This window comes from Paenibacillus azoreducens, from assembly GCF_021654775.1.
Lineage (GTDB): Bacteria > Bacillota > Bacilli > Paenibacillales > Paenibacillaceae > Paenibacillus_AQ > Paenibacillus_AQ azoreducens.
On record NZ_AP025343.1, the window covers coordinates 230,686 to 288,356 of the forward strand.

Here is a 57,671-nt window from a genome sequence, read left to right on the forward strand (position 1 = left end):
TTGATCCTGCCGGAGCTTCCCGAAGAGAACATCATAACCAAATATGAAGGTAACAACGGGTTATATACATCGGAGCGTATTCGTCGCAGTATGGGCATCCGTAATCTCTATTTCAAGGCCTTAAGCGAAAACCCGAGTGGTTCCTTCAAGGACAACGGAATGACAGCAGCCGTTTCCCACGGCCGTTATCTTGGATATTCGCGTTTTGCTTGTTCCTCAACCGGGAACACATCTTCGTCGCTTGCGATGTATGCTGCGATGGGCGGAGCTTCCGCGTATGTGTTTGTGCCGGAGAGCGGCATTTCCATGAACAAGGTGCTGCAAACATGGGCGTACGGCGCTCAGGTCATCCGTTTTGACGGAACCTATGATGACGGCATCTCCTTTCTTGAGCGAAAAGGGAAAGAGCTTGGACTTTATGTTTGTAATTCCGTGAATCCGCTTAGGATCGAGGGCCAAAAAAGCATCATTTATGAAACCGCCCAATATTTGAACTGGGAGCTGCCGGACTGGATTGTGATACCGGGAGGCGCTCTCAGTAACGTATCCGCTCTCGGAAAGGGGCTGGAAGACCTGAAGCAGCTGGGGATGATTGCGAAACTTCCGCGTATTGCCCTGGTTCAGGCGGAAGGGGCGAGTCCTTTTCATCGCATGATGGCGGAAGGAAAAGACCGATTGATTCCTGAACCCCATCCGGATACGACGGCTTCAGCGCTAAAGATCGGGAATCCGCCCAGCTGGCCTATCGCGCGCCGCGTACTTCAGCTCTGCCAAGGCGTCACCTGCAGCGTGACGGATGAGGAGATTTTGGAATCGAAACGGCGGATCGATCAGGCAGGCATCGGCTGCGAGCCGGCGTCGGCAGCTTCCTTGGCGGGCTTAAACAAACTTATGCGCGAAGGGACGATCGATAAGGAGGAAACGGCGCTTTGCATGCTAACAGGAAATCTGCTGAAGGATACGGATATCCTCCGGGCCCAGATAACGGAAACCGCCATAATGACCTCACCCTTGACCGTGGAAGCTGTGCAAAGAGTGTTGTGAAGATAGTAAAAACGAGCCGATAGAATTCCTTCTAAGGCTCGTTTTTTATGAATCGCTACTCTACTTCTACCGCAAATTCAGCCCATTGCGTCATCGATGGTCCGTTTTCGATGAAAGGAATGTAGGCAGGACTGATTACACTGATCAGATAGCTGCCCTTTTCGCTTAATGTGAACGAGCCTGCGAATTTTTGGTCCTTAATGGGCAGCTTGAAACTTTTCACCTCTTCATATACCTTATAGCTGTCCTTGCTTGAGGGTTGATACCGTTTAACGTTGACGGTCAGGTTATCAAACAGGTCGTTTTTCTGCAGGATATTCCCCGACACATCAATCTTTTGTCCGGGTTTTGCCTGGATATAGCCACGGTTGGGACTGGTGAAAGCAATGTTCTCTTTCCCCTCTTCCAATATGGTGACAGGTAACGAGGAGCTATTTGTTACCTTTCTCTTCACAGTGACTACCTTGTTGCCAGCCGACACTGCAGTGAGCATCACCGGATTGGGCCCTGGGCGTAAATTCACTGTAAACTGCATACGGTTATAAGTCCGTCCATCCATAGATATATCCTTTTCCGTGACCTTGCCAGTTTCGCCGCCCCAACCGCTGCCTCCTAAAGGATACAAGTACTGCGGACTATACATATCCTTCTGATACAGCATGGTGAATGTGGTGCTGGTTTGATCAGTCTCCCACTCCGGCTTCAATACCTCTATGACTTTATCGCTCCAGTTCCAGCTCACCGTATCCTTCACGGTTGAGACAGCTATTCCGAGCCAGGATAACGCCCGAATCGGCACATAAACCTTTCCCGAAGAAAGAAACGGCGCCGGAATTTTCTCGCCCATTGCGCTTCCGTCCGGAAGGTACACATCCTCCGAACCGATCCGGAAGGTCAGATTATTAAGCGGTGGCTGCACCTCAGGCTGGATCACGACTTGTACCTGCCGTTTCGCGGCATTCCAGGTGACGCTGTCAGCAGCACCGGACTGGCGAAGGGTACGGAGGGGAACATATACACGGCCCCCTTTTAGTATAGGGGTGTCAGCCGTAATGGCCTTTCCGTCGAGCGCTGCTTCTTTCCCATTTAGGTCAAATTTCATTTCATGTTTAATTCTGTACATTTTCGCAACATCACCCTTCGGCTCCGCTGAGGTTGCGGGAGCGCCATCTGCAAGAGCGCCCGTTCCGAGGCTAAGGGCTGCGGCTGCTGATATAATCAGGCATAACCATTTCTTCATCGTCTTTCATTCCTTCTTGATAGAATTTTTCTTCCTCTTATTTATTTGACGGAACAGAATCGCGATTTGTTTCATGCCGGCCCTGACTCTCGGTCATATGTTTTCGGATCTCCGTTTTATAGCAGGTGAGGGATACAACAAAATTTATAAACAATCATCCTATCATATTTCATACAATTATATCCTCTATATCGTTAATCCGTTGTTAAGAGTTGAAAAATATTCAAGAGGTGTTTTATACTAAAAAAAGGAATAAATAGTAATAGAGTAAGAGTTTATAATAGTACTTTCTTTGTAATCATTTTAAATGTAGAAGCGAGCTGATTATTGCCCGTGCATCGATCCAAAAAAATATGGCAGCTAATGCTACTGATCATGGTGTCCGCACTTATTATTCAAATGTTTAATCCCTGGGGGGTAAACCGGATTCCCCAAGCCGCCTCCTGCGGCGAAGGCTGCAGCCGTTATGACGTTGTCGTTGTCGGCAGCGAACTTCAGGGGGTGCTTTTGGCCAGAGAGGCCCAGAAGCTCGGACTTAGCGTTTTGATCCTTGACCCGCGGGAGAAACCCGGGGGCGAGCTGATTCAGGGGGAGATGCTGTTTCTCGATGAACCAAGGGACAAGCGGCACGTAAGCTTGGCTCAGGGCGAGATGAAAAATCTGTTCCATGCATATAACAAGGGGAAAATACGCAATTTGCAGGAGTTTCAGGCCTATTATAATAAGCTGATAGAAAATCTCCCTTTAAAGAGCGGAATCAAGATTCATGACGTGGAAGAGGCTGCGGTAAACGATAGCCATACGATGAAATCGCTGACTTATAAGGACCGGGATCAGAAGGCTTATAAGCTGGAAGCCCGTTATTGGGTGGAAAATACGGACTTTAATGCGCTAACCGGCTGGCTGAAGCATAAGAAACGGATTCCGGGCATGGAGGTTATTGAGAAGAGAAACAGTCCGGGTTATATGGGCGCGACATATATGCTGAATTACAAAAACGTGGACTGGAAGAAGCTGAATACGGAAGTTTTAAAGCATTATCCGCTGTCCAATCTCCGGAAGATATACGGTCCCAACACATACGTGGATTGGAACTTTGCCGTAGGGTTCAGCAATGTTATGAACAAGTTTGCCCCTCTCGAGAAGTTTGTCCGCCTCCGCGGTCTGAACATCGCCAATCAAAGGGGCGGGAAAGTCATTATTAACGGTTTGATTATATACAACGTTGATCCGTCCAATGATGCATCCGTGAAGGAAGCCATGCGAAAGGGAGCAGCGGAGGCTCCGCGTATTCTGGAATATTTGCGGAGTCATTTGCCGGGGTTTGAGAAGGCCGAGATGAACGTTGCGCCAAATTATCTCTATATTCGCGACTTTAACCGTTTTGAGACCGATTATGTGCTGAAATATGAAGACGTGATGGGCGGAAAAATGTTCTGGGACAATGTCAGCATCGGCGCTTACCCGGTTGATTTGCAAGGCACGGTACATATTCCGCATGGGATCGGGTTCGGAGTGACCCCTGCGTACGGAATACCCCTCCGTTCTTTTCTGTTGAAAGAATACAATAATGTGCTGGCCGTTGGGAAAAACATCGGGGCAGACATCAAGGCCTACGGAACATCCCGAATTATGGCCAACAACGCGCTGGCGGCGCAGACCATCGGCATCATTCTCGGACATGAATCCGATCGTAGGCAGTTGAAAGATTTAACGCCGGAGGATTTTAGGCGGATTCATCATTATTTGAAAAGGAAATATCGTATCCAAGTCGAGCGTGCGTAAAAATAACACGAAAAGCATGTATCGAAAGCCGTCCTTACGATCAATTCAGGCAGGGGCGGCTTTTTTTGACATATCAAGGGGTCCCCGCAAAGTAATCGGAATAAGCTTCGAAGGCCATGCGTCACTGCTCGCTTTATTTGCCCATCGCAGGAAAATCCGTATTGCATGCTTAAGAAACCCCGAATTGCCAACCAGGCACGCAGGCTTTATAATAAAAGCATTCAAATAAATAGTAAACGGGTGTTTATTAATGCAAACGCTAAAAGAAGATGTCCGCCAAAGCATTTTACGGGCAGCTCTGCGCGAATTCAAAAGCCATGATTATACTGATGCATCCATGCGCCGTATCGCGTCAGAAGCAGGAATCACGACGGGGAATATTTATCGTTACTACAAAAACAAGGAGGAACTGTTCGAAGCGCTCGTCAAACCTGTATACGAGAAACTCATCGAGTACGTTCTCAACTTGAAAAAGGAGTTGGACCGCTCCTATACAGGTGGAAACCACGGGCTCAAGTATTTGAACATGGTTGAAGACACGGTCATCGGTCTGTTTGACGCCTACAGTGCGGAGCTGACGATCTTAATGAACCGCAGCGCAGGCTCGAAATACGTTCAGGTGAAGTCGGATATGGTAAAGCTGATTGCTACCATTATGGAGGATGTGTTTACGTCAGGCCGCGATAACGCCGACAAGCTGACAATTCAGCAGCGCCAAAGCGCGCTGATGCTCGCGGGTACTGTCGTGGAAGGCATATGTCTGATCCTTAGGGAACATGAAGATGGCGAAACCGTAAAAAGGCTTGTAAACGAGTTTATTTTTCTGTATTACTTGGGCAATGAGCACCGGTTCACTCCTTGATCGGTGCTCGTGCGCCCGCATTTTTATGAATAATGTTCCCCGATTCCCAATAAGATGCATAGGAATCAATTTCATCACCGAGTTTATATAAGGATTTTGCAAATCCTGATATTCTCGCATTATGAAATTGATTGTAGTAGGTTCTATTTTTTTGGCCCAATAATGAACACGTGTTTACTAACCAGTAATTTCAAGGAGGAAAGTTAGGCATGCGGCAAATCATCAAATGGCGCTGGGCGATTCTGGTGTTTTGGCTTGTAGCAACCGTGCTGCTGACCGTGTTTCAGCCGGATGTGAACGCCATTTTGCATGAGCGGGGCCAAGACCCGCTAACCGAAGACAGTCCGTCGAAAGTCGCCGGAACTCTGCTAAGCAAGATGACCGGTACGAAAGGAACAAGCGACATTATTGTGTTTCACCGGGAAGGCAAATTGACGGATGAGGATATGACAAACATCAAGTCCGGAATCGAAAGCTTGATTCAGCATAAATCGGAGCTCGGATTCAGCCAGCTCATTGATCCGATCACGACTCCGGATGCCAAGTCCTCCTTAATTTCCGAGGATAATACCACGCTCATGGCCAGCTTTAATCTGGATAGAATGGGCCGCAACGTGGACGAAATCGACAAGCAGTTCAAAGAAGTGCTGAAGGATGTCAATGTCCCTTATTACTTAAGCGGCCAGGACTTCATCGAAAATGACTATATCAAAGCCTCCACGGCGGGCGTAGAGAAAAGCGCGGCGCTGACCATCATTTTCATCTTGTTGGTATTGATCCTGATGTTCCGCTCTTTGATCATTCCGTTCGTCTCCCTGCTCGCGGTCGGGATTTCTTATCTCTGCTCCATGGGGATCGCTGCGCAAATCATCGACAAGCTGGAGTTCCCGGTCACGAGCGTGACGCAGATGCTGCTGGTACTGATTCTGTTCGGAATCGGCACGGATTATAACATTCTGTTGTTCAACCGTTTCAGAGAGGAATTGGCACATGGCCGGTCTGTCGACGAAGCGATCATCACCTCGTACAAGACCGCTGGCAAAACGATTTGGTATAGCATCGCTACCGTGTTTATCGCTTTTGCAGGACTGAGCTTCTCAAGCTTCGGCATCTATAAATCGGCGAACGTGGTTGCAATCGGCACCGTTGTCCTGGTGCTGGAAATCATGACGCTAACGCCATTTATACTCAAGGTATTGGGTCCGAAGCTGTTCTGGCCTTCGAAAAAGAATGCGGGGCACAAGGAAAGCAAGTTCTGGGCAAATTTGACCGCCATTTCCGTCAAGCATCCGGTCATTGTTACGGCTGTAATCGTAGTCCTGATGATCCCGGCTTTGCTGACAAGCGGGCAAAAACTATCCTTTGACCAGCTCCAAGAGCTTGGCGACGGGTATCCGTCCACCAAAGGTTTCAACCTTGTGGCGGAACATTTCAGCAAGGGGCAAGCGCTGCCGACTACCGTCGTGATTGAAGGCGACAAAGCGCTGGATAACAATAACGCGCTTGGCGTCATCGACAGGCTGACGGATAAGCTCAAAGCCGTAGGCGGAGTCAAATCGGTCGCAAGCGTCACGCAGCCGCAGTCGAAGCCGATTGACGCCTTTTATATCAGCAATCAGACGGAAGCTGTCAAGGACGGGATATCTGCTTCCCAAAAAGGCGTGGACCAAATCAAAAGCGGACTGGACCAGATTGGCGGCAAGCTGAGCGCGCCGGATACATCGAGCGCAAACGAGCTTGTTAGCGGCACGTCGAAAGTGAAGAACGGATATGATCAAATTGCAGCTGCGCTGGGGCAGGTTTCCGGCGGGATCAGCAAAGGCGCCGGCGGTGCCGGAGAGCTCGGCAAAGGGATTGCCAACCTGAAAAGCGGGTTGGATGCCGTCAGCGCCAATACGGGGAAAATCAGCAAAGGCCTGACGGAGATGTCCAAAGGATACGCCTCCCTTGAGGCCGGATATAAGCAGATTGGCGGGCAAGTCCCGCAAATTCAGCAGGGGCTGGCCGGAATGAACGGTTTGATCGCGGGTCTTGGCGCTAAGCACAGCGAACTGGCTGCCGATGCGGATTATATGAAGCTGAAGGCGACCGGCGAGACCCTTGAGTCCAGTCTGGCACAGTTAAGCGGAGGACTGCAGCAGCTGAATGCGAATTATGCGAAGTTAAATGCCTCTCTCAGCCAGACGGCCGGAGGACTTGGACAGATTGAGGGAGCCCAGAAGCAGTTATCGGCCGGACTTGCGGCTTTGCAAAAAGGAGCGGATGAACTTCAGAAAGGGCTGCAGCAGGGCAGCGGCGGCTCCCGGGAGATCGAGGCGAACATGAAGAAGCTGAATGCGGCGCTTGGCCAAGTGCAGAGCGGTCAGAAGCAGCTGATTGACGGCCTCGCAAGCCTTACGGGCGGCATGTCGCAGCTTAAAGAAGGAATCGGCAAAAGCGGCAGCGGTCTCGGGGATATTTCCGAAGGTCTGGGCAAGACCACTGATTTCCTGACTCAGCTAAACAGTTCAAAAACATTCTTTATTCCGCGTGAAGCTTTGGATAGCGAGGCTTTCAAAAAGGCCGAAGACAACTTTATGTCCAAAGACCGCACAATCACGAAGATGATCGTGATACTGAAGGATGATCCTTATTCACCGGCTGCATTAAAGACGATTGAAAAGATCAATGACACATTGTCGAGCGGCCTGAAGGGAACGGTGCTGGATAACGCCAGATACGGAGCGGCAGGACCGAGCTCCACGACTTACGACATGAACAAGGAACAGCTGAATTCCTTTAACGGTACGGCTATCATCGTTATTGTGAGCGTCTTTATCGTTCTCCTGTTCGTGATCCGCTCCTTCTGGCCGTCCGTGTTTATCGTGCTTTCGCTGGTTGCTTCTTATTACGTGGCGATGAGCGCATCCAATTTGGTCGCGACTTATATCATTGGAGCGGATGGCGTCTCTTCCTTTGTGCCTTTCTTCTCCTTTATCGTCATCGTGGCGGTGGGTGTCGATTACAGCATCTTCCTGATGGAACGTTACCGGGAACATGGCGATATGTCGCCTGGCGAAGCCATCGTAAAAGCGGCGAGGAGCGTGGGCGGGGTTATCATTTCCGCCATGGTTATTCTTGGCGGCACGTTTGCGACCTTGATGCCGTCCGGCCTGGTGCTGTTGATCGAGCTGGCGGCGGCCGTTATCGTAGGTTTGGTCGTGCTTTGCTTCATCCTGCTGCCGATGCTGGTACCGGCACTCATGACGCTGCCGGGGAGTATTCAGCGCCGGCGTACGGAACATCTGCATGTCGCCCATATCAGCGGCAAGGATTCGGAAAGCGAATAATGGATTAATGCACAAAAAAGAAAGACCGGAAAGGGCGTGGCCCTTTCCGGTCTTTTCGATTCTATGTCAAGGTTTAACGGTGATCTGGCAGGAGGGGGAGCGCCTTCACCTTAAACCAGTGTTTTTAGCGCTTCCGGCGTAAACGGCTGGAGCTCGTCAAAACGTCCATCGCGGACCTTGGCGGCCCAGGCTGGATCAGCCAGCAATGCGCGTCCCACCGCAACGAGATCAAATTCATTCTGCTCCAAACGTTTGAGGAGTTCATTAATGTCGTGTTGGCCTGCGCCCTTGCCTTGAGTGAAGAGGTTGGTAAACACGTCATCAAGACCTACCGATCCAACCGTAATGGAGGTCTTTCCGGTCAGTTTTTTGGCCCATCCGGCAAAATTAAGCTGCGATCCCTCAAATTCGGGTTCCCAGAAGCGGCGCGTCGAGCAATGGAAAATATCGACACCGGCTTCGGATAACGCGGTGAGCAGCTGTTCCAGTTCCTCCGGCGTATCCGCCAGCTTAGCATCATATTTGGTCGTTTTCCATTGCGAGAGACGGAGCGCAACCGGGAAATCCGGTCCTACCGCAGCACGGACGGCTTCAACGACTTCAATGGCAAAGCGGGCGCGCTTCATCATATCGCCGCCGTAACGGTCGGTACGTCGATTGGTACGTTCCCACAGGAACTGGTCGATCAGATAACCGTGGGCGCCGTGGATTTCCACGCCGTCAAAGCCCAGCCGCTTCGCATTCGCGGCAGCGTCGGCATAGGCCTGAATGACTTGCGCGATTTCCGCTTCTGTCATAGGCTCCGTAATTTTGTTGCCGTCCAGATCCAGCCCGGATGGTCCGATTGGCAGCGCTTCGGGATTCGGCAGCGCCCCGACCGGGCGCGTCATGCCGATATGCCAGATTTGCGGCATGATTTTGCCGCCTGCTTCATGAACCTGCTTCACGACTTCGGCCCAGCCGTTTAATGCGGCTTCGCCATGGAAGTTCGGAATGTTCGGATTATCCGTAGCGGCCGGATGGTCGATCAGCGTGCCCTCGGTAATGATCAGGCCGACACCATTTTCGGCACGGCGGCGGTAATAAGCGGCCACATCCGGACCGGGCACCCCATTGGGAGAGAAGCCGCGGGTCATCGGCGCCATAACGATTCTTGTCGGCAGATTCAGTTTGCCTGAAGTAAATGGTTGAAATAAAGAAGCGGTAGAGCGGATATTTTGCTGCTGGCTGCTCATGTATGGAACCCTCCAATTCGTAGATTGATTTTATTTTTCTGTATTTCCATAAAAATAGATATATATAATTAAAAGAAAGAGCTTTTTGCTTAAGTGCGTATGGTAATGCTTTATAAGCCTAAAGCTCTTCCTTGAGTTGTTCGATAAAACGTCTAATTCCCTCCTCATTACGTCTGTAATAAGTCCATTGGCCTGCGCGGCGGGACTCCAGCAAACCTGCCTTTTGCAATTTGACCAGATAACCGGAAACAACGGATTGGGCGAGTCCTGTTTTTTCTGAAATGGAACCGACGCAAATGCCGCCCTTAAAATCGCAAGAAGCGGGCATATGCTCCTGGGGACTGAAATGCTCCTCGGGATGCTTCAGCCATTCCAAAATATTGAACCGGGTCTCATTTGACAATGCCTTGATCGTTTGTAATATATCCATATGCTTTATTATATCTATTTTTATAGAAATGTAAATATGCATTTTCTAACCGGAGGCGGCTTCCGCTTTTTTTAATCGGCCAAGCTTTGTGATAGGATAATAATGGACTTTGGAATTCCAATCTTTGCAAGTGAAAGGGTGCTTGGCATGAAGGAGAAGCTGGAACGATATAAAATATTTCGCATCCTGGCTTCCATATACCGGATTAAAGCTGTCCGGATTCTAATACCGATAGCGGTGATCGGGCTGGTCTATTGGGAGGGAAAGCGCGAACTGCGCCAAATTTCCATCGGCCGCACTTTCAGGGAGCTGCGCCATCTGCCTGTTGAAGCCATCGTGGAAATATTCGCATTTTCACTTTTTTCCGTTGCGGTCATGTGCCTTTACGATTTATTGATCCGCCGTCATTTTCGGCTGAAGGTTGGATTTTGGAGCATGTTTCGGTACTCATGGATTGCCAACACGTTTAATAATATTATTGGTTTTGCCGGTTTGACCGGAGCCGGTCTCAGAACCCTTTTATATAGAAATAGCGGGATTTCGGCTTCGTTGATGGCCTCTGCCGTCGTGTTTTTGTCGCCAGTCTTCGCCACGGGGCTGTCGATTCTTTCCTGGGGCATCATTGCCGGATGGTTGCCCGTAGGCGAACTCATGCAGGAGCATCGATGGCTGGTATTCGCGGTATGGGGAATGGCGCTTTATTTACCGTTTTTTGTACTGATGCAAAGATCATCGTTGTTTGCCAAATGGTTCAACCGCGGCGAAGGAAGAACGCCATGGACAACCGTGGGCGTGTCTCTCAGCGCCTCGTTGCTGGAATGGCTCTGCGCCGGGATTACGTTCTGGCTGATTGCACACAGCGTGCTGCATGACTTATCCTTCACCGGCATCATCGGTATGTACACCGTCGCCGCAATAGCGGGAATTCTCAGTATGGCCCCGGGCGGGATCGGAGCGTTTGATTTGACCATACTGCTGGGTTTGGAACGGATGGGCTTTCCATCCGACCGTTCCATGGCTGTGCTGGTTCTATTCCGGTTGTTTTATTATCTTATCCCGTGGCTGATCGGGCTGATCCTGTCTGCTTTTGAGCTTGGCAATACGGCCAAACGCGCAGTGGATAATCTGGATGGCGGTTCCGAGGTTCCTTTGAATGTTTGGCAGCGGTTGTGGCGCTGGCCTGGACAATTCCGTTTCTTAAGCGATCTTGGCGTATGGGCGCTTGGCAAACTCGTTCTGATCAGCGGTTTGGTACTTCTGATTTCGGCTGCTACACCCGGACTGCTGTACCGAATCAAGATGATGGAAGAGATCTTATCCATGCCGATCATGCGCATCTCCCATTTGTTGTCGGTTATGATCGGGTTTATGCTGATTGTCCTTTCGCGCGGCATTTCCTTACGGATTCACCGGGCCTATGTGATAACAGGCATTTTGCTGCTTGCGGGCGCTATTTTTACATTTGCGAAGGCGTTTGACTTTGAGGAAGCGATCTTTCTTTTGATCGTCGGCCTTGCGCTGTGGATGTCGCGCTCACGCTTTTACCGGAAAGGGGCGGCGCTGGAAATTCGCAGCTACCTGGCTTGGTATGGGTTATCGGCGGCTATCGCTTTCTTGTATTTCTGGATCGGAAGCCATGTTCATCACGGCTGGTTCAAACATCTGCCGACGGCAGATCACATTCATGGAATGTTTGGATGGAGACGATACGCAATCACGGCGCTGATCGGCCTTGCCGGGGCGTGGCTGCTGCTGACCATGATGATCCTGCTCCGTCCCAACCGGAAAGTGGCCGCGGCCGCAGGGCCGGAAGATCTTGGGAAGCTGCGGGTTTTCCTAAACAGCAATAAAGGAAATTTGCTGACCCATATGCTGTTTACAGGGGATAAAAGCTTTTTCTGGGCTCAGGAAGGCCGGGTGCTTATTCCTTACGCCAGGGCTAGGGATAAGCTGGTGGTGCTGGGCGATCCGCTTGGTGCGTTAGAGCTTGTGCCGGACGCGATTGCGGAATTTCAACAGTATGCCGATCAATATGCGATGGCGGTCGTGTTTTATCAGGCGACGCCAGAGTTTCTGCCCATCTATCATGAATACGGCTACCGATTCTTCAAACTGGGTGAAGAGGCCCTGGTTCATCTGGATCAATTCACCCTTTCCGGCAAAAAAGCGGCGGATTTGCGCAGCGTGCGCAACCGGTTCGAGCGAGAAGGTTATCTGTTTGAAGTGGTATCCCCGCCGTTTGGCGATGAGCTTCTGAAGGAACTGCGCATCGTGTCGGATGACTGGATCAGAGGCAGAAGGGAAAAAGGGTTTTCGCTTGGCTGGTTTGATCCGGACTATTTGAAGCAGGCACCCATTGCGCTGCTGAAGAATCCGGCTGGAGCCGTTCTGGCTTTTGCTACGCTTGCACCCGGATATGACGAGGGGCGCACGATGTCCATCGACTTGATGAGGCATCGGAACGGCACGCCGAACGGCACGATGGATTATCTGTTCATCAAACTGCTGGAATGGTGCAAAGAGCAGGGATATGGAATCTTTAATCTCGGCAATGCGCCGCTATCCAGCGTCGGCAAAAGCAAAAGCGCTCTGCGCGAGGAAAAGCTTGCCTCACTGGTATTTCAGTATGGCGGCCATTGGTACGGATTCAAAGGTTTGCGCCGGTATAAGGACAAATTTATGCCGGAATGGGAACCGCGTTTCCTGGCTTATCCCGCTTGGGTTTCGCTGCCTGTGCTCACCGTGGATTTGGTTCGGCTGGTTTCCAGAAAGGTAAGGGAAAGATGAAGTTAAATTTTGATGCAGGATTTAGTCACCTGGTTAAAATACAAGCAAAAGGCCGTTTCTTTTCATCCTTGTTCGGGATGGGAAAAACGGCTTTTAGCGTTTTTAAGATATAAGACTTCCATGCCGCTTCGCGGCACCACTGATGGATGAAAATTTTGTCCATACTGTTACTATGGCTGGCGAAGGTAGGTCGTACTTTCTTGGTGTCTCGAACCCGTATATAAGACGGACCACAACGACCCGGTGCATCGCAGATTGTTGCTCCTTCGGGAAGCACGCAGGGCGGAATAACCCTTTTTGGTAGTTGCACCAGCCTTAAAATCACCCAGTCGTAAGGAGAAGTACGTATGGAAGTGTTAATCGAACGTTGCTGCGGTCTGGATGTTCACAAGAAGAGCATCACCGCCTGCATTATCACCCCTCAAGGAAAGGAGATTCGAACATTTGCTACAATGACCCGAAACCTGATTGAATTGGTAGACTGGGTCAAACAACACCGTTGCACCCATGTCGCGATGGAAAGCACCGGAGACTACTGGAAACCGATATATAACCTGTTGGAATTGGAAGAACTCAAGCCCATGGTCGTGAATGCGCAACATATTAAATCTGTCCCTGGACGTAAAACGGATGTCAAGGATGCTGAATGGATTGCCAAGCTGCTGCGGCATGGTTTGGTGCAAGGAAGCTATATTCCGGACCGAGATCAAAGGGAACTGCGAGAGGTGATTCGTTACCGGCGAAGCATTATTGAAGAACGAACGCGTGAAGCGAATCGGCTTCAAAAGGTGCTCGAAGGCGGCAACATCAAGCTATCCTCAGTCGCTTCCAACGTACTCGGGGTTTCCGGACGAAACATGTTGGAAGCCATAATTAACGGTGAAACCGATGTTTCTGTCTTGGCCGATTTCGCCCAAAAGAAACTAAAGCTGAAGAAAGAACAGTTGAAACTGGCGCTGGAAGGGCGACTTGGCCCTCATCAACTGCTCATGATCGAGAAGCAGCTCGCCCATATCGATTATCTGAACGAATTGATCACCGAATTGGATACAGAGATCGATAAACGTATGGCCCCTTTTGCTGAGGACCTGAAGTTATTGGATTCGATCCCCGGTGTCGGTAAACGAACTGCCGAACAAATCTTGGCAGAGATCGGTACGGACATGTCGCGGTTTCCAACCCCTGGCCATTTATGTTCCTGGGCAGGGATGACTCCAGGTCACGATGAAAGCGCGGGGAAGAAAAGGTCAGCCAAAACACGAAAAGGAAACAAAAAACTGCGAAGTGCCCTAACTGAGGCGGCGCGGGCGGTGACACGTAAAAAAATTCGTACCTGGCAGCCCAGTATCATCGTATTGCTGCACGACGCGGAAAAAATAGAGCCGCAGTCGCCGTAGGACATACCATTCTAACGATCGTACATATCTTGTTAACGCGAAAACAAGAATATGTGGAGCTTGGCTTTGATTACTTTGATAAGCGAAAGCGTGACATCTTGATTAACAACTCGATTAAGAGACTAGAGTCCCTTGGACTTACAGTCAGCATTCAAGAACAAACGGCTTAAGCGGTTCAAACCCATTTTTTAAAAAAGCAAGTTACTGGGGTTAGTTTCGTATTGCCAAAAACGGCTTTTCTAACGATACTACGAGCTGATAATTTTCAGGGCAGATAGTATAAACTTCGGGGATCTCATAAAGTTCCGGGGTCCCCGCAAAGTAATCGGAATAAGCTTCGAAGGGCACACGTCACTCAGTACTTTTGCTCCGCAAAAGCGCCCCTCTTTGAGGGGCGTCGGACTTCTTTTCGATACTTTTTGTGGGGTTATTTTAGCAATCATTTTGGGAGTTTAACACGGAAAATCATGCCCTTGGGCTGGTTATGCAGCGCTTGGATCGTGCCATGATGGCTCCCAGCGATCCACTGCGCGATGGACAGGCCGAGCCCCGAGCCGCCGCTTTCGCGCGAACGCGCCCGGTCTTCACGGTAGAAACGGTCGAATATGCGGGGCAGCGCTTCTTCGCTGATGCCAATGCCGGTATCCAGCTCAAGCTTGTTCTGGATAATTGTGAGCGGCGTCCGCAGCTCATGCGAAGCGTTTTCCACAAACTCCACCTGTTTGTCCCAGGATCGGATAATCGGCTTCATCATTTTGCGGGATAAAATATAACTTGCGGTAATGGATAACATGATGAATATGGTTGAGCATAAAATGATGATCCGCTTGAAATTACTGATCAAATTTTGCTCGGAGTCTACATTGACCATCAGTTGGATGTAGGATGGTCATTGTTCGGAAAAAGTATTTGCCGCCGATTTTTATATTGGAGATCACGCCGATCGTGGATGGATCGAACTCCAAATGGCTCAAATAATGATCGTAATAGATTAACCCGATTTGCTGGGGGTTCATGATTTTTCCGTTTTCCCACTGAATCGGGAGGACGCGGGGGTTATACATCAACCTGCCGCCTTTGCCGGGAAAGAAAACGCGTTTGCCCCCAAAAAGATCCCGGTCCGGAATCTCGCCGCTTGCAGCGCCTCTGGCGACGGTTTCGATCATCCTTTTGTACCCGTTCAAATCCGAATCGGTTTTCGCGTAGAGCGTAGCTTTGATTTGGCCGAAAATAATGGTGCCGAAGATGCCGAAGAGGATGGTGAAGGCAATCAGGGTATAGACCATAAACCGCAGCTGCTGGCTGCGGATCACCTTAAGCGATCATTTGAAAATTAGCTGACCAAAAAAACCTCTGAAATCAACGCTTTGAATTAAAAATAACCCATAGAAAATGAAACCCACGATTTGTAAAAACATAGAATCTTTTTCTGTTCAATCCCTTGTTTTCATGCAATATAGTTTAAATTTCATTTTCTAAAATAAGAAGATTAAAATCTCTTTTAAAAAGCATCCAACTTCTACAATTAAGTTGGTTTTCTTTTTAGTGATAAGATAATTAATACTATTCCTAGTATTCCTGAGATAACTGCTATTGTAATAGGTATGGTTCCTATTTCCATTAGAGCAGTCTTAAAAATACCATAATCTGAGTTCCACCCTACACCTTCTTTTACTAAAACTTGAGAGTAAATAGCTGCAGAAATTAAATCAGAACCATAGATAATGGCACTAAACAACAAAAGGGTCAAACCAACATATAATTTCTTCATTAGTCGTTACCTCCTAAATATTTAAAACTATTGGCTATTATTCCCATTTAATTTACAGTAATAGGTATGAAATATATTAATTGTTAATGCTAGTATACTAGTATTAAAAAAAGAAGGGAAGGATTAAACTGTACCCTATCGAGTAGACACTTTAAAAAAGTCTCTCGATAGGGTACTTTTGTCTATAACAAGAAGATGGGAAAGAGGAATGGTATGAGCAAGAAAATATTCACAGATAAAGAAATCAAGCTGTTATCTAACAATCCTTATGTGAAGTCCGTATCTTCAAAGGCAATTACGTATACGGATGCGTTTAAGCAATTGTTCATCTCAGAGAGCAACCAAGGCAAGCTGCCAAGAGAAATATTTGAAGAATGTGGTTTTGACGTAACCGTCATCGGGGTCCAAAGAGTCAAATCCTCAGGGAATAGATGGCGTGCGAGCTACCAGGAGAACGGAATCTTAGGTTTGCAGGATACAAGAAGCCAAGCATCAGGAAGACCTCTTAAACGGGAACTGACGCTGGAAGAGAAGTATGCCAGGTTGGAAGCTCAGAACAACTTGTTAAAAGCGGAGAACGAGTTGTTAAAAAAGATTCGTTTTGCAGAAAGGGGGCAGAGCGAGAAATAAGGCTGTCACCTAGCCAGAAATATATCCTTATTCATACGATCATCGAGAAATATCAGCTCCACCGTATGGTCAATTATTTATGTAAGGTGTCAGGTGTCTCCAGAAGTGGATATTACAGGTACTGGTCTTCTGAAGCAACGCAAAAGAGAAGCCAGAAGGAACAGCGAGATGAGCAGCTAAGAGAAGTAATCTTAAAAGCATTTCATTTCAAAAGACGAAAGAAAGGGGCCCGTTCCATCAAGATGACATTGGAGGGGCAGTTTAAGGTAATCTACAATTTGAAACGGATTAGGAGGATTATGAAGAAATACGACATTGTATGTCCCTTCAGAAAGGCCAATCCCTATAAACGGATGATGAAGGCTACCCAGGAGCACAGGGTCGTTCCTAATCTGCTGAACCGGGAGTTTAAGCAGAACATCCCAGGTAAGGTATTGCTGACTGATATCACCTATTTATTTTACGGATCAGGTAAAAAAGCTTACTTATCAACAATCAAAGACAGCTCAACCAATGAAATCTTGGCATATCATGTGTCAGATCGGATCACCATGGATCTTGCGACAGATACTCTCCTGAAACTTAAGAAAAATCGAAGGTTTAAGAGAGCCGATGGTGCCTTCATTCATTCTGATCAGGGATCTCATTATACACATCCGGATTTTCAAAAAATGGTTAAGAAAATGAAATTGAAACAATCCATGTCTAGGCGAGGAAACTGCTGGGATAACGCCCCTCAGGAATCCTTTTTTGGCCATTTTAAAGATCAGGCTTCCATTAAACCTTGTTTGACTTTGCACGAGTTAAAACAGGAGATTAAGGACTACATAACCTATTACAACCACTACAGGTATCAATGGAATTTAAAAAAGATGACCCCTGTTCAATACAGAGATCATCTTCTTCAATCTGCCTAGACTTTTTTTAAATGTCCTTTACATAGGGTACAGTTTAGATAATCTATGCTTTTTAATTTTTGTGGCAAAAAACCTGTATTAATGATCTTATCGTTATCAATGTTAGTCGCAATGATGTTTACATTCAGTACATCATCAGTTGTTAACGCTACGGCAAATGATGATACAAACAAACATCAAACAAAGGTGGAAACTTTCGTACCTGATAATCCCGAACAGTTTATTAAAGAACATGGTTGGGAAAAGCCAACACCCGATGCTAAATTAGTCGAAGTAACACGTGTAGTCGAAGTAACAAACTATAATGAAGAAAATAATTATATTGATGCAAACCCAGCTCTCGTTGGAAATGCAATTAGAAATGTAAAAAGTAAAAGTATAGGTCAACTTTGTGGTTCTACCGTACGAGCCAGAACTTCTGGTACAGGTAATGTTGATGGAGTTTTAAGTTTAATACAATCAACATCTGTTTCTAATACTTTTAGTGCTACTGTTGGAATAGAAAAAAGTATTGTTTCCGCAGCAGTTGGGTTTGACGTTAGTAAAACAATGACAAAAACAACAAGTTATGCAGTAAATACAAAAGGAAAAAACTATCAAATAGTAGCATATGATGATTATCAGGGTAAAAGTTTTGACGTTTATGATATTTTTGGATTCAAGGTGGGTAGCGGTACTGCTCTAGAACAAGTTGGTTTTTGTTATGCAGCATATGAAATCTAATAACAGCTGCTAAAGGTTAAGAGGTTGCTTTTAATGGCAACCTCTTTTATTGACTCTGCTGGGTCGGTTGGCAAAATGTCCTCATAAGAATCTTCAATAATTTTTGTGAGATCCTTAAGACCGAATTCTATCTCATAACCAATAATAGCACATTTTTTCCAATTGAAATTTGAAATTCAATTTATCGCAATAAAAATAGCCCTTTTTATAAGGGCTCAAGGAATTTTAAGTCTTATGAAGTGATTTTTATCCGGCCGCCTCCGTCTTGACGGCGTTTTGATGTTTGCGGTTTAGCGAAGGGAGCACGATCAGATAATAGGTGCTGACGATCAGCGTGCTCGCTGCCAGAATCCAGTAAAGCACAGTCACGGTGACCAGGGCAGGGAAAGTTATGGCGACAAACCCGAGTGCAAGCGCCTGACCGGCCGTGGCCAATGGTTCGATCCAACCGCTCACCCGGCCCATGCTTTGCGGGTCAACCAGCTCAGGCAGCCAGCCGCCGAGAACGACATTAATCGGTGCAAGAATGATGCCAAGCAGCACCATGGCGGCGTAGTACAGTTGAAGATGGTCAAAGCTGCCTGCCACAATTGTCAGAGCGGAGACCAGGAAAAGTCCTGTAATCAATACGCTTACTTTTCCGACCTTTTTGACCAGCGGCGCACTGAATGCACTCCCGACAAGATATCCGATGCCGAGAAATACCATGACCAGAGGGGTATGGACCTGATAGTGTTCGGGACTGAGCTTATATTTCATGGTGAACAACGGGAGAATCGAAAACACGCCATTTACAATACCGAAAAAGAAGTTGCCGAGTATGATCGCAAGCAGCAGCCTAGAGCGGAGGATATATTTTAACCCCGAGCTGAAATCGGCGATGATGTTTTTGATGTGCAGATCCCGCAGCTTAGCTTTTCCGTTCGGCTGGCGGACATGGGCCGGGAAGCGGCAAACCGCGAGCAGAATGCCTGAGATGATAAAGCTGGCCGTATCGATGATAATAGCTCCTTCGATGCCAAGGTAATAATAGGCGGCCGACCCCATGCTCATACCGAACAGCATAAAAATACCCATGATCGACATATTCAAGCTGGAAGCCTGAACATATTGCTCCGGCTTCATGATGCCTTGCAGCAGGCTTAATTCGGCAGGGGCAAAAAATTTCGACACGGCGCTCCGCACAAAAAGGATGGCGAAAGCGGCGACAATCCAGTCTTCATGTATAACCACAAGCAGCAAAACTGACAATCCGGCCCTGATCCAATCGCTATACACGGCGATACGTTTGCGGTCCAACCGATCTGCCAGCACGCCGATAAACAGGAATACTGCGAGTGTCGGAAGGGAATACATCATCTCCGCTACCGTTGCATAGGAAGGTTGGTTGCTGAAGCGGTCAATCAGGTAAAAAGCGAAGGCCATCGTGCCGACCATCGTCCCAAGCTGGGACGCGAAAGTGGCCAAAAACATTCTTACGAAAATGGTGTTGCGAAACAGTTCCATGCTGGGTAAACCTCATTTCTTTTGGATTTTGGAAAAGGCGAAGTTTAGCGAACTTCACTGCGATGCGTTCTAAAGAGCTTATGCCGGATCCATGGTCACGTTCCCGATATTCGTTCGTGGCGTTGATTTAAGTGTATATAAACATGTTTTTTCAGAAAAACGTCGCTGGAATGATTTTGAAGTCGGTCTCCGGACCGAGGGTGAGGGTGAGGGGCTCCGCAGAAAGGCTTAATGCATAAATAAACAAGCCGCAGCATACGGCGCTGCGGCTTGTTAAGCGTAATCAAAAGTGGTTTGCGGTTTAGGTTATGCCAAAAATGCAGGAATAACTTTAAAGCACATTAATTGACGATGGTATTTTTCCTTTCGAGCGGAATTTTTGCTTATTTGGGAGCATAACGCTGCCTAAGCTGATCGGCCATCGCCTCAACCTCCCGCGTGCCCGGGAGCGTTAGTTTGGCAGCCGAAGCGGCAATTCCCTCGGCTGTTTGCCGGCTGCGGATGACGTTTTTGACCGCTTCGGCGAAGCTCGCGGCAGCATGGGGACCGACTCCAGCCAGCTCGGCAAGGGAGGCGGTGCTGCTGCTTTCCACCTGCGGGAAGTCGCCGGTCTCCGCCCCTTTGCCTGCCCGGTCGTAAAATTCCCGAACGAGCCCGGCCCGCTCTTGCCCCGAGCCATCCGCGATGACAAAGGCCTGCACGACGAAGGCATTCGCCTGCCGTCGCTGCGCGATTCCGCAAAATTTCCGCCCGCCGATGCTCAGGTCGAAATCCCCGGGGCAATATGCGCCGGCGATTTCCCCTTTGTCGACCGAAACGCCTGTGTGGGCCAGCGCTGCGCGGATCAGGTCGTACATCCGCTCAAAGTCGCCGCGGAAACGCTCGTCGCCCGCCCCTTGCTTGGGCAGGATGAGCGACAGGTTTACGACGCCAAGGTCAAGCGGTACGGCGGCGCCTCCGGAATTGCGGATAGCGGTTTTGTACCCTAACGATTCCAGCCAGGCACAGGCTTTGGCCGCTCCCGGCAGACGGCTGTCGCGCAGCCCGATGATAAAGGAGCGGGGATGCCGCCAAATATGGCATAGAGGAGGTCCGCCTTTGCCGGTTTCTTTGCACAGCAGTTCGTCGAGCGCGAACGGATACAGCGCATCTTGCTGCGGATCAGGGTTCATCCGGTCCAGTATAAGCATGGAGCTGAATTCGTCGTTGATGATATCGGACATAGGGATCACTTCCTTTCGCAAGCGAGTTTTTTGGGGTCCCCGCAAAGTATTTGGAATAAGCATCGAGCATGGGCTCCACTTTGTGGGGTATTGCTTTAAGCAGGAATAACGAATTGGATAATGTACTGATGGGCGACATTTTCGTAGCCAATGGACTGATATAGCCGAATGGCGGCCTCATTTTCTTCAAAGACATTCAGATAAACATTAGGCGAAACGGCTGCTCCTGCTCGGGTCAGCTCTGCGCAAACCATTTTTCCTAAACCCTGTCTTCTAAATGCCGCATCTGTTCCAATATTCCCAAGTTCCACATAATCTTCGCTATAAATGTGATAGCCTCCTACAGCGATCAAACCTTCCTTTCCCGCCACGCCGAAGAAGGGATGATCCAGTTCTTCCTTGGTAAAGGCCATGGTCCCGAGTTTTTTCATCATGGATTCAATCTGCCCAAAGTCAGCTGGCCCCAAGCGCAGCACACGCGGATCCGCCGAAGGCAGCATCTGATGATGTATATGCTTCATGAGAAGCAATTTTTCCGGAGGTGTGGAAAATGCAATCTGATCGCGAAGATCGGCCATGTCCTGTTCATGTACGATAAAGTTGCCAATGGCCTCAACGGGTAAATCCAGCTGTTCTTTCATAAAAGCCAGCACGGCCCGGAAATCAAACGATTTTTGTGCGGGAAAAACGGAAAAAGCGTGAAACGGAAGTCCTGTCAGGAAGGCTAAAACGCCAAGCAGCTCTCCTTGTTCCGTGAACTGCCCGTAATGCACTGTATTTTGCTTGCGTGATGTCAGGTACGAAAAATACAGAAAATGCCTTTCCCGATCGAGCGATGCGAGGATGGCATCAAGCTCTCCCGGCGTTAATTTGCGAATCATGGTTCTGCTCCTATCCTTGTGTGTCTATTTATATTTCCTATTCGACATGGAGCTATAAATATCCTTGGTATGCTTCTGCCGATTATCGCCAGATGAAAAGAGATGCTCGCTGTTCCTGGCCCCTTGTTAAATAAATAAGTATTGAATCGAGTAAATATATGGGATACAATATATAGAGACCGATCGGTCGGTCGTATTAAAATGAAAGGTCTGTTCGTTATGAAAAAAAGTAAAGAGGAAGCTGAACAAACCAAACAAGAAATCGTCGATGCGGCCAAGGGACTGTTTGCGGTGAAAGGTTACGCGGCAACATCCATGAATGATATCTGTACCGCCGCCGGCTGCAGCAGAGGTGGACTTTACCACCATTTTGAGAGCAAGGAGGACTTGTTTATTTACCTGGCGGATCAGGCCTTTACCGGGTCTTGGAAGAACTGGGACGAGGAGATCGATGATGCGATGACGGCAACGGAGCAACTGTACGCCTATGCCGACTATTTTGTTGATACGCTCCAAAAGCCCCTTAACAAAGCAGGAGAAGAGTTTCTGAGCCGGGTCGGTCCGAATTCCGAAGCCGGACAGCGGTTTCTCGGCATTTTGACGACCTATATGCAGCGCTTCGAAAGACTCGTGCAAAATGGCCTTGACCGCGGCGAGTGGAAGGGTGACAACGTGCAGGAGCTGGCCATGATGATCCTCGGCTACTATTCCGGTCTCAGCGACAGTATCCAGTTGATGGGTAAAGGAGACGCCAAACGGTTTTACCGCAAAGCAACGAAGCTTTTACTCGAAGGGATTCAAAAAAAAACGATTTCCCTAAGGGGGCGATGAATCATGAATAGTCCATTTACATCCGGGTCCGATCAAAATATCAAGTTTACCGTTGTTATTCCAGCCCGAAACGAGGAGAAGTACATCGGCCGCTGCCTTGATTCGATTGCTGCAGCTGCCAAACCTTATCCGGGACAGGTCGAAGTGATCGTCATGATCAACCGCTGTACGGACCGGACGGCTGAAATTGCCGAGTTATACGGCGCTGTCACGATACCAATCGAAAGCAAAAATTTGTCCCAAATTCGTAACGCCGGCATACACGCCGCTCGGGGCGAGATCATCGTCACGATTGACGCTGATAGCTGGGTGACGGACAACATGCTGACGGAAATCGAACGGCTGCTGCAGACAGGCAAATATATCGGGGGTGGCGTCCGCTCGGCTTTTGAACGAAATTCCCTCGGCATCGCCATGTCGGCGCTTGTGCTGATCGTTCCGCTCCTTTTCAAATACGGACTGTTAACCGTAGGCCTCTTCTGGGGCTACAAAAAGGATTTTGAAGCGATAGGCGGTTTTAACGAACAGATGCTGATGGCGGAAGATATCGAGTTTGCCAGCCGCCTGAACAAATGGGGGAAGCGGAACGGGAAAAAATACGGTACCGTGACGAAAGCAGTAATGACAACTTCATGCCGCAAGTTCGACCAGTACGGGGATTGGGGTCTAGTCAAAAATCCGAGGATCGTCCGCGCGTATCTGAAGGGCAATGACCGCGAATATGCGGATCAGGTCTATTACGAAGTCGAAAAATAAATGAGCAGCATACGAAGTGTAAGATAAAAAAACCGGGACAACCTCATTCTAAGGCTCCCGGTTTTGCGTTTTTTAATGACCTCCAAGCAGCTTGCTGACAAATACCTTCATGTCTTCGCCCGTACGGTTCAACTGCTCGATAACCTCCATAAATTCGCCAACCAGTTCTGCTTGCTCCTGGGAGGATGTAGCGATCTGGGAGAAATCCGATTCCATTTGCCGAATCGAATTTTGGACGCTTCCCAGCGTTTCGGAAATTTGCGCCGTCGCCCGTTTCGTATCTTCGGACAGCTTGCGAACTTCCTTGGCGACGACATTAAACCCGGCCCCCAGTTGGCCGGCCCGTGCGGCCTCGATCGAGGCGTTCAGGCCCAAAATATTGGTCTGGTTAGAGATGTTGCCGATTAAATCGATTGTTTTATTGATGTTCGCGGATTCCTGAACCGCATTTTTGGAGTTGTCCAAAATATGCTCGCTGGTAGCGGAGAGTTCTTCGGAATGTGCGGCTACATTTTGGACCATATCGACAAGACGGCTGGAAATCCCCTCAATTTGCCCCATGTAATCTTCAAGCCGTTCCTGGTTCTCGTAGCTTTGCGCCATGGCCAGAGCCCCCACGATTACCCCTTGGTCATCGCGAACGGGAATGGCGGTTGCCAATATGCGTTTTCCGTAAATTTCCGCCGGAAGCTGTGTTGACGAGTGCTGCCCGGCAAGAGCTGTTCTCAGATTTTGATCTTCTTGTGGAATGGGGTCGCCCGCTTTGAGTCCGAAATCAATCGTATCCGAAGGCTCATAAAGCAAAAATGTTTCCAGGTCTGTTACCCCAATCATCATTTCTCCACCTATGATCTGTTTAATATACGGCACCGCGGCGATGATTGCATCCAGAATATTCATCGTTCTCCACCTGACTCTCAATAAATTGGCAAAAATAAAATTGTGCCTGATTAGTCCTTGCGTTATCTATTATATCGTCATTTTTTAGCACAATTGTGAGAAGGGGCGCTTCCACAATGAAAAATGGATGGAGATCAAGATTATGTAATTTGATCTTTATAAGGCGGAATATGATATATTTAAGGTAGATAAATCAAAATTCCAATAATTGAAAATTAGACAAAGGCAGGTGGATTTCTTGACATCACGTAAATCGATCAATTGGGCTGCGCTGCTGTTTCTGGGCTGCTTTTGCCTGATTACGCTCACGGACAGCTATGTGGCACGGAAGGCGCCATTTGCTTCCGACCAGCGGGTGTTAAGTTATGCATTATTGATTGATTATGTACTTGTGATTCCTTTGATGTACTGGCTTTTGATTGTCCGAAAAAAAGGGGGCGGCGTGCTAAAGGCGCTTCAGATCATTCTGCCATGTGCCGTACTGGCCTGGTTTGCGCTGCCCGCATCTGGACGGGAACTTCTGACCGACGCCTCCCTGCCGCTGAAGCTTCTAATTGCCGCCTTCGAAGCACTGGTTATTTTCATAGAGGTCAAAATTGCGTATGGACTGGTCAAACGGTATCGGGAGGTTCGCCTGATGGAGAGCAGTACGGCGGAAGCGCTGCGGATCAGCGTCACTAAAGGGCGGAATAAGCCGTCGGTGCTGGCTTCCTTGATTGTGAACGATCTATTGATGGTGTATTATTTGTTTTTCTCCTGGAAAAGGAAAGGCGTTCCATCGCAGCTTGGCGTCCTTTCGTTTACCTATCACCGCAAGAGCGGACAAATTCTGTTGGCTGCGGTATTTACGCATATTATCGTTATTGAGGCTTTTGCCATGCATCTGCTGGTGGCGAATTGGTCGGCAATAGCCGCGTGGATTTTAACCGGGGCGGATATTTGGTTGTTGTCGCACCTTTGGGCAGATAGCCGGGCATCGGCGCTTCAGCCGCTGGAAGTACGGGAAAATCAGCTGCGCATACGCTACGGCATGCGGATTCAGGCCGACATTCCATACGACTGCATCGCTCGGGTAGACACTGCGCTGGAGTTTCACCCGGATAAGGCAGAAAGCAAGCATGCCGTGCTCCCGGTCGTAACGCCTAATGTCCGGATCAAACTTTCGAAGCAGATGGAGGTGCAATCGCTGCTGTTTTTGCCGCGGAAGGTAGACACCATCTTCCTGGCGGTGGATGAGCGGGAAGACTTTGCGGGAATTTTGCGAGAAAAATGCAATTTTTAACCATGAGTGAAATATAATATAGGACAGACCATCTCAGGTCAGCATGAACCGCCCGGCTGCGCCGGAAAGATTGTAACCATGACATATAAGTGCGTGTTCAAAAAGGCCGGTTTTCAGCACCGAGAAGATTGGATGAAGCTAGGGACGAAAGGAGCGGAGCGTACGTAGTGGGTACGTGAGCACCGGAAGGCCCGGCTGAATTCAAGATTCGATGCCGAGTCCACTTCCTGATTTACTTCGTGATCAAAAGCGGACTTTTTGAACAACCTCTATAACATAATTTGGCGCTTCCGGGCCATACTAAGGAAACAGCTGGGATGCTGCGAAAATACAGGATGAGGATGGGATACAAGATGTACTTCGGCAAAAAAGCGGTTGAGGAAATTCCCGAGGCGGATACGGCGATTTGGAGCTGCACCAATGATGGCTGCAATGGTTGGATGAGGGATAATTTTGCTTTTGAGCAGGTGCCTGTATGTGCCCACTGCAATTCGCCCATGGTTAGCAGTACGAAAATGTTGCCCTTGGTCGTCAACGATCATCCTATTAAAATGCTCAAGAAGGGCACCTTGATATAGGTGCACGCCATCATATGAAAAGGAAACAGGGTCTTTCATCGAGAAGACCCTGTTTCTCTTTGACCGCCGGGATTGGCGGTGGCAATTTAAATTGTGACTTTGCTGAAAGCTTTTTCGGCAGGAATGTATTCATATCCTAAATCGCGGGCTACCGCTTCATAGGTGACAAAGCCGTTGACCACGTTGGCACCGCTGCGGATGGCCGGATTGGCGGCCAAAAGCTGCTGCAGCTCGGTATCCGCAAGTTTGAGGGCGAACGGCATCGTGGCATTGGTAAGCGCGAGCGTTGATGTACGCGGTACGGCCCCTGGCATATTCGCGACGGCATAATGAACGACGCCGTGTTTGACATAAGTCGGATTGTCATGCGTGGTAATATGGTCGATCGTTTCGACTACGCCGCCTTGGTCAATGGCCACGTCAACGATGACAGAGCCGGGTTTCATCGTTTTCACCATGTTTTCCGTCACCAAACGCGGAGCTTTGGCTCCAGGAATTAACACGCAGCAGATCAAGAGATCCGTTTCGGCGACAGCCTTGGCGATATTAGCCGGGCTGGAAACCAGCGTGCTGATCTGATTTCCGAAAATTTCGTCGAGCTGGCGCAGACGGGGGATGCTGAGATCCAGCAGTGTTACATCGGCACCGAGACCCGCGGCGATTTTGGCGGCATTCATTCCGACGATGCCTCCGCCGATAATGGTTACCTTCCCCCGGGACACGCCGGGAACGCCGGAAAGCAAAATCCCTTTGCCGCCATGCGGACGTTCCAGAAGCTGGGCCCCGATCTGCGCGGCCATGCGTCCCGCCACTTCGCTCATCGGCGTAAGCAGCGGCAGCGTACCGTTTACATTTACCGTTTCATATGCGATGGCATGTACCCCGGAAGATACCAAGGCCTTTGCGAGCTCCGGTTCCGCCGCAAGATGCAGATACGTAAAGAGAATGAGGCCTTTGCGGAAATAACCGTATTCGCTAGGCAGCGGCTCTTTGACTTTCATGATCATGTCAGCCTGTGCCCATACTTCTTTGGCTTCCGCCATGATGATCGCTCCAGCTTCTTTATATTCCTCGTCGGTGAATCCGCTTCCAGCTCCGGCGCTTTGTTCTACGAGCACCTTATGCCCATGCTGGATGAATTCGATGACGCCTGCAGGAGTAACAGCTACACGATTTTCGTTATTTTTAATTTCTTTAGGAATTCCGATGTTCATAACAGATCTACTCCCCATTCATTAAGTTTGCCTGAGCGACAACTTTTCAACATATATAAAAATTTTACAATTGATTGTTATACGTTGCATCATACGTCTTGTCAATGCAATAAATCACATGACCGTACATTATGTTCAGTAGGCATGCCATGGCCGTATTGAAAATAGGCCGGCAACCTTCTATAATGTCACCATCAAACCAGAGGGAGGTGACTGGCTCTTGGACGGATTTACGCTTTATATCAGGGATATGCTGAAGCGTCCCGTATTTCAGGGAGCACAACTGATTGCAGGCGCTGGCGGCATCGGGCGCAAGGTCGGATGGGTTCACATATTGGAGATTGCGAATGTAGCCCCGTTCGTCACCCAAAACGATCTTATTCTCACGACCGGCTTGTGGCTGCGCCATTATGAGCAGGAACATCTGTCCTATATGCAGCAGCTTATTCGCCAGGAAGCGGCAGGACTATGCGTCGAGCTTGGCACGAGCATTGAAAATATCCCCAGCGAAATTATTGAGCTTGCGGATGCATCCGATTTCCCCTTGATCGTATTTGAGCAGCCTGTCCGTTTCGTTGAAATTACCCAAGACATTCATGGTCTGCTCATCAACCAGCAGCATCAGATGCTGAAAGATTTGGAGGCCTTTTCCCGCAAACTTCAGCAAATTACCCTTCAAAGCACCGACGTCAACGCCATCCTCCATGTATTATATGAATATACCGGACAACAAGTTGTGTACCATTCTACCGTAGATACGAACAGATTTATGCCCCGTCATCTCTCCCAAGCCGATACAGAAGAAATTACGGCCTTGTACCGGCGCAAGGTGGAAGGAAGCGAAGCAGCCCAGCAGAAGGCAAGCTTATTCGCACTTCCGGAGGAACGTCGGCTGCTCTCGCATCCCGTCATTTGCCTCGGACAGACGCTGGCGCATGTCGGAGTGGTGATCCCCGGCAAGCAGGAGCAGGACCGGATTACGCTGCTGCTGGATTACACGGCCAAGTCGCTGGCGTCTCTTTTACTTAGGATGCTGTTTTTGGAAGAAAAAATGCTCCGCGATCAAAATCAGCTGATCCAGGATATTTTGAATCATCAGATTGAGGATGAAGAAGAAGCGCGGGTCGGCATGGGGCTGCGTCCGCCAAAGCAAGCGGAGATATGGTTTGCTGGCGGAATTATGGAGCCGGAATTCAGTTTGGGGGAGGAACCCGACCGGGATAAGCTGGAATCGGCTCAGCAGGACCTGCTGGTCAGACTTCGTGCGCTTTTGAAAAAACATGCCCTGCATAATCTGCTGATGCAAAAGGGGAGCCGGATTTATATATTGTGCGCGCGGGATAAATTCTCCAAGGAAGAGACGCCGGTCTCCCTACAACAAACGATTCGCAAAATCACGGAACGTTTGCAGCAGCCGGCCTCCGGAACGCCTTCGTTCCAGCTGCATGTTGGTTTTGGCCTCATACGCACCCGGATGACGGAAATGCATCGCAGCTTCAAGGAAGCCGAGCAGGTGCTGGAGGTGATGCGTTCCGCCTCAGAGATACGGGAGGGGCTTTTTTATGACCGGATCGGAGTATACCGTCTTCTGAAGGCGGTTCCGGCGGAAGCGCTGGAATCATTTGTGCAGGATCAGCTCGGAGCCTTGATGGCATATGATCAGGAGCATCATCTTCATCTGCTGCCGACGCTCGATATGTATTTGAAATGTATGGGTTCGAAAAATGATACGGCCAAAGCGCTGTTTATCCACCGGCAGACGCTTTATAACCGGCTTGACAAGCTTGCGGAGATCTTAGGAGAGGATTATTTGGAGCCAAGCCGGCGCGTCTGCCTGGAAATGGCTTTGCTTGCGCTGCCGCTTATCACTTGAATTCAAAATTCGGATGTTTGACGAAAATAACAGCTTGAAGCAAAAGGATGAATCAAGGAATGAAAAAAGTCGGACTTGTTATGAGAAAAATTCAATTTAGCGAAAACCAGGGCCCGCGCGTATTTGCGGACCGATTGAAGGCGATCGGGGAGGAGCTCGGAATCGATATCGTGTTTATTTCCCCGGAGCGCCATGTCAGCGGATACGACTGGGTGCCGGGTTATGAACATGAAAAAGGCGACCTGGTCAACTACGACATCGTGCTCGATCAGATTAATCAAAATCGCATTGAACATGTTATCTATACGGTATCAGGTTTTACCTATCTCAAGATGTTCGTTGAGAAAAGCGTGCTATTCCCGCACAGCTTCCCTGATCCTGCATTGACGGGGTACGAAATGATGAAGCCTTTTTATCAAATGGTGGATAAAGCAATCGTGCAGACGGAGTTTCTGAAAGAGGAATTTGCCCGGAATTTCGGCGTCACCGATGTTGATGTCATTCCGATTGGATTCAGCGAAAGCTTGGCGCACAAGCATTTTGATCCGGCGCAAATTGTAGAGAACCGCATTCTGTGGATCGGGCGGGATGAGGAAAACCGCCGGCCGGATCTGGTGCTGGAGTATGCGAAGCGAAATCCGGACAAGGAGGTATTTATGGTTTTCGGCGGCGAGCGCTACCGGGAAAGCATGAAGAAATACGATATCCCGGATAATGTACGCCTGCAGTTTGCCTTAAGCCAAGATGAGGTATTCGCGCTGATGAATTCGGCGAAGGTGTACTGGAACTGCTCCCGCTTTGATACGTTTGCCATGCCGCTTACCGAGGCGCTTGCAATGGGTAAGATCGTGGTCAAGCCGGAGCATCCTTGCTACCGCCATATCAATGCGCGCCATTCCTTTTCAGGCAATGAGGAAAACTCGTTCGAACTGGTGAACATGGCTGCCGCGCTGCCGCAATCGCATTCCATGGATAATCGCTATTATGCGTTTGACCAATTTTCAAGCCGGGTGATGAAAGAAGGATACCGAGATTTTTTTGATAAGTGGCTCAGAGATTGACGGAAGCCGCCTTAATCAGCGAATATGTATGTATATACATAAAGCATAAGGTTTGAAAAATGAACCTAATCTGATGCGCAAAAGGTGTGTTCATCGATGGCCTTTTTTCACAAATATGTTCGGAGATACGGAAAGCTGTTTTGCGTAGCCGTGTTATTTTTGACGCTGGAGGCCTTTTGCGACTTGCTGCAGCCAACGATTATGTCGAAGGTGATTGATGAAGGCGTCGCCGCAGGGAGCATGAACAAAGTGTTTACGCTGGGCGGGCTGATGCTGCTCGTGACGGGAATCGGCGCTTTGTCGGCTTCGGTCCGCAACATCATTTCCAGCCATGTCTCGCAGCGGTTCGGGGCGGAGCTCAGATCCGATCTGTTCCGCCAAATTCAGTCGCTTTCGTTTGAAAATATAGACCGCTTTGACCGGGCGTCGCTGGTGACGCGTCTGACGAATGATGTTACGCAGGTGCAAAACTTCGTAAACGGTCTGATGCGTTTTTTCGTCAAAGCCCCTTTGTTGGGGATCGGCGCGTTGATTATGGCGCTCAGGCTCGATATTCATTTATCCGTGGTGCTGGCCATCGTCGTGCCGATTGTGGCTGTCCTCATCATCATGAATATGAAAATCAGCTTTCCTTTTTTTATCCGCGTCCAGCGGGCGCTTGACCGGGTGAATGGAGTGATGAGGGAGTATTTATCCGGTGTGCGTGTCGTCAAGGCGTTCAACCGGTTTGATTATGAAGTGGATAAATTCCAATCCGCCAATGATGAGCTGTCCGAGCGTTCCTCCGCTTCCATGCGCGTCATGTCGGTGTTTGGTCCGGGCATCTCTTTGGTTGTCAACTTCGGCATCATCGCCGTGCTGTGGCTCGGCGGCCTTCGGGTTGACCATGGGCAGATGCAGGTCGGAAGCATTATTGCGTTTATTAACTATATGACGCAAATTTTGTTTTCGCTCATGATGATTTCGAACGTGTTTAACATGTTCGTCCGCGCCCGGGCTTCTGCGGGTCGGATTGGCGAGGTCATGGCGGCAGAGTGCGGGATGCCGGGGGATAAAAACGATGTCCCATCAGGCCAACAGGAGCGGGGCCGGATCGATTTCGAGCATGTCAGTTTCGCCTATGCGGGTTCCTCGGGAGACCCGGTCATCCGCGATTTTTCATTGACCTGCCTGCCTGGGCAAACCATCGGGATCATCGGTTCGACGGGTTCGGGAAAAACCTCGCTTGTTCACCTGATCCCAAGATTCTATGATGCCACTTCCGGTACGGTCAGAGTGAACGGAATGGATGTGCAGCAGATGGATCCGAAGAAACTGCGGGAATCGATTGCGATCGTTCCGCAGAAAATCATGCTGTTTACGGGAACGGTGGAAGATAATCTGCGCTGGGGCAAAGAGGATGCAAGCGACGAGGAGCTGAAGCAGGCCGCTCGGATGGCGGAAGCGCATGATTTTATTATGGCTTCTCCGGAAGGTTATCGCAGCCGGATCGGCCAGGGGGGAGTCAACTTTTCCGGCGGCCAGAAACAGCGGCTTTCCATCGCCCGGGCGCTGGTTAGAAAACCTGAAATCCTCATTTTGGACGATTGTACCAGCGCGGTAGACGTAGCGACAGAGAGCAGGATCAAACAGGCGTTAAGAACGTACGCCAAGGGTTTGACCTGTATTTTGATCGCGCAGCGCATCACTTCGGTGATGGATGCCGACCGGATTGTCGTCATGGACCGGGGGGAAATAGCCGGCAGCGGCACGCATGATGAACTGATGCAAAATTGCCGGGTGTACCAGGAGATTTACATGTCCCAAATGGGAAAGGAGATGTTGCCTAATGCCGCAGAATAATCAGGCGCGTGATCAGCAGCAGACTCCTGTGCCGCAGGGGGGAGGCGCTCCCGGAGGAGGACCGGCGCCGATGCGGGGGATGGCGGCAAGCCGCGGTACCGGTGCAAAACCCAAAAATTTTGGCGGCACCCTCCGGCGTTTATGGGGATATATCGGCAGGGAGCGTAAGCTCTTATCGCTTATTTTCTTGTTTATTTTGCTGGATGCCGCCGTCACGCTGCTTGGCCCGTATCTGATCGGCAGATCCATCGATACGATGACGCCGCGCATCGGCAGCGTGAATTTCGGCCTGCTGCAGCTGCTCATCCTTGTGCTTGGAGCGGCATACGTAACCGATGCAGTGCTGACGTTCCTGCAGGGTTGGCTTATGGCTGGCGTTTCCCAGCGGATTGTGGCTTCCTTGCGCCGGGCGCTGTTCGGGAAGCTGCAAAAGCTGCCGGTGGCTTATTTCGACGCCCGTTCCCACGGCGAGGTGATGAGCCGTCTTACGAACGACATCGATAATGTGAGCTCGACGATTTCCCAATCAACGGTTCAGCTGATGTCAGGCGCGATTACAATCGTGGGTTCGCTGGTGATGATGATTATTTTAAGCCCGATCCTTACGCTGGCAAGCCTGATCACCGTACCGATTTTGTTTCTGCTTACGCGCACCGTCACCCGAAAGACTAAAGTGCTGTTCAAGGAGCAGCAGGTACAGCTTGGTAAGCTGAACGGACATATTGAGGAGAGCATCTCCGGGATGGAAGTCGTCAAAGCGTTTAATCATGAAGACAAGGCGATAACCGATTTTGAAATGGTAAATGGAAAGCTGTTCGAGGTGGGATTAAAAGCACAGATCCGCTCGGGTTTCATGATGCCGATGATGAACGTGATCAACAATATCGGGTTTGCGGCCGTTGCTTTGGTAGGCGGGGCGCTTGCCGTCAAAAGTTTGATCACCGTCGGCGTTATTGCTAGCTTTATCAGTTATTCCCGTCAATTCGTCAGACCTTTGAACGACCTGGCCAATATTTATAACCTGCTTCAATCCGGGGTCGCCGGCGCTGAACGCGTATTTGAGGTGCTGGACGAAAAAGAGGAGCCGGAGGATTCCGACGGCGCGAAGGTTTTGGATCAGATCCAAGGCGAGGTTGTATTCGATCAGGTCAGCTTCGGGTACCGACCGGAAGTACCGATATTGAAAAATATCAGCTTTACCGCGAAGCCGGGCAGCAGCACGGCGTTGGTCGGCCCGACAGGGGCCGGCAAAACGACGATCGTAAACCTGCTTACGCGCTTCTACGATGTCACTGCCGGTTCGGTCCGGATCGATGGAAAGGACATCCGGGATTATACCCGGGACAGCCTCCGGCGCAGCTTCGGTTTTGTTTTGCAGGATACCTATTTATTCTCGGGAACCATTAAGGAAAATATTAAATACGGCAAACCGGACGCGGGCGACGAAGAGGTCCGGATGGCTGCGGCCATGGCCAATGCGGACGTGTTTATCCGGCGTCTGCCTGAAGGATACGAAACGGTCCTATCCGAGAACGGCGGCAACTTGAGCCAAGGGCAGCGCCAGCTGCTGGCGATCGCCCGCGTCATGCTTGCAAAGCCGTCCATTCTGATTCTCGACGAGGCGACAAGCAGCATCGATACCCGTACGGAGCTGCATATCCAGGATGCGCTGCTGCATATGATGCAGGGCCGGACGACGTTTATTATCGCGCATCGTCTGAACACGATCCGGGATGCCGACACGATCATGGTCATCGACCATGGGGAAATTATCGAGCAGGGAAATCATGAACAGCTTATGGCTCAGAAGGGGTTTTATGCTGAAATGTTCGAGAGCCAATTCAAAAATTTGGACCCCGCGACGGATGCTGCGAATGGAGAATGAAGGGCCAAGACGCCTGATTTCAGCAGGTGCCTTCAGATTGTCGAGAAACCCTGTCCTTTTGGAGGCGTAGGGTTTTTCTCGCATTCCAATTTTTCTGAAATGCGCCTAACGAAACTGTGGAGCGTTATACCCATAAAAATAGTACCGATTTAAATTTAACGAAACTACAGATCGCTATTTGGACGAAATATAGCCGGATGGACTATTTTTGAGCTGAATAGCGTTTCCCGGTTTCGTTAAAAGTTTTAGAAGCTCATTTTTGCCTAAATAACGATTGTAGGTTTCGTTAGCCTATGAACCGGCTGATTGGTCCGGCCAATGGGAAGCATGACGATGCCCCGCCTTTCCTAGTCCTGCTCCTGATCAGAGTTTTGTTTGGGGGATGAGGTGTTGACGCCGGGAAAGCCGCCGTTTCTCTTTTTGTATTTCTTGAAAAGAACGACAAGGGCGACGATAGCGGCAAGGATGAACATGGACGCTGTAAAGTACTTGGCGGCGACATGCAGCAGCTGCTCGATATTCGGGCCGAGGAGTTTGCCGATCATGACGTATGCAAGCACCCATACCAAACCGCCGATGAAGTCCAGAATAATGAATGTGCGCAGACGGATTTTCAGCACGCCGGATACGTAACCTGTGAAATGCCGCAATCCCGGCACAAAATAGCTGATCAGAATAAGCTTGTTGCCGTATTTGCCGAACCAGGACGTAACTTTCGCCAGGCGTGCCTGGTTCAAGAGCACGTATTTTCCGTACCGTTCCAAAAAAGGAGTACCAAGTTTATAGCCGATGTAATAGGTCACCGTTGTGCCTACGATGGCACCCACATAAGAATAGAAAATGATGAGAGGAATATGAAAGTTTCCAAGCGAGGACATATGTCCGGATATGGCCATGGCGAGTTCCCCCGGGAAGGGGATAGCCAGAGATTCCGAAAAAAGCCCGATAAATAAAACAAGATAGCCGTATTGTTCAAAAAGATTGTTCATCCATTCCATATGTTTGCTCCTTTATATTGGCGAAAAGTCTTATGCAGCCGCATATCATGCTTTGCGTAAGGACACTCGTGATTTCAGCCATGAGTTGTTTGGACATCTGTTTGGTCACACCAAGATAGATGCAGGAGAATTAAATCCTGGTGTCTGTTCCATTCTAAAGAAATCGATGGATCATCGGAACTGACCGGAGTCCAGCAGCAAACTAGACTTTGGTCTGGCAGCGTGGTCATTGATTTAGACGGGAAAAGCTCCCCCATCCCTGCAGAAAAATAGATACGGGAGCCCCCGCCGGTTTTGTTTATCTTTAGCGTTGACAAGAAAACCCACACCAATACACCTACAAAAAGCCACGGATTGACATCTTCGAATCCTATGGGTCCGCTATACTCCAGCGCCTGATTTCTGGCGATCCGCCCGAGTAGGAAAGCAAAACAAAAAAGCATCCATTCTTTAAATTCAAGAATGAATGCTACTCCCATTAGCTATTTATTGGAGCTGTGCTGCTTGTTCTGCAGCTTTGCGCTCGGCACATTTTCCCCGCGCTTATTTTTGCGCTGCTTTTCCTGCTGCTCATGAATCTTGTTTACAAAATCACGCGTGCTGTCCGTCATGCTAGCATTACGCTCCCTTCGTGATCGAAATGGTATTCCATGTTACGATACCCGAAATCAAGGGATGGAATTCATACGGAGGAGAGACATTCCTCCACGAACTGCAGCACTTCCGGGCGGAGGGGAACGAGGCCTTGATTGGTTGAATCGGGGTTCTTGCGCAGTTCCCAGAACTTATTCATCAGATCTTTATTCTCGCCAAAGGTTTGTTCGGACAGCCGCTCAATCTCGCTCGCAATAGCTTGCCCTTCGCTGGAATCCGGCGGTAATCCCGCCTTTAGACAATGCTCGATCCGGGCGATGACCCGAACCCAGCTTTGCGTCAGTTCGTCGCTGCTCTCCAGCCGCGGCAGCTTCTCTTTTAAAATCCTCAGTTCTTTTTCGTCAAAATAAGATTCCCAGCTGTTCGTACGCTCCCCCGATTTCTTTACCAGCGGCAGCAGCGCCTCCCAACGGATTTCGCCTTCCGCGCCGTTCTGCTGACGGCATTTGCATAAATTGCATGCATTTTTTTGCATGAAGATATGAAGCGGACAGCTGTAATCCCTGTGGTTACGGCTTTTTCGCCGTTTTCATAGTGTGTACTTCTCGCAAACAAGCTTGATTTAATAAGACTTTAACGGTTGACAAAAACGGGTCAGCTGGTAGAATGATAACTGAAATCACTCAATTGAGAATGAATATCATTATTACAATAGGTATTATTATGCATAACCAATTTCCTGCGTTTAGGAAGCGGATAAAGACTGGACAGAAAGAGTCGAACTTGTTATGAAAATCAGGTACTTGTGGGCAGCATTCATTATTTTCTCATTCATTTCCTTGTTCGTCGGTGTTAAGGATATTTCGCCGATGGATCTTTTTCATCTGACTCCAGAGCAGCAGCAGGTATTTTGGATCAGCCGGCTGCCGCGGCTTGTAAGCATTATTATTGCAGGCACCAGCATGAGCATCATCGGTCTCATTATGCAGCAGCTGACGCGCAACAAATTCGTGTCGCCGACAACGGCGGGTACGATGGACTCCGCGAGATTCGGCATTTTGGTGGCTATGATGTTATTTTCGAATGCCGGCATGCTGGAGAAGATTCTGGTGGCGTTTCTGTTTGCGCTGCTGGGCACTTTCATTTTCATGCGCATTCTGGATAAGGTGAAGTTCAAGGACGCGATTTTCATCCCGCTGGTGGGACTTATGTTCGGCAATATCGTCAGCTCGATCACGACCTTTTTTGCCTATAAAAACGACTTGATTCAGAATATGTCCTCGTGGCTGCAGGGGGATTTCTCAACGGTGCTCAAAGGGCGCTATGAAATGCTGTATATCAGCATCCCGCTGTTGATCATCGTCTATCTGTTCGCGAACCGCTTCACGATCGCGGGCATGGGCGAGGAATTTGCGGTCAACCTGGGGCTGAATTACAAGGCAGTCGTTAATATAGGCCTGGTGCTGGTGGCGGCGGTTTCCTCGGTGGTTATTCTGACGGTGGGGACGATTCCTTTTCTCGGTCTGGTCGTTCCGAACATCGTGACATTGTACCAGGGCGACCATCTGAAAAAGAACCTGACGCATACCGCCTTGCTCGGAGCTGTGTTTGTCCTGTTTTGCGACATTCTTGGCCGGCTCATCATTTATCCGTATGAGATTTCCATCGGCCTGACGGTCGGCGTGCTGGGCAGCGCGATCTTTATTTTCCTACTCCTGAGAAGAAAGGCTTACGCATCATGAAAAAAAAGCTGATTTTCCTACTCGTGATTGCACTTGCGCTGATTGCCGTGTTCATGTTCATTCAGGCCGGAGGCAACTGGGATTACGTGCTCCCGCGCAGAGGCAAAAAAGTGCTGGCGATGGTCATCACAGGCGGAGCGATTGCTTTTTCCACGGTCGTTTTTCAGACGATTACCAATAACCGCATCCTGACGCCGAGCATTATGGGGCTCGATTCGCTATATATGCTGTTCCAGACTTTTATGGTCTACATATTCGGTTCGGCCGGTTTGACCATGATGGGCAAAAACGTGAATTTTATTATATCGGTTGGCCTGATGGCGCTCTTTTCGCTTGTTTTTTACAAGCTGCTGTTTAAACGGGAGGGGCAGAACATATACTTTCTGCTGCTGCTTGGGCTGATCTTCGGCACTTTGTTCCAAAGTTTGTCTACATTTATGGAGGTCTTGATTGATCCGAATGAATTTCAGATCGTACAGGATAAAATGTTCGCCAGCTTCAATAATATCAACACGGAACTGCTCGTTTTGTCGATCGTTTTGATGGCTGGGATTGCGATATATTTTACGCGTTATGCCAAGTTTCTTGATGTTATTGCGCTTGGGAAGGACCAGGCGGTCAATCTGGGCGTGGATTACGACAAAGTCGTGAAGAGAATGCTGATCGTGGTGGCCGTGCTGATTTCCATCTCGACGGCTCTTGTCGGGCCGATTACGTTCTTGGGACTGCTTGTAGCCAATGTCAGTTATCAATTCATGCGTACTTATCGGCATCATTTTCTTATTCTAGGCTCCATGCTGCTCAGCGTGATCGCCCTGGTGGGCGGACAGCTGCTGGTCGAGCGGGTATTCACTTTCTCTACAACGCTGAGCGTCATCATCAATCTGGCCGGAGGGGTATATTTCATCTACCTGCTTCTGAAGGAGAGTAAATCATCGTGATCGAGGTCAAAAACGTAACCAAACAATACAGCGGCAAAAAGGTCTTGGACGATGTGTCCGTCACGATTCGCAAAGGGAAAATCACTTCCTTCATCGGCGCCAACGGCGCAGGCAAAAGCACGCTCCTGTCGCTCATCAGCCGGCTCGCCAAAAAGGATGGCGGGGATATTCTGATCGAAGGCGGCCCGATCGACAAATGCAAGAGCTCCGATCTGGCCAGGAAAATATCCATTCTGAAACAATCCAACCATATTAATGTTCGTCTTACGATCCGGGAATTGGTGAGTTTCGGACGATTTCCTTACTCGCAGGGCAAGCTGAAGCCGGAGGATTGGGAATACGTCGATGAGGCCATCCGGTATATGGAGCTGGAGGATCTTCAGCATAAATATCTGGATGAGCTGAGCGGAGGCCAGCAGCAGCGGGCGTATATCGCTATGGTTATCGCTCAAGACACGGAATACGTGCTGCTTGATGAGCCGCTGAACAATCTGGATATGAAACATTCCGTGCAGATTATGAAGGTGCTGCGACGGATGGTGGATGAGCTTGGCAAAACCGTTATTATCGTCATTCATGACATCAATTTTGCTTCCGTTTATTCCGATGACATCGTGGCTCTCAAAGACGGGAGAGTCGTCAAAGAAGGACCCGCCGTGGAAATTATAGATTCCCCTGTGCTGAAACAGGTATACGGCATGGACATTCAGATTCAACACATCAACGATCACAAAATTTGCGTTTATTATGCTTAATTAACATGTTCAACCTCTTACTGTTGGAAATTATATGGGTGCATGTCACGAACGCTAGGGCCCAGCTGAAACGGCGGCATCACATAATTTTATATAATTTCATTTTTTCAAAAAGGGGTTTGGCAAGCGAAGGGGACGGAATTGGTTTTTTAAACATTCAGAAAGTATGAATTTCCGGGGTCCCCGCAAAGTAATCGGAATAAGCTTCGAAGGTCGCGCGTCACTTTGTGGGGTTGAATTTCCGGGGTCCCCGCAAAGTAATCGGAATAGGCTTCGAAGGTCGCGCGTCACTTTGTGGGGTTGAATTTCCGGGGTCCCCGCAAAGTAATCGGAATAGGCTTCGAAGGTTACGCGTCACTTTGTGGGGTTATTTTAAAATCAGTCCGTCAACGTAGCGGTTACCGAACCTAATATATTATAAAATGATGGGGTGACCACATTGAAAACAAGAAACATGTTCATGCTGATCATTTCCGCAATGCTGGTATTTGTACTGGCTGCTTGCGGTAACAATAAAAATGCTGAAACACCGATGAAGGAATCGGAAGCCAATGCGGCGACCGCGCCTGCCGATTCGGAAGAACTGACCGTCAAACATAAGCTTGGCGAAGCTAAAGTGAAAAAGAACCCGCAAAAAGTTGTCGTATTCGACTTCGGCATTCTGGACACGCTTGATAAGCTGGGAGTAAAGGTAACAGGTGTGCCGCAGGCCAACATTCCTCCATACCTGTCCAAATATGCGGATAAAGAAGCATATAAAAACGTCGGCAGCTTGAAAGAACCGGATTTTGAGAAAATTAACGCCTTGAACCCGGATTTGATCATCATTTCCGGCAGACAATCCGACGCCTATGAAGAACTGAACAAAATTGCTCCAACCGTATACCTTGGTCTGGATACCAACCGCTTCATGGATTCTTTCAAAGAAAACATGAATACGGTCGGCCAAATCTTCGGCAAGGAAGATGAGATCAAAACCGAGCTGGAAGCGATCGACAAATCGATTGCCGAAGTTCATGACAAAGCTGCCGCTTCCGGCAAAAAAGCGCTGATCGTACTGGCGAATGAAGGCAAGCTGAGCGCTTACGGTCCGAAATCCCGTTTTGGCATCATTCATGACGTGCTTGGATTTGCGGCGGCAGACGACAAAATCGAAGTATCGACGCATGGCCAAAGCGTAACTTCCGAATATGTGGCAGAGAAAAATCCGGATTACCTGTTTGTCGTAGACCGCGGAGCTGCAATCAAAGATAAGGAATCCGCTTCTGCGAAGGAAACGGTGGAAAACGATCTGGTGAAAAACACGAATGCATTTAAAGATGGACATATCGTCTACCTTGATCCGAACTACTGGTACCTTTCCGGCGGCGGTCTGTTGTCCGTACAGGAAATGGTAAAAGAAATCGGAGACAGCATTAAATAAATCCGTATATCCGTATACGAAGAAAGCCGCTTGCACTTGATGTGCGGGCGGTTTTTTTGTATGAACTTCCGGGGTCCCCCGCAAAGTAATCGGAATAAGCGGTTGAGAGTCGTTTCCTGAACATGCTTTAATAGGATTTAGAAAGAAATTGAGAGGTCTTTTCCAGATCAAAAAAAGGGAGAAGAGGACGTATGGCCGGGCTTGAGTTTGAACCTTGCGATTATTCCGTCAGCTTTCAGGCTGAGAAAATCAACTTGCTTGCGAAAGAATACGCGCTGCTCGAATTTCTGTACCGTAATCGCGGTAAGGCTTTCAGCCGGGAGCAGCTGCTGGATCAGGTATGGCCTATGGAATATCCGGGCGAACGAACGGTGGACGATCATGTGTACCGGCTCCGCAAAAAAATGAAGCCATGGAGCGGGAAAATTCAGCTGATCACCATGCGAGGGCTTGGCTACAGCCTCACCATAAAAGAAACGCCGGGACTTTCGGTCCCGTCGCTGACGGACAGCGGATTGCAGAAGCAAATCGGACAGCTGCTGGACACCTATCTTCTGTTAGGGCAAAGTCAATCGATGTTGGCCCTCGTCAATCAGCAGGAGCTTCTTGGCGTGAATATCAGCCCCTCCCACCAAATGTTTTTGAGGTTTGTGCGGGCAGATCTGGACTGGTTTCTGGAAAGCGATGCGGAAGACCGCGATAAATTATATTGGCTGCTGATGTTTTACTACTCTTTTTACATGGAACCGGAGAAAAGCCTGGATTACTTTGAACGGACGATTGAATCGGGGATTTTACCGTTTGAGATGGATCGCGAGCTGAAAGTGTTAAACATCCTCGGTCTTTATGCAGATAATGGCCGTGTTGAAGAGGATCTGCAGCGAGTGCAAGAAGCTTATCGAATCATCGAAAAGGAGCAGGGTGAGCTGGACACCTTCAAGGTTCATATTGCCATGTCGGAAATGCATATCCATCTGGTCGCAGGCAGCATTCCAGAGGCAAAGCGCTGCTCCAAGCAGATCGAAGACATGCTGGCTGACGCTCCATATTTGCGGGAAATTAGCGCCTATCATGGTTTATGCGGGAAATTGCAGCTGCTGCAAGGCCGCCGTCAAGAAGCCGCAGCTGCATTTGAATATGGCCTTGAGGCCGCCGAAGCGGCGCATAATGTACCGCTGCTTGCCCGGTTGATCATGGGTACGCTCCGTTTTTTGAAAACGACATATAGGGATCCCAAGCTGCTGCGGACTTTTCAGACTCGATATGATGAGTTTGAACGGGTATATAAGCCGGAGGCATATAAACAGCCCATGGAACAGATGATTGAGCGGATTTTGGGTTCTGTCTGATATTCCTCTGATATTTCTTCGTTAAAGTGAGAGTAATTCTGATGAAGCGGAGGAATATTCATGTCTACTGCATCTGCAACAATCGGGCGCCGGGCATCCATTTGGAGCAACCGGATCTTTACTAAAATGTACTCGGCTTATGCAATCTCATCTTTTGGCGAATGGTTCGACGCCTTTGCGATTGAGATTCTGGTGGCATACCGCTGGCATGCGGATCCGTTTATGATCGCCCTGATCCCGGTGATGATGGCTCTTCCCGGCATTCTGTTCGGCTCTTTTGCCGGCGTGATCGCCGACCGGTGGAAGAAGGTCAATCTCATGCTGCTGGCCGATGCAGCCGAAACGCTGCTCACCATATTGCTGCTGTTTGCTCCCGGCATGTACTGGCTGCTGCCTTTGCTTGCGCTTCGGGCCGCTATGGGAGTGTTCCGCGTTCCGGCGCATCAAGCCTTGACGCGCCAGGTGGTCCGGGAGGATCAACTGCTCAAAGCAACCTCATATAACGGGCTCGTCAATCAATTTTCCAAAATCGCGGGGCCTCTTCTTGGCGCAGTGGCTTTAACGGTCATCTCACCGCAATTATGTATTTTGGTGAATGCCATCACGCGTTTTTTCTCCTGTGTTTTGCTGTTTACGCTGCGGCATATCGATGAAAATGCGAAGGTGGAGAAGCAGGAGGAGGCCGTTGTCGCGGAGAACGGTGAAGAGGTAAAGATGAGCTTCGTCCAATTGTGGAAACAGGGATGGGCGGTGCTGCTTCAGCGCCGGATTCTATGCAGCAGTTTTATCATCAATATGATCGTTATGCTCGTCATCTTGATGATCGATTTTCAATTTCCGACTTTGTACCGGGAAATCGCCCCTCATAACGAATCTCTGCTTGGCTCGATGGTTGCGGCCACGGGAGTCGGAGCGTTCATCACCATCCTGCTGCTGAATCGTCTTGGCAAAGTGAGGTACGGACTTGGCATTGGGGGAGGAGCCGCCCTCATTGGAGCCGCCTTTGGAAGTATGGGGCTCTTAAGAACGGGCTCGCATGAAATATGGAGCATCGTCTTGGGACTTGTGATCGGTGTCGGGAACGGGCTGTTTATCGTGACTTATAACTATGTCCTGCAGAAAGAAACCCCCGAAGGTTTGACTGGCCGGATTTTTGGCATCCAAAATATGTCCGTCAGCACGATGATGATCGGTGCGCCTTTAATCGGAGGTTTACTGATTCATGGAATGGGCGTGAGCAAGGTATTTTTCTTGCTGGGAACGGTTGTTTTAATTATTGGCGTTGTATGCATGGGTTTTCAGCGCATCTTATGGCCGGCAAAGTTCCAAACAACGCAGCCGCAAGAGATGCGTGAGGTTTCCGGGTAGCGGTCTCTTGGCCATTGCCTTATGCTGGTTTTTGGCCGTGAATGCGTTTATGCTTATGGTGATGTATCTGATCTATTAACATTTTTTGAAATATAGAAAGGAATAGGGGAGGACGGCATGATTCGATATCCGTTTTTAAAAGAAGGGGCCGCGATTGGCGCGACGGCGCCTTCATCGGGCGTAGATAAAAGCTTGCATGGCTTGATCCGGGAGGCCAGCCGCCGTTTGGAAGAGGCGGGTTTTCAAGTGATTGCCGGGGATACCGTTTGGACGCAGACAAAGGCGAAATCCGCTCCGGCGAAGATACGTGCCGCCGAATTCAACCGGATGCTGCGGGACGATGCCATCGATCTGATCGTGCCGCCTTGGGGCGGCGAACTGTTGATTGAGATTTTGGAGCATCTGGATTTTGAGAATATGCCGGAAAAATGGATTCTCGGTTATTCCGACATCAGCCTGCTGCTGTTGGCCGTTACGCTCAAAACCGGACTGGCAACGGCCCATGGCACGAGCCTGGCGGATTTGCGAGGCGAATATTCCGACGAGACGACGGCGATGTGGCGTACCGTGTTGTCTACGGCGGCCGGCGAATCCGTGATCCAGCATTCATCGGCAAAGTTTCAAAAAGAGTGGAATCATGCCGCGCCATCCCCATGTGTTTACCATTTGACGGAACCGACCGAATGGAAAACGGTGTCCGGCAGCCAGGCCGTTCTGAAAGGCCGTCTGCTGGGCGGCTGTGTCGACGTCATCCGGCATGTGATCGGCACGCCGTTTGGCGATGTCCGGCGTTTTCAGCGGGAGCAGATCGGCGGGGAACCGATTTTATGGTATCTGGAGAATTGCGAGTTGAATACGGCGGATTTGCGCCGATCGCTGGTACAGATGAAGCTGGCGGGATGGTTTGATCATACTTCCGGCCTGATGTTCGGAAGAAGTTCAGCGAACCGCCCGATTGAAGATTATACCGCCGAGGATATATACCGTGAGCTGGCGGAAGAACTGCAGATTCCGGTCATCTATGACATCGACTGCGGTCATGTTCCCCCTCAGGTCACTCTTATCAACGGTGCTTACGCAGAAGTAGAAGTGGAGAACGGGCAGGGGAAGGTAACGCAGTATTTTAGGCCGTAAGACGTTGGGATTAAGAAGCGAAGGTCGCGGAGCGTTAATAATCCGGTAGAGGCTTTTGGCGCTGGCTCAGTTAAGGGGGTTGAGCACATGCGCGTGGTGCGAAAAAGCGCTAACGAAACATGTAATCGTTATTCAGGCAAAATCAGCCTGCGAAATATTCTAACGAAACCAGGGATCGCTATTTATCAAAAATAACCGTGATTTCACCTTATTTCATCCGAATAACGATATGTAGTTTCGTTACGTTTGATTTGACCTTGTTTTTGCAGCCATAACGCTCCTAAGTTTCGTTAGCGTAGTTTAAACAGTCACCAGCGGTTTCCATGCAAGAATGAAAATCGTACATACGCCAAAGGACATCTTGTCCTGCGGCGTTTTTTCATTTTTGGCCGGCCGTTGCCTTACCTTAAAAAATCACCAGACTACAGCATAGGACGCCATGCAGCCCCTGCCTTCCTGGCAGTACTATAAGAGCAAGCACGGAAGGAGGCGAAGGAAGCTCGTGATGTCCAACAAAACGGAAACGGCTGCGCGGCTGCCCACCGGCATGAAGCCAAAAATAAGCAAGGACAACCGAATGTGGCGGTCAATTTGGAAGTACAAGGCGCTTTATTTGATTTCTATCCCCAGCATCCTCTATTTTCTGATTTTTAAATACATACCGCTGGGCGGCTCCGTCATTGCATTTCAGGAGTACAACATTTTTAAAGGTTTTAGCGGCAGCGATTGGGTCGGGTTCGCTCATTTTGCCGAAATGTTCAGGCATTACGATTTTTTGCGGATTTTGAAAAATACGGTGCTGATCGGGCTTTACGATTTGATTTTTGCGTTCCCGGCGCCGATTATTCTGGCGATCCTGCTCAATGAACTGCGGCTCGTGATGTTTAAACGGATTGTTCAAACCGTGGTGTACATGCCGCATTTCCTCTCCTGGGTGGTTATTGCCGGCATGTCGGTGGCGATTTTGTCGCCGACGACGGGTATTTTGAATCAGCTGCTTGGATGGTTTGGCATCGATCCTTTTTATTTTCTTGGTGATAACGCTTATATTCGCGGGGTGCTCGTAGGCTCGGGAATTTGGCGTGACACGGGTTACGGCACGATATTGTACTTAGCGGCCCTGGCAGGCATTAACCCCGAACTGTATGAGGCGGCGCAAATCGACGGGGCTAACCGCTGGAAACAAACGCTGAAAATCACCCTGCCGGCGCTGCTGCCGACGATCATGATTTTATTTCTGCTGCATATCGGCAAATTTCTGGATTTTGGCTTTGAACGGGTGTGGGTATTCCTGAATGCGCTGAACACTGAAAACGGCGAAATTCTCGATACGTATATTTACCGGTCGGGGCTTTTATCGCAGCAGTACAGCTACACGACGGCGGTCGGATTATTCAAGTCGGTTGTCGGTCTGATGCTGGTGATGACGGGGAACTTCTTGAGCCGGAAAACAACGGGCGAAAGCCTGTATTAAAAGGGGAGGGGAAACAGAATGTATTCTAACGTCTCAAGAAGTTATAAAGCATTCAATGTGTTTAATATCCTGTTCCTGACCCTGATCGGTCTGATGATGTTTCTCCCGTTTCTGAATGTTATCGCACAGTCGTTCAGCTCCTCGAGCGCCATTACCGAGGGGAAGGTCAGCTTCTGGCCGGTGGAATTTACTCTGATCAATTATGAATATGTGTTTAGCGACGCTTCGATCTGGCGGGCTTTTGGGGTGTCAGTGTTCGTGACCGTCGTTGGTACGATGATCAATCTGATTGCCACGGCTACGCTGGCTTATCCGGTATCGAGACCCGAATATGTGGGCAGAAGGGTGATCGTGCTGATGGTGTTGGTGACGATGATATTCAGCGCGCCGCTGATCCCGAATTTTCTGCTCATCAAAAATCTGCATATGATGAATACCCCCTGGGCGTTAATCATACCGGGCGCGGTCAGCGCATTCAATTTTTTCGTCATGCATTCTTTTTTCAAGCAGCTCCCGCCCGAAATCATTGATTCCGCACGGATTGACGGCTGCGGCGAGTTGGGAATCATGATTCGTATGGTAACTCCGCTGTCCAAACCGGTTATGGCTTCGCTTGGGATTTTTTATGCAGTAAGTCATTGGAATTCGTATATGAGCGCTCTTTATTATATCGATCAGCCGAAATGGTGGCCCCTTCAGGTTAAGCTAAAACGAATGTTCGAAACGGACGATATCAGTATTGATCCCGGCGCTTCGCAGTTCAGCGATCTGGCGCATACCTCCCCCGAGGGGATTAAGATGGCGACGATCGTCATTGCGACGCTGCCGATTATAATGATCTATCCGTTTTTGCAGAGGCATTTCGTGAAAGGGCTTACGCTAGGGGCGGTTAAATCTTAAAAAATGACAGGAACACATGAAGTTGCAACCTCACGCTCGCTTGAAATTTAAGGATACAATCTTCTTGCAAAATGAAGCTACCCGCGAGAAATTTCAATATTCGGAAAGAGGGGATCGGTTTGAAGAAGTGGGCAAGCTTGATGTTAACCTGTATGCTCGCCATCGGCCTTGCGGCTGGATGCTCGGGCAAAAATGAAACGAAGGAGGAGACCGCCGGCGGCGCGGAAACGAAAGGCGCGGAGAAGAAGACGGAAGCTGCGGACGGGGTAACTAAGTTTTCGATATCGCTGCGTACGCTCAACTTCGGGTATGTGGAGAAATCGCCGGATATCAATGCGGACAAATGGGTGAAAAAGCTGGAGGAGCTGACGAAAACCGATCTGGACATCCGCCTCGTGCCCCATAAAGAGTATGAGCAGAAGATGGCCCAAATGTTTGCCACTAATGAAATTCCCGATGTCGTGCAGGGCCAGGGCGGTACAACAGGCAAAGAAATGGCGGGCTCCGTGGAAGCAGGCGTATTTATGCCGCTGAATGATCTTTTGAAGCAGTACGGTCCGCATTTGCTCGAAAAAATTCCGAAAGAAGCATGGAATCGCATGACCTATCAAGGTAAAATCTATGGTATCCCGGAATGGCTGGGAAATCCTTCCCGCCGGGCGACATGGATTCGCAAGGACCTGCTGGAGAAAACGGGACTGCCTGTGCCCAAGACGGTCGACGATTATTTGAACGTGCTGCGCGCCTTCAAGAAATTAGGCGTCGAGAACCCGTATATGGGACGGCAGGATTTTAAATACGCGGATACGTTTTTCGGTTCGTATGATGTGTTTCCATATCTAAGCCAGTTTGAGGAAGTAGACGGCAAGGTACAGCCGAAATTCCTTGACGAGGACAACATGATGAAAGCGCTATCTACTTATAAAACGATGTTTGACGAAGGGCTGATTAACAAAGAATTTGCAACGATCAACCCGACGACGTTCAAAAATACGATTTTGGCCGGCAAAGCGGGCATCTGGTCGATGAATGCGAACGAGCTGATCCAATGGCAGACCCAAATGAAGGAAAGCGTGCCGGAAGCGCAGCTTGAAATTATTCCTTCTCCGGTCGGACCGGACGGCAAAGGCGGTTATTATCTCTATGGCGATGTGGCCCGTTCCTATTTCATTAATGCCAAATACGAGCATCCGGAAAAAATCATTCAATTCTTTGACTGGATGGTATCGGAAGAGGCGGAAGCATTTTTCACATTCGGGACTGAAGGCGAAAACTACACCAAAGACGGGGATAAAATCAATTACAAGCAGCCGACAGACGCCCAGGCCGTGGATGAAGAACGCTACCGCCAGGCATTTCTGTGGCTGGTTCAAGATACAACTTACAATAAAGGCTCGCTTGGTCTAACGGAGGAAGGCAGAAATCTGATGAGCGTGTTTGACAATACGCTGGCGCATGAAGGCCGGGACGGCATTGAGTTCGATCCGCGACTGGAAGCGCTGAAGAAGAACCCGGATATTACGCCGTTATCCGATACGCCTCCGCCGGTTCTGATCACACATATGGTGAAAATGGTTTACGGCCAGGAGCCGATCGAAAATTGGCCTAAGGTGATTGAGGAGTGGAAATCCAAAGGGGGCAATGACGTTCTGAAGGAAGCTAATGAACGCTATCAGTCCAAGCAAGGCGTATTCCTGCCAAGAAAATAGAGCCCGATCCGTTTACTCGGCCCATAGTTCACCCGGTTGCCTTCATCCGTGCAAAATCATTGGTTCAACTTATTTAGTCCCGATTCACCCATGCAAAATATACGAAATCGAAAGGAGCTGCTACCGGAGCATGTACCGAGTTCTTATTGTCGACGACGAACCTATGATTCTGAAAGGATTGACGGTATTTTTGCGGCAGTCCGGGGTTGATATCGCCTCGATCCGCCCGGCCTCAAACGGCGAGGAGGCGCTTGCGGCGATAACGGAGGAGCTCCCCGATTTTGTATTTACGGATATCCGGATGCCGGTGATGGACGGACTTGCATTATGCGCGCGTATCGCGGAGATGAATGCCCCGATTCAAACGGTCGTGATCTCGGGGTATGGCGATTTTACGTATGCGCAGACTTGCATCAGCTACGGTGTAAAAGAATATTTGCTTAAACCGATCAGCAAGCGGGATTTGCAGGACACGCTCCGCAAACTTGTGCAGCGGGCGGAATCGGCGAAATCCGCCTCCTCTTATCTGTCCATGGCTAAGGTGGACGAATGGATGCAGGAGATGGAGCAGGCGGTATATTACTTGAACCAAGAACGGGCGGAGGAGCTTCTGCAGATCTGGGAGCATGAGATGGCTTCATATCATCTGCTGGACGCGCAGCGGATCGAAATGCTTGAGGAATTCCATGCTCTGCTCGCGAAAAAGCTGAAAGCCCGAGACGTAAACATCATGCTGCAGCCGCTGCAAATGGAGCGGGGGATGCCGTTCCCGGCCGCTTACCGGCAGTTTGCGGACGGTATTCGGCAAACGCTGCACTATCTGCAGAAGCGCAGGAAGGGCAAACTGAAGGACCCGATCGAAGAGGTGAAAAAATATATCGAGCACAATCTCGGCAGCGAAATATCGCTGGAGGAAGCTGCCGAACTGCTCGGGCTGCACCCGAATTATTTCAGCGTCATGTTTAAGCAGATGACCGGGGAGACCTTCGTCCAATATCGGACGAAACGCCGGATGGAACATGCCAAGCGGATGCTGGGCGAAGAGCGGTACAGAATTACGGATATTTCCTATGCGGTTGGATACGCCGATCACTCCAACTTCACCAAAACCTTCAAAAAATATGAAGGCATTTCGCCTTCGGAATACCGCCAGAAGCTGGGGATCTGATGCTGCGTTTTTTTCGTAAAAGCATTTCGAACCGTATTTTCGGTTATTTCATGATCCTGATCGTCATTTCCTTGTCGGTGGTCGGCACCATCACTTATTTCCAATCCTCCAAGCTTCTGGACCGGCAGCTTGAACGGTATTTGTCGCAAATGATTGCCCATGCCGCCTATCATACGGATCTGTATTTGCAAACATTCGATAATGCCAGCAAAACGATCTTGTCAAACGGCGATGTCTTGAAATTCATGGAGATGGACCCGGACAACGGTTACCAGTATTATGAGCTGTCCCAGAAGATCCAAAGCGAGGTTTTTGATTCGGCATTTATTATCTATCCGCAAATCGAGCTGATATATATCATCAACCAGGACGGCAAGGCCATTACGACCAAGGATATCATTCAGGACGAAGTGAAGGATTACAAATCCTATTACGAGCTAATCGAAAAAAGTCTCCCGGAAAACGGCATGGGCGCGCTTATCAACTCGGCTTCGGTCGCGCCGGAGGATGACCAGTACATTACGTTTGTGAGACGGGTACGCGGCATCGTATCGCATAAACCGAGAGGCATTCTCGGAATGAAGCTGAATACGCGGGAAATATCCAAACTATGGGGCCAAATGGATCTTGGGGATCAGGGGTATTCCTTTATTGTTGACGGTAAGGGGAACTTCGTGGATAAGCCGAATCAGGCCGCGGCTAGCGAGTATATGAATGAAACCGTTAGGCGGAACCTGCTGGTTGGCGAGGAAACGTTCACGGCGCGTGTTGGCGGCATGAAAAGGATGTATGTCTCGAAGCCACTGCATGCCGCCGATTGGCGCATGGTCATTTCGGTTCCGGTGAGCGAGCTGCGCCAGCCGATTCTGAACATCCGGTATACGACAGTCATCGCAGGGGCCGTCACTTTGCTGATCGCGCTCTGGATTGCCGGAAGATTCGGCAAGTCGCTCGTACAGCCGCTCAAGAAGCTTGTACGGAACATGCGGCTGATGGAAAAAGGGGAGTGGCAAACCATCGATCCCGAAGACCGGCAGGATGAATTCGGTTATTTGATTCGCAATTATAATAAAATGTTAACCCGGCTGTCCGAGATGATTGAACGGGTGTATGAAGCGGAACTGAAATCCCAGAAGACCGAGCTGAATCTGCAAAGAATCGCGCTGGAGCAGCATAAGGCGGAATTCCAGGCGCTGCAGCTTCAGATTAACCCGCATTTTTTGTACAACACGCTGGAGACCATCAAGTGTTATGCGGTCGTGCAGGATTCCGAGGAGATCATGGAAATGGTCGAAGCGATGGCGTCGATGCTGCGTTATGCCATTCAAACCAGTTTAACCGAGATTACGGTCGTCGATGAGCTCAAGCATGTGCTCAATTACATGACGATCCTTCAGTACCGCACGCAAAGACAGTTTGAGCTGGATGTCGATATTCCGCCGGAACTGCTGCTTCACAGAATGGTCCGGCTTACTTTGCAGCCGCTGATCGAAAATATGTTTCAGCATGCTTTTCCAAACGGCATACAAAGTCAGCATCGCATCGGCATTCAAGGATTTGTGGAAGACGGCCGTTTTTTCCTCGTCGTGGCGGACAATGGAGAAGGCATGACGGATGAAAAACTGCATGCGGTAAGGGAGAAGCTCCGCTTGAACCAGCTTGCCGAAACGGACTCCCATACGATGTACCATCAGGGTGGATTGGGACTCATGAACGTCCACCGCAGGATTCAAATGGTGTATGGCGACACGTATGGTTTAGCGATCGACAGCGTTATGCATGAAGGGACCAAAATCACGATGTCGCTGCCGCTTGACGGCAGCATGGCTTGCATATACGAGGAGGGAGCGGGATGACGATTGAACTGCTAGGGAAAATCGCTTTGGTAACAGGCGCAAGCGCAGGGATTGGGCGGCAGATCGCGGAGACGCTTGCCGCGGCAGGGGCGGCCGTCGCCGTTCATTACCGGAAGGGGAAGGAAGAGGCGGAAGCGGCCGTCGCAAGCATCATCCAGGCAGGCGGCCGCGCGGCGGCATGTTATGCCGATGTGACGAAAGTTGGGGACATAACCTCGATGGTCGAGGAGATCGAAGCCAAACTGGGAGGATCCATCGATATCCTCGTGAATAATGCAGGCGACTTGATCAGCCGCGTGCCGAATACCGAGATGACCGAGGAGCATTATACCCGCGTCATGGATGTGAATTTCAAATCCTGTGTATTCATGAATAAACTTGTCATTCCCGGTATGATTGCCAAAGGCGCGGGGAAAATCATTCATTTGACCTCGGTGGCGGCGCATGACGGAGGCGGCCCCGGCGCATCCATATATGCGGCGAGCAAGGCTGCGGTAATGGCATATGCCAAAGGCCTCGCTAAAGAGGTTGCCCCGCATGGCATTAATGTGAACTGTATCTCACCGGGATTTATTGGACGAACCGCATTTCATGCCACACATACATCTAACGAAGGACGGCAGGCGACGGTGGCAAAAATTCCGCTCGGCCGGGAGGGCACTCCGCAGGATGTGGCGGATGCGGCGCTGTACCTGGCTTCCTCATTATCCGATTTCCTGACAGGAGAAACGATTGAGGTCAATGGCGGACTTTTCATGCGCTAAAAAACAGAGGATGGAGGCATGCTTTTCATGAACGCCACGAATATGTTGTACCAGCCTTTAAGCGGTGATCTGACGGTTCAATACCACCCTGGCGAGGATACAAGGCTCAGCGAAAATCCGCCGCGGTTCACCTGGATTCCCGCCAAGCTGGAAGATGACCGATATATGCTGGAGATATCCTCTTTGCCTGAGTTCGGCCCCAAAGAAACAAAAACTTACGGACCGATTCCCTTTAACTTTTTTACACCCGATGAGGCACTGATTCCGGGCTGTTATTATTGGCGTTATGCACTTATCGATGGCCAAGGGGCGGAGGGTTCGCTGTCGGAATGGAGCCGGGTACGGAAATTTGAGGTCCCTGCCCATTTGCCGGAGACACCTTTGGCGGCGCGTGCGGAACGGTATGCGGGGGTACGGGCCGTACATCCGAGGTTGTGGCTGCAGGCAGATGAACTTGAAGCTTTCCGGGAACGGCTCAACCAAGATGCAGCTAGTACGGGCTGGCCGGAATTTTATGAGCGGTCGGTCCTGCCTTGGACCAGCCGGGAATTAATCGCGGAGCCCGCGCCGTATCCAGGCAATAAGCGGACGGCTGCGCTTTGGCGGCAAAGCTATCTGGCCTGCCAGGAGGTGCTGTACGCGATCCGGCATTTGAGCATTGCAGCTGTCGTCCTGAAAGATGCGGCGCTTAAGGATCAGGCCAAGCGGTGGCTGCTTCATGCGGCTTCTTGGGATCCCGATGGGCCGACCAGCCGGGATTATAACGACGAGTCCGCATTCCGGATCGCCGGGGCGCTCGCTTGGGGGTACGACTGGCAGTATGATGAGCTAACGGTTGATGAACGCGGGCTCGTCCGGGAAAGGCTGCTGCAGCGTACCCGCCAGGTCGCCGTTCATGTCATTGAACGTTCCAAAATCCATCAGGTGCCTTATGACAGCCACGCGGTTCGCTCCCTTTCTTCCGTATTGGTGCCTTGCTGTATCGCTTTGTTTGACGAAGAGCCGGAGGTCAGGGAGTGGCTGGATTATACGGTGGAGTATTATTACACGCTTTTCTCACCTTGGGGAGGGGAAGACGGCGGATGGGCGGAAGGCCCGCACTATTGGACTACGGGTATGGCATATCTGACCGAAGCGCTGAATTTGCTGAAAAACTTTGCAGGGCTGGACGTATTCCGGCGGACGTTTTTTCAGCATACGGGGGATTTCCCCCTCTACTGCTACAGTCCCGTCGCGTCGACCCGCGCCTCGTTTGGAGACAACTCCTCGCTGGGTGACGACATCATCAAGAAGGTAGGCTTCAACATGCGCCAGTATGCCGGGATTACGGGCAATGGCTGGTATCAATGGTATTACGAACAGCTGAAGGACCGGAATCCGGAAGCGGATGATTTATTTTATAACTATGGCTGGTGGGACTTCCGCTTTGACGAGCTGATGTACCGCCATAATTATCCGCAGGTTCCGGCGGTGGAGCCTGAAGGAATAAAGCCGGTCAAATGGTTCCGCGACATCGGCTGGGTGGCGATGCATCATCAGATGCATAAACCGGCGGAGCAAATATCACTGGTCGCCAAAAGCAGCCGATATGGCTCCGTCAGCCACAGCCATGGCGATCAGGGCGCTTTTCTGCTGCATGCTTTCGGTGAGCCGCTTGCGATCGAAAGCGGTTATTATATCGCTTTTAACAGCTCCATGCACCTGAACTGGCGCAGGCAGACGCATTCGAAAAACGCCATACTGATCGATGGCCGCGGACAGTTCGCGGATATGAACAAAGCGCTTAATATTGCGGCGAAGGGCGAAGTGGAGGATGCTTTCCACCTTAGGGATTACTCCTATGTGCGGATGAATCCGACGCAGGCTTATCTTGAGCATGTGCCTTATTTGAAGCAGTATAAGAGGGAGATTTACTTTGTGCAGAATGCATATTTCGTGATCGTGGATTCGGTGGATCTGGAGCAGCCAGCCCGCATTCAATGGTTATTCCATACCCTTTACGAAATGGAACTGAGGGGGCAGTCGTTTCATGTTCACGGCCGCAAGGCTGATATGGAAGGCCGGTTTGTGTTCAGTTCAGCGGGGGATCTTGCTTTGACCCAGTCGGATGAATTTACGGGTGTGGACCCTGCGGAGATTGAAGGTTTGGAGAGACATTGGCATCTTCGCGCCGAGACGCCGGCAGCGGCCTCACACCGGATTGCCACGCTGCTTGTACCGAAACGCCACAGCGAGCGCGGCAAATACGTGTCGTATTTTATGGATGACCAAGGTTTTAGTTATAATCTCTATTTTACGGATAACGGGCGGACGCAGAAGATTGAGATCAGTAAAGCGTTTAAGATCGAAAATTAGGGATTCTTCACTGCAACGCCTTCATAGGCGGGGGATGAATGGCTCTTTGGAATAAGGGGGGCTTTGGGCAAGGAATCATATTTACGGAAGGGAGAATGTGGGATGAGCAACATCGGGAAATGGGAAGATGCGGAACCTGGCGTCATCCGCAAAATCATGGAGCCGGGCGCGTCGCTGCTGCTGATGGAGGTTCATTTCGAAGAAGGAGCGGAAGGTTATGAGCATTCGCATCCGCATGAGCAGATGTCCTACTGCCTGAAGGGGAAAGTCGAGTTTACCATCGAAGGTGAGAAGACGGTCATCACAGCCGGCGAAACGATTGTCATCCCGGGAGGGGCCAGACACGGCGCCAAAGCTCTTGAGCCAAGCGCCTTGCTGGACTGCTTTACGCCGGTGCGGGAGGATTTGGTCCGCAGGTAGAGATAGAATATGAGCTGTTTTAAGAGGAGCCCCAAAAGGGCTTTTTCTTTTTTTGCAGCTCTGTCATGGGCAATATAAGAGGGATAAACGAGTCGGACTTCGAATCAAAATTCCTGATATTTAACTTTTTGATAATATTCACCGTTAATATTAGTAGTTCATTTCATAGGAGGGAAATAATGTATAAGTTGATGTTGGCGGTATCTATTCTGCTGGGCACAGTCACGGGGGCTGAAATGGCACATGCCCAGGCGGCGGAAACCACTTTGGATTTTGGGGATGGATCGGTATACACAGGTCAGGTCAAAAACGGCAAACCGAATGGTAAGGGAACACTTATCTCAGGAAGACTTGGCCGATATGAAGGGAATTGGGTAAATGGAGTTAAATCAGGTTTCGGTAAATATACTTTTCATTTAAAGGAAGACAAAGTTTTCGATAAAGAGGACAAGCTATACCACGACAGGGATTGGAAGACACATTACGAAGGGCAATGGGCCAATAATAGACAGAACGGGCAGGGGACTGAAGTTCATTCGATCCGTGATGCCAGTTATCAAAAGAAAGAAGATGGAGGCTGGATTCAAAAGGAAGGTGGTTACAGCTACGAGATCCGGAAAGGATCATTTAAAGACGATGACTTCACGGCCGGGTACAGTGGTTATTTGGATGACGAATTCCAAGCGTGGTTTGCCTATAAGGACTCTAAAGTCGCTGTTAAAATGGAAGGCAAGTCCTTGAAGCTGATTGATCCGCGCAAGGTTCAGATGCTCGATTCAAATGCCGATGAGCAGTTGGCAAGCTATTCGTTTCATTACTCCAACAAGAATAACAAAAATCTTTACGATGAAATCCACCTGTCCCCCTCTGTGATTGCGGCAGGCACTTACAAAAATAATCAGATGATCGATGGCGTGAAAATAATCAAAAAGGTTTCCGGAATCGAAAGTACGTGGACCCAGCAGAGCTATAACAACGGCAAACCGGGCGAAGTCAAAAATATTACCGAAACTGCTGCCGATCAAAGTTTTGCCAAATACCGCAGTTCTTACTTGTCTTTAATCACTCCTTATTTGAAGGGATTCGATGAGATCCGCAGCAAGGCAGACACTTTTCTAAATCAATAAATAACTTTTCGCTTTCCCAATACGCGTAGTTTTCTTCCCCGCCATATCCAGCGTCCGCGACGACCGTTCCCGGCAGCTTGCCAAGAGCGGCCTTAACCTTCTCCAAGTGAGGCTTTAAGCAGCGTGTGTCCGTCGGGCGTTGATGCAGGCTGTAGCCGACAATAAACTGATTTTCCGTTCCGATCTGCACATTGTAGCTTCATGGTATATTGAATGTACAAAGAAACCGTTCCTTTCATAAATGGTGGGTCGCACTTCCATTTTACTAAGAAACGGTTTCTTTTTGTGTTTTTATATGGAGACGAACGAAGCAGCGGAGAGAACGAAGCAATTCCGGAAAAGCGGTAGCGGTCGCCTTTGTCCCCGATATATCTTCCTTTAAGATGAATTCAGGATATTTGGGGGCAACAGCGATTGGAGGAATGCTTCGTTCCGCAGCGTTCTTATAACAGACAAAAGAGCCGCCCTGGGTCAAGTGACCTTGGGGACGGCCCTTTTTTTTCTGATGCCTCTAATATACTCCCGGCTGCCCCAGAAACTATGTTAGTATTTGAAAAGAGAGATTTCTTGAACAGTCATAAAGCGGAAACAAGGGAGAGATGCAAATTGACAGGAACGATAGGAAATGAAAACGAACCCGTCATATCCATCCGCAATTTGGAAATGAGTTATGGAGACAAGCCGATTTTGCAAGGCATTGATCTGGAAGTGTACAAGGGACAAATTATTGGTTATATCGGTCCCAACGGTGCCGGCAAAAGCACAACGGTCAAAATTATGCTCGGCTTGGTATCGGGTTACCAGGGAGAGGTGCGTATTTTTGGCAGGGACATTGCGGACGGGGATATCGAATACAAACGCCGCATCGGTTACGTGCCCGAGGTAGCAGAGCTGTACGATAGCTTGACGGCACAGGAATACTTGGTGTTTGTCGGAGAGCTGTACGGACTTGCGCAGCGGAAGGCGGACCACAAGGCGAGACGGCTGATGGCCAAGTTTGGGCTGGAGGAAGTGTACTTCGATCGGATTTCTTCGTTCAGCAAAGGCATGCGCCAGAAAGTGCTGCTTATCTCGAGCCTGCTGCATAACCCGGATATTCTGTTTTTGGATGAACCGCTCAGCGGCTTGGACGCCAACAGCGTTATGATTGTGAAGGAGATTTTGGCGGCGCTGGCGGCGGAAGGCAAAACGATCTTTTATTCCTCGCATATCATGGATGTCGTAGAGAAGATCAGCAGCCGCATTTTGCTGCTTAATGGGGGCCGCATCGCTGCCGACGGCAGCTTCGAGGAGCTAAAGGAGCAGTCGCATGAGCGCTCGCTGGAGCAGATCTTTAATGATCTGACCGGATTCCATGAATATAAGGATGTAGCGTCGTCGTTTGTGTCGATCATTCAGGAGGTGTAGCCGGATGGGGACGATCAAATGGCTGCAAATTCTTGATCCGCTGCGGCATGTATTTGAAAAATTAGGCGTCGACTATGAGGTCATGCGCAAAATTTTGGAGATCAAGCTGCTGATGGACGGACGGCGGGCGCCAACGATCAATCCGAAAGCCAATAAAAATGCTGACGTGGCTTCGCAGTCCAACCAGTTCATTAAATCATTGGTG

The 57,671-nt window shown here is 49.6% G+C and carries 47 protein-coding genes and 2 pseudogenes (2 of these 49 only partly in view); 34 read left to right on the forward strand and 15 right to left on the reverse strand.

The features are described 5' to 3' along the window. A protein-coding gene (thrC, locus tag L6442_RS01120; RefSeq protein ID WP_212981487.1) for a threonine synthase crosses the window boundary here: on the forward strand, positions 1-1,044 show its 3' portion. It extends 195 nt beyond the left edge of the window; 1,044 of the gene's 1,239 nt are visible here — the last part of the coding sequence; its start codon lies beyond the left edge, outside the window; it ends in the stop codon at positions 1,042-1,044. 55 nt (positions 1,045-1,099) lie between these two features. On the opposite strand, the gene L6442_RS01125 is transcribed toward thrC, so the two are convergent. Next, positions 1,100-2,284, reverse strand: coding sequence for a stalk domain-containing protein (locus tag L6442_RS01125; RefSeq protein WP_212981488.1), 1,185 nt, complete (start codon positions 2,282-2,284; stop codon positions 1,100-1,102). 363 nt (positions 2,285-2,647) lie between these two features. On the opposite strand from L6442_RS01125, the gene L6442_RS01130 reads away from it, so the two are divergent. The 3 genes from L6442_RS01130 to L6442_RS01140 all read left to right on the forward strand — a co-directional run bounded on the left by L6442_RS01130 (position 2,648) and on the right by L6442_RS01140 (position 8,260). Then, positions 2,648-4,069, forward strand: coding sequence for an FAD-dependent oxidoreductase (locus L6442_RS01130; protein WP_212981489.1), 1,422 nt, complete (start codon positions 2,648-2,650; stop codon positions 4,067-4,069). Between the two features lie 250 nt (positions 4,070-4,319). After that, entirely contained in the window at positions 4,320-4,931 is a 612-nt protein-coding gene (locus L6442_RS01135) for a TetR/AcrR family transcriptional regulator (protein ID WP_212981490.1), read from the forward strand. Positions 4,932-5,140: 209 nt separating this feature from the next. Next, positions 5,141-8,260: an MMPL family transporter gene (locus L6442_RS01140; RefSeq protein WP_212981491.1), complete on the forward strand. Its 3,120-nt coding sequence runs from the start codon at positions 5,141-5,143 to the stop codon at positions 8,258-8,260. A gap of 110 nt (positions 8,261-8,370) precedes the next feature. On the opposite strand, the gene L6442_RS01145 is transcribed toward L6442_RS01140, so the two are convergent. Next, positions 8,371-9,495: an NADH:flavin oxidoreductase gene (locus L6442_RS01145; protein ID WP_212981492.1), complete on the reverse strand. Its 1,125-nt coding sequence runs from the start codon at positions 9,493-9,495 to the stop codon at positions 8,371-8,373. Positions 9,496-9,613: 118 nt separating this feature from the next. Then, the gene (locus L6442_RS01150) at positions 9,614-9,925 is read right to left on the reverse strand and encodes an ArsR/SmtB family transcription factor (protein ID WP_212981493.1); all 312 of its coding nucleotides are present in this window, start codon (positions 9,923-9,925) and stop codon (positions 9,614-9,616) included. A gap of 147 nt (positions 9,926-10,072) precedes the next feature. On the opposite strand from L6442_RS01150, the gene mprF reads away from it, so the two are divergent. Beyond that, a complete protein-coding gene (gene mprF / locus L6442_RS01155) occupies positions 10,073-12,712 on the forward strand; it encodes a bifunctional lysylphosphatidylglycerol flippase/synthetase MprF (protein WP_212981494.1) in 2,640 nt (879 codons plus the stop codon). A gap of 347 nt (positions 12,713-13,059) precedes the next feature. Further along, a pseudogene (locus tag L6442_RS01160) lies at positions 13,060-14,279 on the forward strand (IS110 family RNA-guided transposase). Positions 14,280-14,548: 269 nt separating this feature from the next. On the opposite strand, the gene L6442_RS32780 reads toward L6442_RS01160, so the two are convergent. From L6442_RS32780 to L6442_RS01175, 3 genes are all read right to left on the reverse strand, one after another. After that, positions 14,549-14,953, reverse strand: a complete 405-nt coding sequence (locus L6442_RS32780; protein WP_272880314.1) for an ATP-binding protein — start codon at positions 14,951-14,953, stop codon at positions 14,549-14,551. Next, the gene (locus L6442_RS01170) at positions 14,943-15,422 is read right to left on the reverse strand and encodes a hypothetical protein (protein ID WP_212981625.1); all 480 of its coding nucleotides are present in this window, start codon (positions 15,420-15,422) and stop codon (positions 14,943-14,945) included. The genes L6442_RS32780 and L6442_RS01170 overlap by 11 nt, the downstream gene beginning before the upstream one ends. Before the next feature lie 212 nt (positions 15,423-15,634). Then, on the reverse strand, positions 15,635-15,880 hold the full coding sequence (locus L6442_RS01175; RefSeq protein ID WP_212981624.1) for a phosphatase: 246 nt from the start codon (positions 15,878-15,880) through the stop codon (positions 15,635-15,637). 213 nt (positions 15,881-16,093) lie between these two features. On the opposite strand from L6442_RS01175, the gene L6442_RS01180 reads away from it, so the two are divergent. Then, a protein-coding gene (locus tag L6442_RS01180; protein ID WP_373871871.1) for an IS3 family transposase occupies positions 16,094-17,427 on the forward strand; the annotation gives its coding sequence in 2 pieces (ribosomal slippage) (positions 16,094-16,481 and positions 16,481-17,427; 1,335 coding nt in all). A gap of 99 nt (positions 17,428-17,526) precedes the next feature. Next, the gene (locus tag L6442_RS01185) at positions 17,527-18,150 is read left to right on the forward strand and encodes a hypothetical protein (protein WP_212979115.1); all 624 of its coding nucleotides are present in this window, start codon (positions 17,527-17,529) and stop codon (positions 18,148-18,150) included. 246 nt (positions 18,151-18,396) lie between these two features. Here L6442_RS01185 and L6442_RS01190 read toward each other — a convergent pair whose 3' ends face one another. The 3 genes from L6442_RS01190 to L6442_RS01200 all read right to left on the reverse strand — a co-directional run bounded on the left by L6442_RS01190 (position 18,397) and on the right by L6442_RS01200 (position 21,760). Then, the gene (locus tag L6442_RS01190) at positions 18,397-19,656 is read right to left on the reverse strand and encodes an MFS transporter (protein ID WP_212979116.1); all 1,260 of its coding nucleotides are present in this window, start codon (positions 19,654-19,656) and stop codon (positions 18,397-18,399) included. Positions 19,657-20,039: 383 nt separating this feature from the next. Further along, positions 20,040-20,879, reverse strand: a complete 840-nt coding sequence (locus L6442_RS01195; protein ID WP_212979117.1) for a lipoate--protein ligase family protein — start codon at positions 20,877-20,879, stop codon at positions 20,040-20,042. A 95-nt stretch (positions 20,880-20,974) separates the two neighbouring features. Next, positions 20,975-21,760 (reverse strand): GNAT family N-acetyltransferase, encoded by a 786-nt coding sequence (locus L6442_RS01200; protein WP_212979118.1) that lies wholly within the window; start codon positions 21,758-21,760, stop codon positions 20,975-20,977. 219 nt (positions 21,761-21,979) lie between these two features. On the opposite strand from L6442_RS01200, the gene L6442_RS01205 reads away from it, so the two are divergent. After that, positions 21,980-22,591: a TetR/AcrR family transcriptional regulator gene (locus L6442_RS01205; RefSeq protein WP_212979119.1), complete on the forward strand. Its 612-nt coding sequence runs from the start codon at positions 21,980-21,982 to the stop codon at positions 22,589-22,591. A gap of 3 nt (positions 22,592-22,594) precedes the next feature. After that, positions 22,595-23,347: a glycosyltransferase gene (locus L6442_RS01210; RefSeq protein ID WP_212979120.1), complete on the forward strand. Its 753-nt coding sequence runs from the start codon at positions 22,595-22,597 to the stop codon at positions 23,345-23,347. Positions 23,348-23,419: 72 nt separating this feature from the next. Here the strand turns inward: L6442_RS01210 and L6442_RS01215 are convergent, their stop codons facing one another. Continuing rightward, positions 23,420-24,247 carry a methyl-accepting chemotaxis protein gene (locus L6442_RS01215; RefSeq protein ID WP_212979121.1) on the reverse strand — a complete coding sequence of 276 codons (828 nt, stop codon included), beginning with the start codon at positions 24,245-24,247 and terminating at the stop codon, positions 23,420-23,422. A 238-nt stretch (positions 24,248-24,485) separates the two neighbouring features. Here L6442_RS01215 and L6442_RS01220 point away from each other — a divergent pair, with 238 nt between their 5' ends. Continuing rightward, positions 24,486-25,529, forward strand: coding sequence for a hypothetical protein (locus tag L6442_RS01220; protein ID WP_212979122.1), 1,044 nt, complete (start codon positions 24,486-24,488; stop codon positions 25,527-25,529). A gap of 353 nt (positions 25,530-25,882) precedes the next feature. Beyond that, on the forward strand, positions 25,883-26,107 hold the full coding sequence (locus L6442_RS01225; RefSeq protein WP_212979123.1) for a cold-shock protein: 225 nt from the start codon (positions 25,883-25,885) through the stop codon (positions 26,105-26,107). 86 nt (positions 26,108-26,193) lie between these two features. Here the strand turns inward: L6442_RS01225 and ald are convergent, their stop codons facing one another. Beyond that, positions 26,194-27,321, reverse strand: a complete 1,128-nt coding sequence (gene ald / locus L6442_RS01230; protein ID WP_212979124.1) for an alanine dehydrogenase — start codon at positions 27,319-27,321, stop codon at positions 26,194-26,196. A 220-nt stretch (positions 27,322-27,541) separates the two neighbouring features. Between ald and L6442_RS01235 the strand changes: the two genes are divergently transcribed. The 4 genes from L6442_RS01235 to L6442_RS01250 all read left to right on the forward strand — a co-directional run bounded on the left by L6442_RS01235 (position 27,542) and on the right by L6442_RS01250 (position 33,982). Further along, positions 27,542-29,194 (forward strand): PucR family transcriptional regulator, encoded by a 1,653-nt coding sequence (locus L6442_RS01235; RefSeq protein WP_237100169.1) that lies wholly within the window; start codon positions 27,542-27,544, stop codon positions 29,192-29,194. A gap of 59 nt (positions 29,195-29,253) precedes the next feature. Beyond that, the gene (locus L6442_RS01240) at positions 29,254-30,255 is read left to right on the forward strand and encodes a glycosyltransferase (RefSeq protein WP_212979125.1); all 1,002 of its coding nucleotides are present in this window, start codon (positions 29,254-29,256) and stop codon (positions 30,253-30,255) included. Positions 30,256-30,351: 96 nt separating this feature from the next. After that, positions 30,352-32,097, forward strand: coding sequence for an ABC transporter ATP-binding protein (locus L6442_RS01245; RefSeq protein ID WP_212979126.1), 1,746 nt, complete (start codon positions 30,352-30,354; stop codon positions 32,095-32,097). Further along, positions 32,084-33,982 (forward strand): ABC transporter ATP-binding protein, encoded by a 1,899-nt coding sequence (locus tag L6442_RS01250; RefSeq protein WP_373871821.1) that lies wholly within the window; start codon positions 32,084-32,086, stop codon positions 33,980-33,982. Before L6442_RS01245 ends, L6442_RS01250 begins: the two co-directional genes overlap by 14 nt. Before the next feature lie 347 nt (positions 33,983-34,329). Here the strand turns inward: L6442_RS01250 and L6442_RS01255 are convergent, their stop codons facing one another. The 3 genes from L6442_RS01255 to L6442_RS01265 all read right to left on the reverse strand — a co-directional run bounded on the left by L6442_RS01255 (position 34,330) and on the right by L6442_RS01265 (position 36,109). Further along, the gene (locus tag L6442_RS01255) at positions 34,330-34,980 is read right to left on the reverse strand and encodes a DedA family protein (RefSeq protein ID WP_212979127.1); all 651 of its coding nucleotides are present in this window, start codon (positions 34,978-34,980) and stop codon (positions 34,330-34,332) included. A gap of 482 nt (positions 34,981-35,462) precedes the next feature. Further along, a complete protein-coding gene (locus L6442_RS01260; protein ID WP_194234075.1) occupies positions 35,463-35,591 on the reverse strand; it encodes a DUF4023 family protein in 129 nt (42 codons plus the stop codon). Positions 35,592-35,662: 71 nt separating this feature from the next. Beyond that, entirely contained in the window at positions 35,663-36,109 is a 447-nt protein-coding gene (locus L6442_RS01265) for a TipAS antibiotic-recognition domain-containing protein (protein ID WP_212979128.1), read from the reverse strand. A gap of 253 nt (positions 36,110-36,362) precedes the next feature. On the opposite strand from L6442_RS01265, the gene L6442_RS01270 reads away from it, so the two are divergent. The 16 genes from L6442_RS01270 to L6442_RS01345 all read left to right on the forward strand — a co-directional run bounded on the left by L6442_RS01270 (position 36,363) and on the right by L6442_RS01345 (position 56,059). After that, positions 36,363-37,316, forward strand: coding sequence for an ABC transporter permease (locus L6442_RS01270; RefSeq protein ID WP_212979129.1), 954 nt, complete (start codon positions 36,363-36,365; stop codon positions 37,314-37,316). Next, positions 37,313-38,257, forward strand: coding sequence for an iron chelate uptake ABC transporter family permease subunit (locus L6442_RS01275; RefSeq protein ID WP_212979130.1), 945 nt, complete (start codon positions 37,313-37,315; stop codon positions 38,255-38,257). Before L6442_RS01270 ends, L6442_RS01275 begins: the two co-directional genes overlap by 4 nt. Continuing rightward, positions 38,254-39,012: an iron ABC transporter ATP-binding protein gene (locus L6442_RS01280; RefSeq protein ID WP_194234079.1), complete on the forward strand. Its 759-nt coding sequence runs from the start codon at positions 38,254-38,256 to the stop codon at positions 39,010-39,012. The genes L6442_RS01275 and L6442_RS01280 overlap by 4 nt, the downstream gene beginning before the upstream one ends. Before the next feature lie 454 nt (positions 39,013-39,466). Next, on the forward strand, positions 39,467-40,435 hold the full coding sequence (locus L6442_RS01285) for a siderophore ABC transporter substrate-binding protein (RefSeq protein WP_212979213.1): 969 nt from the start codon (positions 39,467-39,469) through the stop codon (positions 40,433-40,435). 191 nt (positions 40,436-40,626) lie between these two features. Then, positions 40,627-41,784 carry a winged helix-turn-helix domain-containing protein gene (locus L6442_RS01290; protein ID WP_212979131.1) on the forward strand — a complete coding sequence of 386 codons (1,158 nt, stop codon included), beginning with the start codon at positions 40,627-40,629 and terminating at the stop codon, positions 41,782-41,784. A 60-nt stretch (positions 41,785-41,844) separates the two neighbouring features. Continuing rightward, positions 41,845-43,152, forward strand: coding sequence for an MFS transporter (locus tag L6442_RS01295; RefSeq protein WP_212979132.1), 1,308 nt, complete (start codon positions 41,845-41,847; stop codon positions 43,150-43,152). Positions 43,153-43,269: 117 nt separating this feature from the next. Beyond that, positions 43,270-44,286: a S66 family peptidase gene (locus tag L6442_RS01300; protein WP_212979133.1), complete on the forward strand. Its 1,017-nt coding sequence runs from the start codon at positions 43,270-43,272 to the stop codon at positions 44,284-44,286. A gap of 547 nt (positions 44,287-44,833) precedes the next feature. Further along, positions 44,834-45,760, forward strand: coding sequence for an ABC transporter permease (locus tag L6442_RS01305; protein ID WP_194234115.1), 927 nt, complete (start codon positions 44,834-44,836; stop codon positions 45,758-45,760). 18 nt (positions 45,761-45,778) lie between these two features. Beyond that, the gene (locus L6442_RS01310) at positions 45,779-46,660 is read left to right on the forward strand and encodes a carbohydrate ABC transporter permease (RefSeq protein WP_194234083.1); all 882 of its coding nucleotides are present in this window, start codon (positions 45,779-45,781) and stop codon (positions 46,658-46,660) included. A gap of 119 nt (positions 46,661-46,779) precedes the next feature. Beyond that, positions 46,780-48,369 (forward strand): extracellular solute-binding protein, encoded by a 1,590-nt coding sequence (locus L6442_RS01315; RefSeq protein WP_237100170.1) that lies wholly within the window; start codon positions 46,780-46,782, stop codon positions 48,367-48,369. Between the two features lie 130 nt (positions 48,370-48,499). Continuing rightward, positions 48,500-49,537: a response regulator gene (locus tag L6442_RS01320; protein ID WP_212979134.1), complete on the forward strand. Its 1,038-nt coding sequence runs from the start codon at positions 48,500-48,502 to the stop codon at positions 49,535-49,537. After that, a complete protein-coding gene (locus L6442_RS01325) occupies positions 49,537-51,393 on the forward strand; it encodes a sensor histidine kinase (RefSeq protein WP_212979135.1) in 1,857 nt (618 codons plus the stop codon). The genes L6442_RS01320 and L6442_RS01325 overlap by 1 nt, the downstream gene beginning before the upstream one ends. After that, a complete protein-coding gene (locus tag L6442_RS01330) occupies positions 51,390-52,157 on the forward strand; it encodes an SDR family NAD(P)-dependent oxidoreductase (protein WP_212979136.1) in 768 nt (255 codons plus the stop codon). The genes L6442_RS01325 and L6442_RS01330 overlap by 4 nt, the downstream gene beginning before the upstream one ends. A 27-nt stretch (positions 52,158-52,184) precedes the next feature. After that, entirely contained in the window at positions 52,185-54,512 is a 2,328-nt protein-coding gene (locus L6442_RS01335) for a DUF4962 domain-containing protein (RefSeq protein ID WP_212979137.1), read from the forward strand. A 102-nt stretch (positions 54,513-54,614) separates the two neighbouring features. Continuing rightward, positions 54,615-54,932, forward strand: a complete 318-nt coding sequence (locus L6442_RS01340; protein WP_212979138.1) for a cupin domain-containing protein — start codon at positions 54,615-54,617, stop codon at positions 54,930-54,932. A gap of 179 nt (positions 54,933-55,111) precedes the next feature. Continuing rightward, positions 55,112-56,059 (forward strand): MORN repeat-containing protein, encoded by a 948-nt coding sequence (locus L6442_RS01345; protein ID WP_212979139.1) that lies wholly within the window; start codon positions 55,112-55,114, stop codon positions 56,057-56,059. Positions 56,060-56,063: 4 nt separating this feature from the next. Here L6442_RS01345 and L6442_RS01350 read toward each other — a convergent pair. Then, positions 56,064-56,255, reverse strand: a pseudogene (locus tag L6442_RS01350) (transposase); the annotation flags it as partial. 467 nt (positions 56,256-56,722) lie between these two features. Here L6442_RS01350 and L6442_RS01355 point away from each other — a divergent pair. Continuing rightward, entirely contained in the window at positions 56,723-57,466 is a 744-nt protein-coding gene (locus L6442_RS01355; RefSeq protein WP_237100347.1) for an ABC transporter ATP-binding protein, read from the forward strand. 4 nt (positions 57,467-57,470) lie between these two features. Beyond that, positions 57,471-57,671, forward strand: the 5' portion of a protein-coding gene (locus tag L6442_RS01360; protein ID WP_212979141.1) for a hypothetical protein. 1,425 nt of this gene lie beyond the right edge of the window; only the first 201 of its 1,626 coding nucleotides appear in the window; its start codon is at positions 57,471-57,473; its stop codon lies off the right edge, out of view.

Coding starts and splice junctions, on each gene's coding strand:
- L6442_RS01125 (WP_212981488.1), bottom strand. CDS start 2,284: ATGAAGAAATGGTTATGCCTGATTATATCAGCAGCCGCAGCCCTTAGC.
- L6442_RS01130 (WP_212981489.1), top strand. CDS start 2,648: ATGCTACTGATCATGGTGTCCGCACTTATTATTCAAATGTTTAATCCC.
- L6442_RS01135 (WP_212981490.1), top strand. CDS start 4,320: ATGCAAACGCTAAAAGAAGATGTCCGCCAAAGCATTTTACGGGCAGCT.
- L6442_RS01140 (WP_212981491.1), top strand. CDS start 5,141: ATGCGGCAAATCATCAAATGGCGCTGGGCGATTCTGGTGTTTTGGCTT.
- L6442_RS01145 (WP_212981492.1), bottom strand. CDS start 9,495: ATGAGCAGCCAGCAGCAAAATATCCGCTCTACCGCTTCTTTATTTCAA.
- L6442_RS01150 (WP_212981493.1), bottom strand. CDS start 9,925: ATGGATATATTACAAACGATCAAGGCATTGTCAAATGAGACCCGGTTC.
- mprF (WP_212981494.1), top strand. CDS start 10,073: ATGAAGGAGAAGCTGGAACGATATAAAATATTTCGCATCCTGGCTTCC.
- L6442_RS01175 (WP_212981624.1), bottom strand. CDS start 15,880: ATGAAGAAATTATATGTTGGTTTGACCCTTTTGTTGTTTAGTGCCATT.
- L6442_RS01185 (WP_212979115.1), top strand. CDS start 17,527: ATGTTAGTCGCAATGATGTTTACATTCAGTACATCATCAGTTGTTAAC.
- L6442_RS01190 (WP_212979116.1), bottom strand. CDS start 19,656: ATGGAACTGTTTCGCAACACCATTTTCGTAAGAATGTTTTTGGCCACT.
- L6442_RS01195 (WP_212979117.1), bottom strand. CDS start 20,879: ATGTCCGATATCATCAACGACGAATTCAGCTCCATGCTTATACTGGAC.
- L6442_RS01200 (WP_212979118.1), bottom strand. CDS start 21,760: ATGATTCGCAAATTAACGCCGGGAGAGCTTGATGCCATCCTCGCATCG.
- L6442_RS01205 (WP_212979119.1), top strand. CDS start 21,980: ATGAAAAAAAGTAAAGAGGAAGCTGAACAAACCAAACAAGAAATCGTC.
- L6442_RS01210 (WP_212979120.1), top strand. CDS start 22,595: ATGAATAGTCCATTTACATCCGGGTCCGATCAAAATATCAAGTTTACC.
- L6442_RS01215 (WP_212979121.1), bottom strand. CDS start 24,247: ATGAATATTCTGGATGCAATCATCGCCGCGGTGCCGTATATTAAACAG.
- L6442_RS01225 (WP_212979123.1), top strand. CDS start 25,883: ATGTACTTCGGCAAAAAAGCGGTTGAGGAAATTCCCGAGGCGGATACG.
- ald (WP_212979124.1), bottom strand. CDS start 27,321: ATGAACATCGGAATTCCTAAAGAAATTAAAAATAACGAAAATCGTGTA.
- L6442_RS01240 (WP_212979125.1), top strand. CDS start 29,254: ATGAAAAAAGTCGGACTTGTTATGAGAAAAATTCAATTTAGCGAAAAC.
- L6442_RS01245 (WP_212979126.1), top strand. CDS start 30,352: ATGGCCTTTTTTCACAAATATGTTCGGAGATACGGAAAGCTGTTTTGC.
- L6442_RS01250 (WP_373871821.1), top strand. CDS start 32,084: ATGCCGCAGAATAATCAGGCGCGTGATCAGCAGCAGACTCCTGTGCCG.
- L6442_RS01255 (WP_212979127.1), bottom strand. CDS start 34,980: ATGGAATGGATGAACAATCTTTTTGAACAATACGGCTATCTTGTTTTA.
- L6442_RS01260 (WP_194234075.1), bottom strand. CDS start 35,591: ATGACGGACAGCACGCGTGATTTTGTAAACAAGATTCATGAGCAGCAG.
- L6442_RS01265 (WP_212979128.1), bottom strand. CDS start 36,109: ATGCAAAAAAATGCATGCAATTTATGCAAATGCCGTCAGCAGAACGGC.
- L6442_RS01270 (WP_212979129.1), top strand. CDS start 36,363: ATGAAAATCAGGTACTTGTGGGCAGCATTCATTATTTTCTCATTCATT.
- L6442_RS01275 (WP_212979130.1), top strand. CDS start 37,313: ATGAAAAAAAAGCTGATTTTCCTACTCGTGATTGCACTTGCGCTGATT.
- L6442_RS01285 (WP_212979213.1), top strand. CDS start 39,467: ATGTTCATGCTGATCATTTCCGCAATGCTGGTATTTGTACTGGCTGCT.
- L6442_RS01290 (WP_212979131.1), top strand. CDS start 40,627: ATGGCCGGGCTTGAGTTTGAACCTTGCGATTATTCCGTCAGCTTTCAG.
- L6442_RS01295 (WP_212979132.1), top strand. CDS start 41,845: ATGTCTACTGCATCTGCAACAATCGGGCGCCGGGCATCCATTTGGAGC.
- L6442_RS01300 (WP_212979133.1), top strand. CDS start 43,270: ATGATTCGATATCCGTTTTTAAAAGAAGGGGCCGCGATTGGCGCGACG.
- L6442_RS01305 (WP_194234115.1), top strand. CDS start 44,834: ATGAAGCCAAAAATAAGCAAGGACAACCGAATGTGGCGGTCAATTTGG.
- L6442_RS01310 (WP_194234083.1), top strand. CDS start 45,779: ATGTATTCTAACGTCTCAAGAAGTTATAAAGCATTCAATGTGTTTAAT.
- L6442_RS01320 (WP_212979134.1), top strand. CDS start 48,500: ATGTACCGAGTTCTTATTGTCGACGACGAACCTATGATTCTGAAAGGA.
- L6442_RS01325 (WP_212979135.1), top strand. CDS start 49,537: ATGCTGCGTTTTTTTCGTAAAAGCATTTCGAACCGTATTTTCGGTTAT.
- L6442_RS01330 (WP_212979136.1), top strand. CDS start 51,390: ATGACGATTGAACTGCTAGGGAAAATCGCTTTGGTAACAGGCGCAAGC.
- L6442_RS01335 (WP_212979137.1), top strand. CDS start 52,185: ATGAACGCCACGAATATGTTGTACCAGCCTTTAAGCGGTGATCTGACG.
- L6442_RS01340 (WP_212979138.1), top strand. CDS start 54,615: ATGAGCAACATCGGGAAATGGGAAGATGCGGAACCTGGCGTCATCCGC.
- L6442_RS01345 (WP_212979139.1), top strand. CDS start 55,112: ATGTATAAGTTGATGTTGGCGGTATCTATTCTGCTGGGCACAGTCACG.
- L6442_RS01355 (WP_237100347.1), top strand. CDS start 56,723: ATGAGTTATGGAGACAAGCCGATTTTGCAAGGCATTGATCTGGAAGTG.